Annotated in this window: 70 protein-coding genes (2 of these 70 only partly in view); 16 read left to right on the top strand and 54 right to left on the bottom strand. The window is 47.2% G+C overall.

What is annotated here, in order from left to right; all coding sequences use genetic code 11:
* Both AB8S08_RS05195 and AB8S08_RS05190 read left to right on the top strand, forming a co-directional pair.
* A protein-coding gene (locus tag AB8S08_RS05195; protein WP_369743986.1) for a bile acid:sodium symporter family protein crosses the window boundary here: on the top strand, positions 1-139 show its 3' portion. Its footprint begins 743 nt before the window's first position; the window shows 139 of its 882 coding nt (coding positions 744-882); the start codon falls outside the window, past its left edge; it ends in the stop codon at positions 137-139.
* A complete protein-coding gene (locus AB8S08_RS05190; protein WP_369743984.1) occupies positions 136-1,077 on the top strand; it encodes an SDR family oxidoreductase in 942 nt (313 codons plus the stop codon). The genes AB8S08_RS05195 and AB8S08_RS05190 overlap by 4 nt, the downstream gene beginning before the upstream one ends.
* Here AB8S08_RS05190 and AB8S08_RS05185 read toward each other — a convergent pair whose 3' ends face one another.
* From AB8S08_RS05185 to AB8S08_RS05150, 8 genes are all read right to left on the bottom strand, one after another.
* Positions 1,078-1,893 carry a Wadjet anti-phage system protein JetD domain-containing protein gene (locus tag AB8S08_RS05185; RefSeq protein ID WP_369743983.1) on the bottom strand — a complete coding sequence of 272 codons (816 nt, stop codon included), beginning with the start codon at positions 1,891-1,893 and terminating at the stop codon, positions 1,078-1,080. It lies immediately after the preceding gene.
* Positions 1,894-1,911: 18 nt separating this feature from the next.
* Positions 1,912-3,204 (bottom strand): hypothetical protein, encoded by a 1,293-nt coding sequence (locus AB8S08_RS05180; RefSeq protein ID WP_369743981.1) that lies wholly within the window; start codon positions 3,202-3,204, stop codon positions 1,912-1,914.
* Positions 3,204-3,821 (bottom strand): hypothetical protein, encoded by a 618-nt coding sequence (locus tag AB8S08_RS05175; RefSeq protein ID WP_110076927.1) that lies wholly within the window; start codon positions 3,819-3,821, stop codon positions 3,204-3,206. The genes AB8S08_RS05180 and AB8S08_RS05175 overlap by 1 nt, the downstream gene beginning before the upstream one ends.
* Positions 3,821-7,510, bottom strand: a complete 3,690-nt coding sequence (locus tag AB8S08_RS05170) for an ATP-binding protein (protein ID WP_369743979.1) — start codon at positions 7,508-7,510, stop codon at positions 3,821-3,823. The genes AB8S08_RS05175 and AB8S08_RS05170 overlap by 1 nt, the downstream gene beginning before the upstream one ends.
* Before the next feature lie 38 nt (positions 7,511-7,548).
* On the bottom strand, positions 7,549-7,848 hold the full coding sequence (locus AB8S08_RS05165) for a monooxygenase (RefSeq protein ID WP_153827304.1): 300 nt from the start codon (positions 7,846-7,848) through the stop codon (positions 7,549-7,551).
* A gap of 137 nt (positions 7,849-7,985) precedes the next feature.
* Entirely contained in the window at positions 7,986-9,509 is a 1,524-nt protein-coding gene (locus tag AB8S08_RS05160) for an FAD-binding domain-containing protein (RefSeq protein ID WP_369743978.1), read from the bottom strand.
* Between the two features lie 2 nt (positions 9,510-9,511).
* On the bottom strand, positions 9,512-10,297 hold the full coding sequence (locus AB8S08_RS05155) for a DUF429 domain-containing protein (RefSeq protein ID WP_369743976.1): 786 nt from the start codon (positions 10,295-10,297) through the stop codon (positions 9,512-9,514).
* A gap of 232 nt (positions 10,298-10,529) precedes the next feature.
* Positions 10,530-10,787, bottom strand: a complete 258-nt coding sequence (locus AB8S08_RS05150; protein ID WP_369743975.1) for a hypothetical protein — start codon at positions 10,785-10,787, stop codon at positions 10,530-10,532.
* Between the two features lie 154 nt (positions 10,788-10,941).
* Here AB8S08_RS05150 and AB8S08_RS05145 point away from each other — a divergent pair, with 154 nt between their 5' ends.
* The 4 genes from AB8S08_RS05145 to AB8S08_RS05130 are packed head-to-tail and all read left to right on the top strand — an operon-like array spanning position 10,942 to position 16,416.
* The gene (locus AB8S08_RS05145; protein WP_369743974.1) at positions 10,942-11,424 is read left to right on the top strand and encodes an RNA polymerase sigma factor; all 483 of its coding nucleotides are present in this window, start codon (positions 10,942-10,944) and stop codon (positions 11,422-11,424) included.
* On the top strand, positions 11,421-11,981 hold the full coding sequence (locus tag AB8S08_RS05140; RefSeq protein ID WP_369743972.1) for a hypothetical protein: 561 nt from the start codon (positions 11,421-11,423) through the stop codon (positions 11,979-11,981). The genes AB8S08_RS05145 and AB8S08_RS05140 overlap by 4 nt, the downstream gene beginning before the upstream one ends.
* Positions 11,982-12,037: 56 nt before the next feature.
* Positions 12,038-13,201: an exonuclease SbcCD subunit D gene (locus tag AB8S08_RS05135; RefSeq protein WP_369743971.1), complete on the top strand. Its 1,164-nt coding sequence runs from the start codon at positions 12,038-12,040 to the stop codon at positions 13,199-13,201.
* Positions 13,202-13,203: 2 nt separating this feature from the next.
* Positions 13,204-16,416 carry an AAA family ATPase gene (locus AB8S08_RS05130; RefSeq protein WP_369743970.1) on the top strand — a complete coding sequence of 1,071 codons (3,213 nt, stop codon included), beginning with the start codon at positions 13,204-13,206 and terminating at the stop codon, positions 16,414-16,416.
* A gap of 46 nt (positions 16,417-16,462) precedes the next feature.
* On the opposite strand, the gene AB8S08_RS05125 is transcribed toward AB8S08_RS05130, so the two are convergent.
* From AB8S08_RS05125 to AB8S08_RS05015, 23 genes are all read right to left on the bottom strand, one after another.
* On the bottom strand, positions 16,463-16,885 hold the full coding sequence (locus AB8S08_RS05125) for a GNAT family N-acetyltransferase (RefSeq protein ID WP_369743968.1): 423 nt from the start codon (positions 16,883-16,885) through the stop codon (positions 16,463-16,465).
* 118 nt (positions 16,886-17,003) lie between these two features.
* The gene (locus tag AB8S08_RS05120; protein ID WP_369743966.1) at positions 17,004-17,444 is read right to left on the bottom strand and encodes a helix-turn-helix domain-containing protein; all 441 of its coding nucleotides are present in this window, start codon (positions 17,442-17,444) and stop codon (positions 17,004-17,006) included.
* A 661-nt stretch (positions 17,445-18,105) separates the two neighbouring features.
* Positions 18,106-18,408, bottom strand: coding sequence for a type II toxin-antitoxin system RelE/ParE family toxin (locus AB8S08_RS05115; RefSeq protein WP_113905686.1), 303 nt, complete (start codon positions 18,406-18,408; stop codon positions 18,106-18,108).
* Positions 18,396-18,653 (bottom strand): type II toxin-antitoxin system Phd/YefM family antitoxin, encoded by a 258-nt coding sequence (locus tag AB8S08_RS05110; RefSeq protein ID WP_022990189.1) that lies wholly within the window; start codon positions 18,651-18,653, stop codon positions 18,396-18,398. Before AB8S08_RS05110 ends, AB8S08_RS05115 begins: the two co-directional genes overlap by 13 nt.
* A gap of 134 nt (positions 18,654-18,787) precedes the next feature.
* Complete coding sequence (locus tag AB8S08_RS05105) at positions 18,788-19,249, bottom strand: hypothetical protein (RefSeq protein ID WP_258306677.1); 462 nt, start codon at positions 19,247-19,249, stop codon at positions 18,788-18,790.
* Positions 19,250-19,346: 97 nt separating this feature from the next.
* The gene (locus AB8S08_RS05100) at positions 19,347-19,772 is read right to left on the bottom strand and encodes a DUF4844 domain-containing protein (RefSeq protein ID WP_313933485.1); all 426 of its coding nucleotides are present in this window, start codon (positions 19,770-19,772) and stop codon (positions 19,347-19,349) included.
* Between the two features lie 79 nt (positions 19,773-19,851).
* Positions 19,852-20,304 carry a hypothetical protein gene (locus AB8S08_RS05095; RefSeq protein WP_313933473.1) on the bottom strand — a complete coding sequence of 151 codons (453 nt, stop codon included), beginning with the start codon at positions 20,302-20,304 and terminating at the stop codon, positions 19,852-19,854.
* Positions 20,305-20,407: 103 nt separating this feature from the next.
* Positions 20,408-21,016, bottom strand: a complete 609-nt coding sequence (locus tag AB8S08_RS05090; protein WP_313933472.1) for a cytochrome c oxidase assembly factor Coa1 family protein — start codon at positions 21,014-21,016, stop codon at positions 20,408-20,410.
* A 122-nt stretch (positions 21,017-21,138) separates the two neighbouring features.
* Positions 21,139-21,564, bottom strand: a complete 426-nt coding sequence (locus AB8S08_RS05085; RefSeq protein ID WP_313933470.1) for a hypothetical protein — start codon at positions 21,562-21,564, stop codon at positions 21,139-21,141.
* A gap of 129 nt (positions 21,565-21,693) precedes the next feature.
* On the bottom strand, positions 21,694-22,236 hold the full coding sequence (locus AB8S08_RS05080; RefSeq protein ID WP_313933469.1) for a hypothetical protein: 543 nt from the start codon (positions 22,234-22,236) through the stop codon (positions 21,694-21,696).
* Positions 22,237-22,367: 131 nt separating this feature from the next.
* On the bottom strand, positions 22,368-22,772 hold the full coding sequence (locus AB8S08_RS05075; protein WP_209328351.1) for a DUF5412 family protein: 405 nt from the start codon (positions 22,770-22,772) through the stop codon (positions 22,368-22,370).
* A 109-nt stretch (positions 22,773-22,881) separates the two neighbouring features.
* Positions 22,882-23,304 carry a hypothetical protein gene (locus AB8S08_RS05070; protein ID WP_369743964.1) on the bottom strand — a complete coding sequence of 141 codons (423 nt, stop codon included), beginning with the start codon at positions 23,302-23,304 and terminating at the stop codon, positions 22,882-22,884.
* A gap of 186 nt (positions 23,305-23,490) precedes the next feature.
* A complete protein-coding gene (locus AB8S08_RS05065; RefSeq protein ID WP_110077055.1) occupies positions 23,491-23,808 on the bottom strand; it encodes a heavy metal-binding domain-containing protein in 318 nt (105 codons plus the stop codon).
* A gap of 77 nt (positions 23,809-23,885) precedes the next feature.
* A complete protein-coding gene (locus AB8S08_RS05060) occupies positions 23,886-24,329 on the bottom strand; it encodes a T6SS immunity protein Tdi1 domain-containing protein (protein WP_110077045.1) in 444 nt (147 codons plus the stop codon).
* Between the two features lie 109 nt (positions 24,330-24,438).
* The gene (locus AB8S08_RS05055) at positions 24,439-24,951 is read right to left on the bottom strand and encodes a rod shape-determining protein (RefSeq protein ID WP_219968265.1); all 513 of its coding nucleotides are present in this window, start codon (positions 24,949-24,951) and stop codon (positions 24,439-24,441) included.
* Positions 24,952-25,093: 142 nt separating this feature from the next.
* A complete protein-coding gene (locus AB8S08_RS05050; protein ID WP_369743963.1) occupies positions 25,094-26,803 on the bottom strand; it encodes a UvrD-helicase domain-containing protein in 1,710 nt (569 codons plus the stop codon).
* Between the two features lie 2 nt (positions 26,804-26,805).
* Positions 26,806-28,659, bottom strand: coding sequence for an ATP-dependent endonuclease (locus AB8S08_RS05045; RefSeq protein ID WP_369743962.1), 1,854 nt, complete (start codon positions 28,657-28,659; stop codon positions 26,806-26,808).
* Between the two features lie 160 nt (positions 28,660-28,819).
* Positions 28,820-29,242: a hypothetical protein gene (locus tag AB8S08_RS05040; RefSeq protein WP_110077096.1), complete on the bottom strand. Its 423-nt coding sequence runs from the start codon at positions 29,240-29,242 to the stop codon at positions 28,820-28,822.
* 96 nt (positions 29,243-29,338) lie between these two features.
* Complete coding sequence (locus tag AB8S08_RS05035) at positions 29,339-30,289, bottom strand: DUF5655 domain-containing protein (RefSeq protein ID WP_369743960.1); 951 nt, start codon at positions 30,287-30,289, stop codon at positions 29,339-29,341.
* 107 nt (positions 30,290-30,396) lie between these two features.
* Positions 30,397-30,807, bottom strand: coding sequence for a hypothetical protein (locus AB8S08_RS05030; RefSeq protein WP_113876870.1), 411 nt, complete (start codon positions 30,805-30,807; stop codon positions 30,397-30,399).
* Between the two features lie 111 nt (positions 30,808-30,918).
* The gene (locus AB8S08_RS05025) at positions 30,919-31,506 is read right to left on the bottom strand and encodes a hypothetical protein (RefSeq protein WP_369743958.1); all 588 of its coding nucleotides are present in this window, start codon (positions 31,504-31,506) and stop codon (positions 30,919-30,921) included.
* 118 nt (positions 31,507-31,624) lie between these two features.
* Positions 31,625-31,996, bottom strand: a complete 372-nt coding sequence (locus tag AB8S08_RS05020) for a hypothetical protein (protein ID WP_369743956.1) — start codon at positions 31,994-31,996, stop codon at positions 31,625-31,627.
* A gap of 127 nt (positions 31,997-32,123) precedes the next feature.
* Complete coding sequence (locus tag AB8S08_RS05015; RefSeq protein WP_369743954.1) at positions 32,124-32,381, bottom strand: hypothetical protein; 258 nt, start codon at positions 32,379-32,381, stop codon at positions 32,124-32,126.
* Between the two features lie 144 nt (positions 32,382-32,525).
* On the opposite strand from AB8S08_RS05015, the gene AB8S08_RS05010 reads away from it, so the two are divergent.
* Positions 32,526-32,681, top strand: coding sequence for a hypothetical protein (locus AB8S08_RS05010; protein WP_369743952.1), 156 nt, complete (start codon positions 32,526-32,528; stop codon positions 32,679-32,681).
* A 71-nt stretch (positions 32,682-32,752) separates the two neighbouring features.
* Here the strand turns inward: AB8S08_RS05010 and AB8S08_RS05005 are convergent, their stop codons facing one another.
* From AB8S08_RS05005 to AB8S08_RS04980, 6 genes are all read right to left on the bottom strand, one after another.
* Entirely contained in the window at positions 32,753-33,070 is a 318-nt protein-coding gene (locus tag AB8S08_RS05005) for a DUF2845 domain-containing protein (RefSeq protein WP_110076353.1), read from the bottom strand.
* Positions 33,071-33,536: 466 nt separating this feature from the next.
* Positions 33,537-33,863, bottom strand: coding sequence for a GNAT family N-acetyltransferase (locus AB8S08_RS05000; RefSeq protein ID WP_369743950.1), 327 nt, complete (start codon positions 33,861-33,863; stop codon positions 33,537-33,539).
* Between the two features lie 177 nt (positions 33,864-34,040).
* Positions 34,041-34,493, bottom strand: coding sequence for an acyltransferase (locus tag AB8S08_RS04995; protein WP_369743948.1), 453 nt, complete (start codon positions 34,491-34,493; stop codon positions 34,041-34,043).
* A gap of 9 nt (positions 34,494-34,502) precedes the next feature.
* Positions 34,503-34,904: a GFA family protein gene (locus tag AB8S08_RS04990; RefSeq protein WP_369743946.1), complete on the bottom strand. Its 402-nt coding sequence runs from the start codon at positions 34,902-34,904 to the stop codon at positions 34,503-34,505.
* A 26-nt stretch (positions 34,905-34,930) separates the two neighbouring features.
* Positions 34,931-35,290, bottom strand: coding sequence for a DUF1294 domain-containing protein (locus tag AB8S08_RS04985; RefSeq protein ID WP_369743945.1), 360 nt, complete (start codon positions 35,288-35,290; stop codon positions 34,931-34,933).
* A gap of 626 nt (positions 35,291-35,916) precedes the next feature.
* Positions 35,917-36,117: a hypothetical protein gene (locus tag AB8S08_RS04980; RefSeq protein ID WP_369743943.1), complete on the bottom strand. Its 201-nt coding sequence runs from the start codon at positions 36,115-36,117 to the stop codon at positions 35,917-35,919.
* Between the two features lie 159 nt (positions 36,118-36,276).
* On the opposite strand from AB8S08_RS04980, the gene AB8S08_RS04975 reads away from it, so the two are divergent.
* Positions 36,277-36,672 (top strand): hypothetical protein, encoded by a 396-nt coding sequence (locus AB8S08_RS04975; protein WP_369743942.1) that lies wholly within the window; start codon positions 36,277-36,279, stop codon positions 36,670-36,672.
* Here AB8S08_RS04975 and AB8S08_RS04970 read toward each other — a convergent pair.
* The 11 genes from AB8S08_RS04970 to AB8S08_RS04920 all read right to left on the bottom strand — a co-directional run bounded on the left by AB8S08_RS04970 (position 36,669) and on the right by AB8S08_RS04920 (position 43,565).
* Complete coding sequence (locus AB8S08_RS04970) at positions 36,669-37,010, bottom strand: ribonuclease E inhibitor RraB (protein ID WP_369743941.1); 342 nt, start codon at positions 37,008-37,010, stop codon at positions 36,669-36,671. The genes AB8S08_RS04975 and AB8S08_RS04970 overlap by 4 nt on opposite strands.
* A gap of 114 nt (positions 37,011-37,124) precedes the next feature.
* Positions 37,125-37,538: a hypothetical protein gene (locus AB8S08_RS04965; RefSeq protein ID WP_369743940.1), complete on the bottom strand. Its 414-nt coding sequence runs from the start codon at positions 37,536-37,538 to the stop codon at positions 37,125-37,127.
* Between the two features lie 438 nt (positions 37,539-37,976).
* Positions 37,977-38,258 (bottom strand): hypothetical protein, encoded by a 282-nt coding sequence (locus AB8S08_RS04960; protein ID WP_369743938.1) that lies wholly within the window; start codon positions 38,256-38,258, stop codon positions 37,977-37,979.
* A gap of 107 nt (positions 38,259-38,365) precedes the next feature.
* Positions 38,366-38,905: a hypothetical protein gene (locus tag AB8S08_RS04955; protein ID WP_369743936.1), complete on the bottom strand. Its 540-nt coding sequence runs from the start codon at positions 38,903-38,905 to the stop codon at positions 38,366-38,368.
* Positions 38,906-39,101: 196 nt separating this feature from the next.
* Positions 39,102-39,416, bottom strand: coding sequence for a hypothetical protein (locus AB8S08_RS04950; protein WP_369743934.1), 315 nt, complete (start codon positions 39,414-39,416; stop codon positions 39,102-39,104).
* A gap of 102 nt (positions 39,417-39,518) precedes the next feature.
* Positions 39,519-39,992, bottom strand: a complete 474-nt coding sequence (locus AB8S08_RS04945; protein WP_110077050.1) for a murein L,D-transpeptidase family protein — start codon at positions 39,990-39,992, stop codon at positions 39,519-39,521.
* 87 nt (positions 39,993-40,079) lie between these two features.
* Entirely contained in the window at positions 40,080-40,502 is a 423-nt protein-coding gene (locus AB8S08_RS04940; protein WP_110077051.1) for a GCN5 family acetyltransferase, read from the bottom strand.
* Between the two features lie 370 nt (positions 40,503-40,872).
* Positions 40,873-41,190, bottom strand: coding sequence for a DUF2845 domain-containing protein (locus tag AB8S08_RS04935; RefSeq protein WP_110076353.1), 318 nt, complete (start codon positions 41,188-41,190; stop codon positions 40,873-40,875).
* A 170-nt stretch (positions 41,191-41,360) separates the two neighbouring features.
* Positions 41,361-42,461: a serine hydrolase domain-containing protein gene (locus tag AB8S08_RS04930; RefSeq protein WP_369743932.1), complete on the bottom strand. Its 1,101-nt coding sequence runs from the start codon at positions 42,459-42,461 to the stop codon at positions 41,361-41,363.
* 25 nt (positions 42,462-42,486) lie between these two features.
* Complete coding sequence (locus AB8S08_RS04925; RefSeq protein WP_369743930.1) at positions 42,487-42,996, bottom strand: hypothetical protein; 510 nt, start codon at positions 42,994-42,996, stop codon at positions 42,487-42,489.
* 119 nt (positions 42,997-43,115) lie between these two features.
* Positions 43,116-43,565, bottom strand: coding sequence for a hypothetical protein (locus AB8S08_RS04920; protein WP_369743929.1), 450 nt, complete (start codon positions 43,563-43,565; stop codon positions 43,116-43,118).
* A gap of 248 nt (positions 43,566-43,813) precedes the next feature.
* Between AB8S08_RS04920 and AB8S08_RS04915 the strand changes: the two genes are divergently transcribed.
* Positions 43,814-44,050 carry a hypothetical protein gene (locus tag AB8S08_RS04915; RefSeq protein WP_369743928.1) on the top strand — a complete coding sequence of 79 codons (237 nt, stop codon included), beginning with the start codon at positions 43,814-43,816 and terminating at the stop codon, positions 44,048-44,050.
* Here AB8S08_RS04915 and AB8S08_RS04910 read toward each other — a convergent pair whose 3' ends face one another.
* Both AB8S08_RS04910 and AB8S08_RS04905 read right to left on the bottom strand, forming a co-directional pair.
* Positions 44,051-44,623, bottom strand: a complete 573-nt coding sequence (locus AB8S08_RS04910) for an opioid growth factor receptor-related protein (RefSeq protein ID WP_369743927.1) — start codon at positions 44,621-44,623, stop codon at positions 44,051-44,053.
* Positions 44,616-45,065: a hypothetical protein gene (locus AB8S08_RS04905; RefSeq protein ID WP_369743925.1), complete on the bottom strand. Its 450-nt coding sequence runs from the start codon at positions 45,063-45,065 to the stop codon at positions 44,616-44,618. The genes AB8S08_RS04910 and AB8S08_RS04905 overlap by 8 nt, the downstream gene beginning before the upstream one ends.
* Positions 45,066-45,295: 230 nt before the next feature.
* Here AB8S08_RS04905 and AB8S08_RS04900 point away from each other — a divergent pair, with 230 nt between their 5' ends.
* Positions 45,296-45,637: a type II toxin-antitoxin system RelE/ParE family toxin gene (locus AB8S08_RS04900; RefSeq protein WP_110076331.1), complete on the top strand. Its 342-nt coding sequence runs from the start codon at positions 45,296-45,298 to the stop codon at positions 45,635-45,637.
* Positions 45,618-45,968 (top strand): DNA-binding protein, encoded by a 351-nt coding sequence (locus AB8S08_RS04895; RefSeq protein WP_369743923.1) that lies wholly within the window; start codon positions 45,618-45,620, stop codon positions 45,966-45,968. Before AB8S08_RS04900 ends, AB8S08_RS04895 begins: the two co-directional genes overlap by 20 nt.
* Here the strand turns inward: AB8S08_RS04895 and AB8S08_RS04890 are convergent, their stop codons facing one another.
* Positions 45,969-47,030, bottom strand: a complete 1,062-nt coding sequence (locus AB8S08_RS04890; protein ID WP_369743922.1) for a helix-turn-helix transcriptional regulator — start codon at positions 47,028-47,030, stop codon at positions 45,969-45,971.
* Positions 47,031-47,197: 167 nt separating this feature from the next.
* On the opposite strand from AB8S08_RS04890, the gene arsB reads away from it, so the two are divergent.
* Both arsB and AB8S08_RS04880 read left to right on the top strand, forming a co-directional pair.
* Entirely contained in the window at positions 47,198-48,211 is a 1,014-nt protein-coding gene (gene arsB / locus AB8S08_RS04885; RefSeq protein ID WP_369743921.1) for an ACR3 family arsenite efflux transporter, read from the top strand.
* An 87-nt stretch (positions 48,212-48,298) separates the two neighbouring features.
* Complete coding sequence (locus AB8S08_RS04880; protein ID WP_369743919.1) at positions 48,299-48,964, top strand: NADPH-dependent FMN reductase; 666 nt, start codon at positions 48,299-48,301, stop codon at positions 48,962-48,964.
* Positions 48,965-49,149: 185 nt separating this feature from the next.
* Here the strand turns inward: AB8S08_RS04880 and AB8S08_RS04875 are convergent, their stop codons facing one another.
* Positions 49,150-50,640, bottom strand: coding sequence for a SulP family inorganic anion transporter (locus AB8S08_RS04875; RefSeq protein ID WP_369743918.1), 1,491 nt, complete (start codon positions 50,638-50,640; stop codon positions 49,150-49,152).
* 473 nt (positions 50,641-51,113) lie between these two features.
* Here AB8S08_RS04875 and AB8S08_RS04870 point away from each other — a divergent pair, with 473 nt between their 5' ends.
* Positions 51,114-51,323 (top strand): cold-shock protein, encoded by a 210-nt coding sequence (locus AB8S08_RS04870; protein WP_369743917.1) that lies wholly within the window; start codon positions 51,114-51,116, stop codon positions 51,321-51,323.
* A 170-nt stretch (positions 51,324-51,493) separates the two neighbouring features.
* Positions 51,494-51,922, top strand: a complete 429-nt coding sequence (gene trxC, locus AB8S08_RS04865) for a thioredoxin TrxC (RefSeq protein WP_369743915.1) — start codon at positions 51,494-51,496, stop codon at positions 51,920-51,922.
* On the opposite strand, the gene AB8S08_RS04860 is transcribed toward trxC, so the two are convergent.
* Positions 51,919-52,290 (bottom strand): diacylglycerol kinase, encoded by a 372-nt coding sequence (locus AB8S08_RS04860; protein ID WP_110076326.1) that lies wholly within the window; start codon positions 52,288-52,290, stop codon positions 51,919-51,921. The two genes, trxC and AB8S08_RS04860, sit on opposite strands and share 4 nt — an antisense overlap.
* Positions 52,291-52,426: 136 nt before the next feature.
* On the opposite strand from AB8S08_RS04860, the gene AB8S08_RS04855 reads away from it, so the two are divergent.
* Positions 52,427-54,424: an LTA synthase family protein gene (locus AB8S08_RS04855; RefSeq protein WP_369743913.1), complete on the top strand. Its 1,998-nt coding sequence runs from the start codon at positions 52,427-52,429 to the stop codon at positions 54,422-54,424.
* On the opposite strand, the gene AB8S08_RS04850 is transcribed toward AB8S08_RS04855, so the two are convergent.
* Positions 54,421-54,482, bottom strand: partial view of a histidine kinase dimerization/phospho-acceptor domain-containing protein gene (locus AB8S08_RS04850; RefSeq protein WP_369743912.1) — the 3' end only. It continues 1,297 nt past the right edge of the window; only the last 62 of its 1,359 coding nucleotides appear in the window; its start codon lies beyond the right edge, outside the window; its stop codon occupies positions 54,421-54,423. The two genes, AB8S08_RS04855 and AB8S08_RS04850, sit on opposite strands and share 4 nt — an antisense overlap.

Raw genomic sequence — 54,482 nt, 5'->3', positions numbered from 1 at the left:
GGGCATTATCTTCACTTATTTCGCCAACCAAACGGACATGGCGATCATCGCCGCCGGCTGGGGCTTATGGCATTTAATCTCAGGGCTATCGCTTACGCTGTTCTGGCAATATCGTGATCGCCGTAGGAGCGCAGCATGACTATTCTTATCACCGGCAGCGAAGGCTATCTCGGCCAAGCCCTGATCCAACGGCTATCCGAACATTCCATCATTGGCATCGATATTCGCCAACATGCTAGAGAATCTGCGGCTAATTATCAGTTTGTACCTATGGACATTCGGGATCCTGCCCTTACTAAGCTGATGCAACACCACCACATCAGTCATGTGATTCATCTGGCCAGCGTGATGCAAGCCAGTGCGGACCCTGCGCGAGATTACGATATTGATGTGAATGGCACCGCTAATGTCCTCCAAGCATGTTGCCAAGCCCACGTCAGCCATCTTACCATCACCAGTAGTGGCGCGGCCTACGGATACCATGCCGATAATCCCACGTGGCTATCTGAAACCGATGCCTTACGCGGCAATCCTAGTTTTGCCTACAGCCATCATAAACGTTTGATTGAAGAATTATTGGCAGAGTATCGGCAGCGCCAGCCGCAACTACAACAACTGGTACTGCGCCCCGGTACCGTGCTAGGCGCCAACACGGATAACCAAATCACTGCGCTCTTTAAAGCGAAACGGTTGCTAGCCATTCAAGGCTCACCGTCACCTTTTGTATTTATTTGGGATCAAGACGTGATTAATATCATCGCGCAGGGAGTGACTCGTAGCAGTACCGGCATATACAACCTCGCCGGCGATGGAGCAATGACCATTACCGAGATCGCCACAGCTCTGAACAAGCCTTTACTGACCTTGCCCGCCTGGTTATTGCGTGCGGCCCTGCATATCGGCCAACGCTTAAAGTTAACCCGGTACAGCGCCGAACAAGTAGATTTTCTGCGCTACCGACCGGTGTTAAGTAACCAAGCCCTTAAACAAGAGTTTGGCTATACGCCCGCGCTGAGCAGCCGCGCTACCTTTGACTATTTTATTCAGCATAATCTGCAGCAAAAACTACCGCGCTAACTAACGACAACGGGCCCAATGCAGGGGAATATCCTGCAGCCATTGTTGTAACATAGCGCGTTGTTCACGTTGCAATAGTTGATGATACCCAGCTAAATCGCCAGCACCAGCAAGCTGCTCCGCAAACACCTGCTGTTTGGCCGGATAAGCATGTGCTGTGGCATGCTCACAAAACCACGCTAACTCAGGCACCGCAATATGGCTAAAACCTTCTTGCTGCGCGATATGAAAGCCCTTGGCATCCAAATCGCCAAAGTAGCATAGCGGTTTAGTGCTGCTGCGCCAACGTTGCAACAATGCCGCCCGACCTTGGCTGTAAGCCACATCGCCGCGGTAAACCACTAACATGGGTGCAGGCGTAGACGGCAACTGAAATTGCTGCAACTGATAAAAGCAATCTAGATTCTCCACCACCACCAACGCAGCATAGTTATCGAGATCTAAGCTGCGTTGATCGACATCCAAGATCTCCTGCTGCCGGGCCATCAACACCCGCTGCGCCCGCGGCTTGCTGCGGACACTCTTATGTTCAGCTTGCCCTTGTTTGGCTTGGGCCAGACTGCTACCGCTAAGGTCCGTTCCAAGTGGCGCCAACTGTTGTTGCTGCAGGCGCGTGCTAATGCCCTTGAACAGCTCTTGGCTGTAGGCAAATTGCGGCTGCTGGGCCGCATGACTAGCAATCAGATCTTGCTCCACACACCATTCAAGCACAGCTTGGTCGGTAGCCCGCACGGTTCGCACCACTCTCAACTGGCGTTGCAATTGCGCCGCAATAGCTTGCAGTAACTTCCGCTCGCGGGGCTTTAAATCAGACATACGTAGGGCACCATCGACCTAAGCCGCCGCATGCGGCTGATAACGCACAGCAATATCAGCAATCAGATACAGATGGTTAAAACGACTGGCGGGCTGCTCTTGCCGATACAACTGAAATAACTGCTGCTCGTGACGAGGCAAACCGTTGTACTCGCCCAACACCTGAAATAACCACACCTCGGGTGGCCATGACAATTGTTGTTGCTGCAAGTAATCAAGCGCAGACAAGGGCTCAGCGTCATGGGCCTGGGTATCTTGGGCCCGCTCACAGACCGCAATAAAGTATTGCATCGCATCTTCTTTGAGCTGCTGCTGACGTGCCTCAACCGCTTGTTGCTTGGCATTCACCTCAATGCTATTGCTATTAGAACTGGCCGTATCCACTTTGGCTTTCAGCGCCAACTCTTTGTATAAGCTATGAATTAACGGCACCAAGGCCGGCTGCTGCTCGCGTTTATCCAGCGCTACCCCCGCACTTGCCAGCACCGGAGCGGCATGGTTCACCAATCTGGGCACCTGAGTACGGTAGGAATAATCGCCGATGGCAAAGCTTGGATGCTCGCGCAAAAAGCCCGCCATATTCACCACCAACAAGCTGCGTTCTTGCTGCTCTCGGAAGCGTGTCATCAGCTCAACTAAGCGTTTTTGAACTTCGAGCAAACTGCCATGGTGGGTGTTAATTTGTTGCTGCAGACGGCTCACCAACAGTTTACGCAGCCCCGGATGTCCCTCCGCCAGCTCAATAAACTCATCAAAATCAATCAGCGACAACCCTTCAATAAGACGCTTGATTTGCTCCTGAGCACGACCGTTTTCACGAATTTTATCGCTTAAATTGCTAACGAAACCAAAGTTACTGTTCAAGCGGTGCCATAAACTAAAAATGGCTTCTTCAAATTGCGAGGTTAAATCATAAACCGCCTCTTCTATACGCAGCGTCTGGCTATCAACACGTACGCCATCGCCCATACGCTGGGCCTCACGCATGCCTTCTACGTAACCACGAATCGCCACCAGTTTATCGGCCACACCGGCATCAATTTGCCGACGACTTTCGTCAGTCACCAAAGCCGCGACTAATTGCGTTACCGGATGTCGTAATTTAACTTCGGTGCTAGCGTCAGGTTGATACAGAATTCGCGCTGCTATCAAGCGCTTTAAACTGCGCTCGGATACTGCAGCCACGTCAATGCTACCGCGTAAATAACCCTGCATCAGTAGCTTCGCATGGTCGCCTATCAATTTGAGACGCTCTGCTCCTACCTCAAACAAACTACTCAGCAGCTGTGATTCGCGCTCTTGTCCAGCCATTAGAGTAACTCCACTTGGCTCTGACTTTCATCCAACGGAATGTTTTCTTCATCTTTAATAAAGCGCACCAAATCAAGCAAATAATCAATTTTACCAGTGACGGTAAAATACAACCGATTGGCATGAGGCTGCAGCAAATAACCATGCTCAACCAAGCGCTTAGCCACTTGCTTGGCTTGGGCATCTACCGCATCTGCATTCGAGTTAAAAAACTTATCATTTGCTAGGGCTTGAAGGCGCTGACGCAAACTTGGGTTGTCTTCAGTTTTCACCATCAACTCTTGCAATTTAATGGTATCGCCAGCCGTCAAAATCGCATCGCTACCCATGGCTTCTTGCACATAGGTTAACCACTCCAACAAGGGCAACATCGAACTCATCACCACACTGAGCTGTTGTTTTAAGTGCTCGCGTGCGGGTTCATCGATATCGCGATAGGCCAAGAAAAAGACGGTTTGTTCATCATTGGTGGCCACCCGGCGGTTCAGTGGGCGTAAATAATCATCCAAGCCTTCACGCACCTCGTCGCGCTGCAACTTGGTAAAGTAATCTTCGTTGGTGATTGCACAAATGTACTGCCCCGCTAACAAGGCTTCTAGTAAAGGTCCGTGTGGCATTAGGCGGTACCTCCTGTCACCTGATGAGCAGGCTGCAACTGCTGTAACTTTTTCGTAAGCTCAGACACGCGTGGTTTAATCCGCTTTAACTGGCCTTTGTTAGGTTGCTGCGCATGAGGTTCAATCAAATACCTATGCTTAAACAGCAACAACACATCACTTTCAGGGTTAGGAAAGGCCCCCACAATATCAATGTTGTTGTGATTACAGGCATCAAATAACTTTTCAACGTTGTGATATGCCAAGGTACCAATCTCATCGATCGGCCAATGAATGGTCACGTCCGCTTGCGGTGGTCGTAATAACCGCGTAAAGGCCAATAAGAACTTACATAAAATAAGATAGGCCATACCATGGCTCGACGAATCCGTTAATTGGCGATCATTACGAATCACCACCGGCTCACCGTTTTCTATCAGGTTTAATTGTAATTTCAATAAGCTTTCGATGGTGTATTCCTGATTCGCTTTCAGTAAATCAGCCACCTCAGTTAAATGTTCAATGTATTCCGCAGGTGGTAACAATTCGCCAGAACTATTCCACACCTTGTATTGATAGGTCATTTCTTTAAGCGGCTTCCAAAAGCTTAATTCATCAATAGTTGAACTGATTTTAACTTCGGCTTTATCAATACCATCTAAAGTTAGTTCATCAGTAACCGCTTGGGTTAAGCGCCGGCTGTAATCACTCACGCGTTTATGAATATCGTTAAACACGGTAAAGAATTCAAACAAGCCTTTACCGATGGTTCGACCTTGATCAATGGTTTGCTCTTGTTTGGCTTCCAGCACTTTTAACAATTCAGCTAAGGTAGTAACTTGCGCTTGTAGATCTGGGGCTTCACCCAACTGCCCTAACGATTGCTCAATAAAGCTCATAAATTGGCTATCGGCATCTTGGCGTAAATCACTTTCTAAGCGTGGAACGCGCTGTTCGAGATCTTTATCAAGCTTCTGCTTATCATCCAACAGCTGGTGAGCTCGCGCCACGTGTTCGCTAACATCGCCGGCATTAAAATCAGTATCAAGCGCAGCTATGGTTGCTACCGGCAAATCCGCCATGCGTTGCACCAAAGCCTGTAAATTCATCACCTGGCGCTCAATTTTCTCCAACTGCTCTTTCACTTCGTTGGCTTGGCGTTGCAGCAGTTGCTTCTGATCACGGTACTTATTTTCGTGCAGCTCTAACTCTGCGCTCACTTCCCGCAGTTGTTGTTTTGCACGTTGCTCAGCCGCCAACCATTGCGGCCTTAGGCCCTGCCAAGTGACCTGCATGAACTGCTGATACTTGGCAAAATGATCACGTTGAGCCTCGGTATCACGAATATGTTCGCTACGTTGTAAACGCTCCTGCTTTAGCTCGGCTAAGCGTTTCGGGTCCACCCCTTCGTCAGCCAGCTTGGCACTAAAGCTTCGCTCTAAGTCAGCCATTTGCTCAGCCGTTTGTGCCTTGGCGCGCTCGAGTTCGCTGCTTAAATCAGCCACGGCATCGTCAAGGATTTGCAACTGCTCCTGAAATTCCGCCGTTTGCTCCAGCGCCAGCGTTTGCTGCTCCGATTCCACCTCAGCTAGGGCCTGCGCTCGCTGCTCTTTAGTTTTCTGCAGTTGTTGCTGTAACTGCTCTAACCGCTGCCGCAGTTGCCCTTTACGCTCCTGCTCTAATTGGCGCTGGGTATGCAGTAAACGTTGCTTGTTGTCGCGGGCAAACTCCACATCTTGGGTACTACTGCGTAACTGCTGTTGCAACCTATCTAATTGTTGTTGCTGCAATTTCGCATGCTCAACTGCCTTCGCAAAAGCCTTTTCTGCTTCCTGCACCTGTTGCTGGGTGCGCTGCCACTGCTCGCTGGCTTGCTCGAGTTGCTCCTGCAAACGCTCGTCCGTACTAGCGTAATCAGGCAATTCAACGGCGCTTAAATCTAGCTGAATGCCATACAAACTGGTCTGCTCTTGGTGATTGACCTGTTGCGGCGCTAAATCAGTGCGCTGCAATAAAGGTTCGGCTAGTACTTTCCCCAAGCTCTGTTGCCAATCATCCACATGTTGGCCTAAAAACTGGCGGAGACTGCCAGGAGCCGGCGCCAACTGCTGTTGTAATTGTTCTACCCGACTCGCAGCTTGAGCACTGCGGCTACGCGCGTCACGCACATCTGCATCAGCGCGCTCGCGCTCACGCAACGCTACATTCAGCTGCTCCTGTTGCTTGGTCACTAACGTTTGCTGCTGATTCAGGCGTTCTTGCGCTTCATCTACCCGCGCTTCAGCTATTCGCATCGCCTCGTGCTCGTCGCTGTTAAGCATCGACAAACCCGCTTGAGCTTGCTTTGCCGCCAACTCGCTTTGCAGCGCTTCTAGCTGCGCCTCAAACTGTTCACGCACGCGTTGCAACTCTTGCTGCAACTGCAGACTCTGCTGCTTGGCGGCATCCAGTTGCGCTTGCATCAATTGCTCACGCAAACCCGCTTTAACTTGCATCTGCGCACGTAATTTTTGACTCTTATGCTCTAGCGCATCGCGCAATTTCAGTTTGTGGCTATTTAATTGCTGTTCCGCATCTTGGTGCTTTTCCATCAGCAAGTGATAATGCTGCTCTAATTCTTGCAGCTCGGCGCGGCGTTCAGGTAACAACTCCAGCTCACGCCCCAGCCGCTCTACATCTTGCTCGCGATAGTCATCATATTCGCGCTGGGCACTGCTCAAACGCTGTTCAGCTTGGTCCAAATCAGCTTGTGCATCACCTTGTTGTTGGCGTAATTGGCCCCGTACCTGCTCGTAATGAGCTTGCGCCTCTGCAAGTTCCCGCTTTAAAAGTTGTAACCGCTGTTCAGCATCTGCCTTCGCTATTTTTTGCTGACTAAAATCGCTCTCAATCACCTTTTTTAATTGCCATAATGCCGCCACATTATTATTGCGTTCGGCACTTACGCGCTCAATTTCAGCTAGACTCTTTTGCAAGCGTTCAACTTTCATGAACTGCTTCATATCACGCAGCCAGCTTTTAATTTTATCGCCCGTAAACGTATTGGCTGGGCGCTGATAGCCGTCTTCCTCTAATATGGCCGCCAGCATGCTTTTCAGCGTATCCATTTTGCCTTCTTTGGCATGCACCGCAGACACCAGTTTCTCAATATGGCGCAACCTATGATTATCTTGGGCTAGCGCATAACGCGCTGCTAATTGCCGATGTTTTAAACTCTCGCTACGCTGGCTACGGTCATTTTTAATATCGTTAAGAATAATATTGCGGTATTCCGTGGTGGTCGAGATCTTGGCCGACATATCAATCGATAGCCCACGCATAAAGTGCGCCCAATCTTGATATTCTTTTGCCACCACGCCATCGGTTTTTTCTAATAAATAATGCTGTGGATCATAGCCGGCATCCACAAAACGATAATCAATCCCATCGGCGCGCTTGGTTAAAACCACTTGCGCCAAACCATGGCGAGGTCGCTCGTATTCATAAATCACGTAACTATTTTTGTACGGCAAATAATACTTATCAAAACTTAGCCGAGTGCGCGGCACCACCCGATTAGGAAGCTCACCATAAAAAACCGGAATCATCCGCTGCAACGTGGTTTTACCCGATGCATTGCTACCACAAATATTGGTGTGGCCATCCAGTTCCAACTCCACCACACCCGGCAGATGCCCATTAATCATGATTATCTTTAACAGCTTCGCCATCTCGTTTCCGTCAATTATTATAGTTTTTAAGTAGGGAGTTAAAGCGGAGCTTTAGTAATCGTTGATAACTCGCTGTTTACATCAAAGATACGGCCACGCACGGATGGCACCCCAAATGACTTCAACCGGGCACTGTGCATCTCTAAATAAGCTTGCGCTGAGGCCTCGTCAGTAAAAGCATAAAGACCGCCCGCTTCACCATTAGCTTGGTTTTCTGTCCAGATCTTCCACAAAAAGCCTGGCTCTTGGGTAATAGATTCTGCTAACTGTTGCATCTGTGCCGCCATCTCAGCACCAAACGGCCCTGCATACGGAAAATCCACCTGCAATATCTTCATCACCAACCTCCACCTTTTATAGCAACAAACCTAGCCATTATTAAACCATGATACCGCCCTTACAACAATTCATTGAGGAACTTGCAGACCCACCTCCGTAGCTGGGTCCGTAGCTGGGGCCGCAAGTTCCTCACGGGTTAGTCAAACAGGCTGAGTTGGTTATCAGGTGGGGTGTTTTTGCGTGAGCGTGAGCCGGTCCGCGAGCGGCGCTCATTGAAGCCGCGGGCGGGGCGAAGGTCGTGTTCTTTGCGTAGCTGGCTCACGTCATTTTTAAGTTGTCGATGGGCCTGCTCAAAGTCGACTAATGGCAGCGGGTAATCGATGCCCTGCTGTTGTTTTAGATGCACCGGCATCAGCCAAGGCTCAAACAGCCACATCGCATCGATAGAACGCAGTTCCGGCACCCAGCGGCGCACGAACTGCCCTTGTGGATCAAGTTTTTGTGCCTGCATCACCGGGTTGTAAATGCGTAGAATCGAATTACTGGCGTGGCCACTTTGCATCTGCACCTGCGGAAAGTGAATCCCTGGCTCGTAGTCCACAAACAGTTGCGCTAACCACTCGGCCACCGGACGCCATGGTAACGACAGTGAATAGGTTGCCGCAGAAACCAACATGGCGCGCATCCGAAAGTTTATCCAGCCGTGCACATGCAAATAACGCATGCAGGCATCCACCATCGGCCAGCCGGTACGGCCATGCTGCCACGCAGCAAAACGCTCGGCATCAAAAGGCCGCGGCAACTTATCCGTAGCCGGCACCAACGCATGAAACTCAATTCGATGATTGCTTTCAAAGCGCTGAATAAAATAACAATGCCACCATAATCGTTGGCTAAAATCCGCTAGGCTTTTACGCCAATGCAAGGGCACGGTTTTGGCACGGCTGCTCTCGGTGGCTTGCACAATTTCTTTCAAACTCAAGCAGCCATAAGCTAAATAAGGGCTCAGTCGCGAGCAGCTTGAAACCGCCGTCAAAGGTGAACTTATCGAACCTCGATAACGCTCACTACGGCGTGTTAGAAAACTCTCCAATAATGCCAAACCCTCGCGGCGTCCACCTTGCTGGCGCGATCGCAACAGGTAAGCATCAGTGCCTAAATTGGTGGGCAGTAACTCAATCGCCAACGGCCGCAACGAGGTAGATTCCAACCACGCCGGCGGCACAAAAACGATGTGCTCGGGCAGGGTCTGCTGCGCTTGCTGCATCCAATCAAACCAATGCTCATGAAAGCTACCAACACGGTGCTGTACTGGCCGCACCACCCCAAACTGGGGATATTCATGCCAAGTTAGCTGGTGCCCACGACAAAACCGCCCTACTGCTTGGTCGCGCTTAAAGGTCCATAAATTACCGTGCTCTTGATGACTATGCAGGACAAACTGCGGCAGCACTTGATGTAACTCGCTTAGCGCCTCCAGCACATGCCCGTGAGCTAACCACAATTGCCCGCCCAGCGCCGCCAGCTGCTGCTGCAAATCCACCAAGGCATCACGCACAAACATCCACTGGCGGTTACTGGTATCAGAGAGCTGCCAATAATTCGGCTCAATCACATACAAAGCCAGCACCGGCCCAGCTTCAGCGGCTGCAGCCAACGCCGCATGGTCGACACAACGAAGGTCGCGTTTAAACCAAACCACCTGAACGCTTGCCGACATCTTCATACTGCGCGCGGCACCCAGATCGCATCATCCTGTGCCACCTCTCCAAACACCTGTAATCGATGCGGTGCGTGCACTTTCAAGCCAGCAACCCAAGCCGCACTGTAGGCGTCAACTTTATCGTGGGTGCTGCCAAAACTAATTTGCGGTAGCTGTTGCCACTCATTTTCTGTGGCTGGCCAACCGCTGTGCTGTGCAATGGCAGCCAATTGCTGCTCAGGCACACCCAGGGCGGTCTTATGCGGAGTTTGCGGGAGTAGTTGCCGAATCGTTGCCTGCGGAAAAACTTCAATCAACGGCGCCAGCTCTGCTAACTGTTCGGCCAACGCAAAACCAGCAAGCATCCACAATTGCATCACATGAGGCATGTTCGCAACGGGCTTTCGAGCGGCCAAGTGCTGCCGCGCTTTGTCCACAATAGCCCTAAACTCTGTGGCCGACGGTGTTTTGTAACAACGAATGCCAACGTCGGCTAACGCCTGTTCAGCCAACCGAAATGAGAGCTGCTCAGCGCGCGGGCGTAGCGGCGCATCGATACCAATACACGCAATCTGCAACTGGTAATGGTCACACACAGCATCGATATAAGCGCGCACTTGCTCGGCGTAACTTGCCGTATAGGCGTCATCAATAACGCGTCTGTTGCCCTGTCCAAACGGAGGTTGTACCGCCAACTGTCGTACCGGCAACGGCACCAACCGCGCCCCTTGCCACTGCGCAAAAACAATCGGAATACGCTTCTGTCGTGAACATGCCACATCCACGCCTACCACCACCGACGCCATCACATTTCTCCTGCCTAACCTTAAACTCTCATTACTGTCTATTCGGTGGTTTTAGATCATGATGAACTTCAAAGGTGACGGCGCCGCATAAACACGACCCTCTATGAGTTGCCATAGTCCTATCCTTTTTTGAGTTACGTTGAGTTAAATTGAGATAACAAACAACTACTCTACTCAAGAATAAGAATTCCGCCACCTTGGATTGGTTCGTTAACCTTTCGGAGTGGCTAACTTACGCTTGGCTAGCTGAGCGCCCAGTAAGCTTGTGCCAAAGCATTTTACGGGCATCAACCATGGCCATGCCAAACAGTAGCGCTGTGATCCAAAATGCTACTTCGGTGATCACCGCAGCAGCCGTTAGCGCAATAATGCCAATCGTTTCGTCGTCCCCTAAAAAGAAGATACTACCTAGCACCAACCATGACACCACAACGACCGACCACATAATGCTAAGTACTAATTTTTTGTTTTGTTTTAATGTCTGTAACATGTTTACTATCCTCGCTGAAAAAACTGATGTTAAATAAAGAATTCGTAAACTACAGACGGTGCCACCTCACAAAGCTTACAGATTTTTTTGTTGTAAGATTTTCTCAGCAGCAACGACTACTACTTAAAATCCGTCATCTACTAGGAACCATTCATTGTCTGAAGACCTCGTCAAAAGCTACTGGCCACGCATGGTACGCGCCGCGTCCGGCTATGAAGCCAACCCAGCCCTGCGAGATGAATTGGCCCAAGAAATGGCCTTTGCGGTTTGGCGTGGCTTAGCCCAATTTCAGGGCGAAAGCTCGGTTAATACCTACATTTACCGAATTATTCACAACGTTGCCGTAGATCATATTCGCCGCGCCAGTCGCCAACCGCAGACCGAACAACAGGATGACCTAGTGGCCGACCACCAGTGCCCAGAGCACCTCCTCACGCATGCCCAACAACATTCGCAATTACTCGCGGCGGTACAACAATTACCCATGAGTTTGCGTCAAGTGATGCTGTTAAAATTAGAGGACCTGAGTAATATCGAAATTGGTGAAACCTTAGGGCTAAGTGAGAGCAATGTGGGCGTTCGCCTGAATCGCGGCAAACAACAATTAACTGAACTAATGCGTAAAGGTTCCGTATGAAAGACCATGATTTAGATAATTTAACCTCACTCTGGCAGTCGACAACGCCAGCATTAAAGCTAGATATACAAGCGACTCAGCGTCGCTATCGACGCCATCGCTGGATCATGCGCTTTAATATCGTCATCGAAATTTTATCGCTGTTATTTGCCGCCGGCATCAGTGTTTGGGTGCTACTGAACGAGTCCGATTGGCTGCTCAGTGCCTGGGTTTTGATTTTAACCCTCTGGGGCTGGATCATCTTTTTCCCGGTTAATCTAAGCAGGTTACGCAGTTTTAAACTGATGAAAAGCAATTCCCTAAACGACTCTATGCGCGACCATATCAAATTGACCGAACAAGAAGTTTATCGCTGGCGTTTAAATCTACTCGGCACTTTTGTCCTTGCGGGCTTACTCATCGTGTTATTGGTAGCACAAATACTGCTGCGCTCTGAATTTGAAACCAGTGAGCTACTCCTCCATGGCGCCATTGTGGCTAGTCTGATGGTCCTTGCACTATGGTTTTATCGGCGTTTACAAGCTAGTAAACGCCTGTTAAAAGTGCTGTCGGAGTAATTAACAGACTATCGGTAATTGGCAGCACAGCCATGCAGCAACATCAGGACGGTTCCATGAAAATTTTACACACCTCAGATTGGCATCTTGGCCGGATCTTTAACCAGCAATCGCTGCTTGAAGATCAGGCCCACATCCTTCAACAAATCATTGCCTGCGCCGTTGCCGAGCAAGTTGATGTGGTGATTGTTGCCGGCGATGTCTATGACCGGGCGTTACCGCCAGCTGAGGCTGTCACCCTACTTGACCGTACCTTAAACACCCTGATCAGCGAGCATCAGATTCCGGTAGTGATGATTTCAGGGAATCACGATGCGGCGAAACGGCTTGGCTTTGGCGCGAATTTACTCAAACACAGCGGCTTGCATCTATTCACCTCCTTTGAGCAGTTACTCACACCCGTAACACTGACAACCGACACCGGCGAATTAGTCATTTGGGGAATACCTTATTGCGATCCTGAGCACGTGAATGACTTCTACGGGGTGAAGACAACGGATCATCAAAGCGCCCAAGAGCACGTCACCAACCTGCTTAAGCAACATCTTGCAGACCATCCTAACCAGCAAGCTACTCACGTTGTGGTAAGCCATAGCTTTATTGCCGGAGCAAGTGTGAGCGACTCAGAGCGCCCCCTCAGTATCGGTGGGGCCGAATGCGTTGATGCCAATCTGTTTAAAGATTTTCATTACACCGCCCTTGGCCACCTGCACCAAGCCCAGTATCGTGGCTACCAGCACGTGCGTTATAGCGGTTCGCCGTTAAAATATAGTTTTTCTGAAGTGAACCATAAGAAGAGCGTCACCTTGGTGAAATTTACTGCCGACCAGCAGGCAGATATCAGCCAATACCCACTGAAGCCGTTACGTGATGTACGCATTATCGAAGGCGCTTTTGCTGAGATTCTCGAGCAGGGCAAAAACGACCCCTATTACCAAGATTACGTACAAGTAAAACTCACTGACAAAGAAGCCCTGCTAGACCCCATGGCAAGGTTACGGCAGGTGTATCCCAATATTCTCGATCTCACCAAGCGAGTGCTAGAACGCAGCGACAGCGAGGTCGTCAAGGTGCACAGCAAAGAGCAACTGGCACGCACAGAGTTAGACATCATCGATGACTTTTTTCATGCCATGACCGACGACCATCTCAGTGCTGAACAACGCCAAGTACTGAACGATGTGGTGCAAGACGTGCTTAACAAACAGAAGGAACTGTAACCATGAAGCCTATTTACCTTGAAATGAGCGCCTTCGGCCCCTTTGCTGACACACAGTGCATCCACTTTAATGAGCTTGGCGACAATCCGCTGTTTTTAATTAATGGCCCCACTGGCGCGGGTAAAACCACCCTGCTAGATGCCATGACTTTCGCACTTTTTAACAGCACCACGGGTGACCGCAGCGGGCAAAACATGCGCTGCGATCACGCCCCTAATGACCAAGAAACGTCCGTCGTGCTGATTTTTAGCTGCGGTGCCCACACCTATAAAGTAGAGCGCAGCCCCACCCAAACTGTCAAAGCCAAACGCGGTGACGGCGAAACTACCCGTGCAGCCAGCGCCACCCTCTGGCGAGTGCAACCAGATGCCGCGACGCACGATGCCACCCAGTGGCAAACCAGCGAGCTACTAGCCAATAAAGTAAACGATGTCAGCCAACAGGCACAAACCTTGCTGGGCCTTAATGCCGACCAGTTCCGCCAAGTTGTGGTGCTGCCGCAAGGCCGTTTTCGTGAATTTTTGTTGGCGAAATCAAGCGAACGTGAAAACGTTCTTGAAAGCTTATTTCAAACCCAGCGCTTCAAGCTTATCGAAGAAGCCTTAAGCCAACGCGCCCTTGCTGTTAACCGCGATTACACCACCTTAAAAAACGAGCTTGAGCAACGCTTAAAAGACATGGCACACCCGACCATCGAGGCCGCTCTAGCGCATCTTGATGAATTGCAGCCCCCGTTGGCAGACGCGCAAGCTGAGCATGAGCACGCTAAACAGCAATTCAGCCTAGCGCAAACTCACTACACCCAAGCCGAAGAGCTTAATAAGCGCTTCGCGAACCTTGCCGAGCTACAAAACAAACTCAAACACCTGGCTGAACAGCATAACGAGATGCAGCAACATCAGCAGCAACTCAAAGCCCATGCTCAAGCACTCCATCTGCAACCGTTTTGGCAAACATTTACCCAGAGTAAAGACGCACTCGGCCATCGTCAGCTGGCATACAACAAAGCGCAAGCACAGGCAGAGCAAGCCACGGCAGCGCTGAAGCAAACCCAAGCTGAACTCAAAACAGTAGCCGACCACCCGGCACGTATAGAGCAGTTGAACCTACGCCTTGATGAGCTCAGTCGGTTAGTAGCAACAGTGCAGCAGTTGCAACAGCTGATGGCAAAGCTCCAGCAACAAGCCCAAGCGGTAACCCAAGCGAGTACACAGAAGACTGTGGTTGCTGAGAATCTGGCGCAGCTCAAAACCAACCATAACCAAGTAACCAGCGAGCTCACCGCACTTCGCGAACGGATTAAACAGCACACCAACACCGAGGCGCAGCGCACCCAATTAGCGCATCATCAACAGTTGCACGATGAACTTAATAAGCGTCATGCCGAAGTGCTAACCGCCCAGCACGCATGGCTTGCCGCGCAAGCCCCATTATCTGCAGCCCAAGCGGCTACCGAACAAGCCCAACAGGCGCGCGACAGCCTGTTTTTACGCTGGTACCAAGAACAAGCCGCAGCATTGGCGCAAAAACTGCAGCCCGGCCAGCCCTGTCTGGTCTGTGGCAGCACAGAGCACCCGGCTCCAGCCCATCTAGCACGCCAGCAAGACTTGGTGAGCCAAGAACAATTAGATGCCGCTGAAGCCCTCGCCCAGACAAAACGCCGTGCTGAACACCAAGCTCAAACAGCACTTGAACTTGCGGCCAACAACCACACCAAAGCGGAGCAGGCCCGCAACGAAATTGCTAAACGCGTCAGCCAGGTGATTGACACCTTGGCTAAGCCAGTTGCGTGCTCTGCCACTCAACACGCTGCCAGTGAGCAGCCGGCCAACCAGCAGTCTGATAGCAAGCACTCTGTTAGCAACAAGGCGCCCGCACAAGACACTGAAGAATTACTAGAAGAATTAGCAGCACAGTTACAGTTGGTGCAAACACAGTTACGCGAGATCGAGCAACGCCAGCATCGCGAGCGCACGCAAGAAGCAGAACTTGATGCCATGCAAGCCAAACTTGTCAACCAGATCGCCCAACAAGAGCAGGCCCTAGCCGAGGCCAATACCCAGCTACAAGATGCCACCCAGGCGCATAGCAACAGCGCAAGCCAGCTCGCCGCCCTCGATAAAGATGGCGAGCTGCGCAAGCGTGAGGTGGCGCAAATAACCAATGAACACCAACAAATTCAGACCGAACGCGACAACTTACGTCTTGTCCACGACAAGGCCCAAACTCAGTTAAAACAAGCTGAAAACCACCACACCACGGCGCAAAGTGCGCTCGCCAGCGCTCTCACAGAATTAACCACAGCAACGCAAACCTTAAACCAAGCCGAAAGCCGTTGGCACGAAAAACTCAGCGCCTCACCCTTTGCTGACGCCGAGGCTTTTAGTCAAGCCCTACTAGATCAAGCAACCGCCGACACACTGCAACAGCAGGTGGAGACCTATAAAAACCATGTAACCCAAGTGCAAACGGGCATCGACTCCGAAACCAAAGCCATCGGCAACCAGGCCCAGCCTGATCTCGCTCAACTTGCTGAACAACGCTCTCAGGCCGCAACGCTCGAGCATGAAAAACTGCAAGCTTGGCAGAGCTCGTATACCGAGCACAAGCAGCTCAAAGACAATATCGATAAGTACCAAAGACGCGCCGCGCAAAGCGCCGATTTAGAACGTAATTACGCCGTACTAGGACGCCTCGCACAAACCTTAGCCGGCAACAACAATAGCCGCATCAGCCTGAATCGCTTTGTTTTGGCTATCTTATTGGATGATGTACTCCACGAAGCCTCGCAGCGCTTAGCACAAATGACCCAAGGGCGTTATCAACTCGTCCGTCGACGTGAAGGAGGCGACGCCCGCAGTCACGGTGGCCTTGAGCTAATGATCGACGATAGCCACACCGGCAAACAGCGCGAGGTCAATACCCTCTCGGGCGGCGAGAGTTTTATGGCCGCCCTCGCCCTAGCATTGGGCCTATCCGATGTAGTACAAAGCTACGCCGGTGGCATAAAAATCGATACCCTGTTTATTGACGAAGGCTTTGGCAGCCTCGATAGCGAAGCACTCGACCAAGCCATCAACGTCCTCGCTCACCTACGCGATAATGGCCGCACCATCGGCATCATCTCGCACGTAAGCGAGCTCAAACAGCGAATCACCAAACGCATTGATGTGGTGCGAGGTATTGGCGGAAGTTCGTTGCGGGTGGGATTGTAATCCCACCCAGTTTGATACGCGATTACTGTTGCTATTCAAGCGTTCGTTAGGAGAGCATTTTCGACATGTTATAAAACCTTTCATCTTCACTATCGACAACAAAACCTGACCTAACATAAAGCTTGTAAGCTGGACTAATTCTAAACACCCGTAATTTAAGACAATTTGTACCCGAATTAATTGCTAAACGTTCACATTCAGCGAGGGCTGCTGCTCCAAACCCTTTATTTTGATGATTATGGCTAACCTGTAAATCACGGACATAGCAGCTATCATTATCAAATGCTAATCGTATTGCACCGACAACTTCACCTTTCAACAATAGGTCGAAATTGACCAAATCACGGATTTGTTCTTCAATTTTTGAACAATCCCAATCAACAGCATAGTGCTCGTAATATGAGCGCATATTTTCATAAGTCATCAGAGCTGAAGCTGATAAATTTTCTGTTCGCTGAAATGAAATCATGGAATCTTCTATCGCTCGCGTAAAGCGCGCCAACTTGAGAGAGTCTCAGGCTCCGAATGAAGAGGCTTGCTATGTGTTTGAGTAGTGAACAATTGAGCTACCCTCGTTTAATTAAAACCTAAACAGCTAGTTTCCACTGTCGATCAATTTCCTCAAGTAAAATTTCATGTGCAGCCTGCTCGGCCTCGTAATTGGCAAGTAAATCTAAGAAAAAACTAACCGAATTATTTTGCTTAATACTTTCCATGTATAACGACCGTAATGCAGCATCTGTTGTACGTGGAATATCTGACTGGCCTTTCTCATAACGAGCAATTGTTTGCTCAGAAACACCAAACCGTTTGCCCAAAATACGTTGTGAAAGGTTTAGTTCAATTCGTAAGAATTTAAATTCGGCTTTGGTTAGCGGCATCGCTTTACTTGCGATTGTTCTAGCCAAAACTCGATGGAGCCCCTCTAAATCATCGATACTGGTATATTCTTCATCATCAATCACATCAATCGAATAGCCATTTTTCAGATACACATTAGGCAAGCCGCTTTCGCTGTAATGGTACATGATTATCTCCTACTCTACCCAAACTGTAACAAGTACCGAACTCGGTGAATCTTGATGATTTTTAAGCACTACCGTCAACTCGATTATTTTCCCCGCGGCAACGCCTCGCTCAAGCATTCGTTGTTTCACATGCCGACTCCAGCGAATTCTAGAAGTATAGTTCTCCGCAAGATCATTAACGATGTAACGCGCCGTCATCTCAGTTAAAGGGAATTCGACAATTCCCTTTGGAGTGTTCTCGTCCATGAGCCACCTATCATTTTGATAGGTTATTTTGGGTTGAAACTTAGACAATGTCAAGCGGGTGTTGGCTGACAGTTCGGTGCGATAATATATTATTGTGGGCGTTAAGTAGCAAAATTATCATGAGGTCATGATGAGGGACATACTGAATTAATGCGGTATAGCCATAATCGGTACTCCCTCCCATTTGAATTACCGTGTTACCGTTTATTTCCGTCTGCGCGAGGCGACCCAGTAACCAGCGATCGTTCGCTTTCGTGAACGCATCATTCAGCGAATTTTCAGGTAAAAAGCACTAGGTCCTGCTGAAGGTTATTGAGGTCTGCTTCGTGCCAGGAGCGGACGTTTACAACGCCCCGCGCATGCGCGCGAACTTGTGAGCGTCGCAGGGGTCGAAGACCCCGAATGACGCAGATTGTTAGCTGTTTCCAAGCATGAACGCACGAAGTTGCCGCTCCTCTCGCATGACATAGAGGACGAGAACCCGCTGCTCATCCTCACGATAAAAAATACGACACGGTGGAACCACTACCTCCCTGTATACCGAATCCGGGAGCTCTGGAGGAATTCGCCCCGATTTGGGGAAATTTTCCAAACGCTCTGCCTTACCGAAAACTTCCTTAACGAGATCGCTTGCGGCAGCAGGATTGTCCAAAGCAATATACTCAGCAATAGCATCAAGTTCTTGGAGGGCTGGCTCTGTCCAGATTACTTCAGCCATTTACTCATTTTCTCTCTGGCCTCACTTTGGCTATACGTTCTTCCCTCAAGTACAGCACGCTCTCCCCGAGAGAGCCCCTCAAGCAGCTCAAGCCGACGCTGCATGAATTCATAATCTTGCACATCAACAAGGTATGCAGATGGCTGGCCATGCTCCGTAATCAATACGGGCTCTTTCGACAAGTGCAGATCTGCCAGAATCTTTGTAGCTTGGCGCTTGAGGTTCGTAACTAGCTCAACTTTCATGGGTTCACCCTGTTCTAAATTTCAAGTGACACTATAGTATCACTTTACGGCAGGGCAATTCCAGCTAACGCGAAGCACAGCGGCGGCCCGTCAGGGACGTCCGGCGGCCACCGGCCGCGTACTGTTGCGCCTTGTTAAATGGCCCTGGGCACACGGTCCGACTGAGCCACTGTTTGATTGAGTTGCCGGAGCTTGTTGAGAGAGATTTGAAACTGACCATTACTCGGTAGCCGTTTACCTGTGAACTGATCCCAAACAAGGGCTCCTGGCCCGTTATAAATTTCTTCGAATGTTCCGTCACGCAAGATCTTGATGATGATCGTATGCTGCGGCTGACTCCGGAACGCTACAGATTTGGATTGCGTAGCCTTGATCTCAACTTCCAAGCCTGTTTCGGTGACAGCGTCATAGCCTTTGTTGGAAGCTGCCTTCAGCTCCAAATTATAGGCGTCGGCCACGATGCACTCACCCAGACTGCCAACCATGTGACCATCCGGGGTGAAGTGCCTGCCCGGGAACATGGTCTCCAACTCATTGACCGTGGCATAGAGTTGCTTGACCAAGGTCCGGAATTTATCGTGATCGATCATAGACATTTAACGCTTTGCCAATGGGCAAATGCGAACGTTGTTGGGCGAAGCCCAGTGAGTATTTGTCCCAGCCGCGCTTTTCGCGGCGAAATTAGGCAACTTGTTAGTGTGAACTTGGATCAAAACCATAACGCCACTCATTTAGTCTACCGTCAGATGATTCTATGCTATATATATCCATTAGCTTCTCCATGTAAAATAAACCTTGATCCATTTCTTCTGAGTCCATTGTTTCAAGTTGTAATGCAGCCATTTTTAAAATGCTCCAAAACTCTTTTTCACTCAAGTTATTATCTTTTTCGATTATGAGTTTATCTATAACAGCATTTATGATGTTCTCTGCCTGAATTCTAGTTTGTTCATCTGGCGCACCAGGATAAAGCTCACCTAAATCCTCTACAAATTTTTTCTGTGATTTGAAATTTAGAAGGGCTTCTTTGACATCATTTCCATTTGGTAGCAATTTGCTATCTCCTTCATTACAGCCTTGAATAATTAGACAGGCTAGCAAAATAATTACGAGCTTCATTTGTTCACACTAACGCGAAATTAAGGGGCGCGCTGAAAGCGCGTCCCAGCGAGTGTAACGAGCGAGCTTGAATTCCTTGTTAGGCCTGGCTTGGCACATAGCTTTGCAAGAAGCCGTAAAAAAGTGAGTTGAGCTTGCCAGCACATACTGTAAATGCATCTGCGGCTTGTTCTAGATCGGATATTTCGATAATGCCAGTACCGCTGAGCCTCTGCGCCCCACTTGGAGCAGTGCAAGGCTTACCATGAATTATTCTATTTCGCTCGTTAACCAAAGCGAGGAACTCCGAGGCCAGCGAACTCAACTCCTCGCGCTCTTTCGACTTTGGCATGTTTCGTACGATGTTTGCGAAATATTTGCCAATTGTTCCGGCCGTCATTTCTTCAGAAGTGATCTTAGCAACTGAACCCGGATAAACTTTCTCGCTGCACCATACGACTTGCCATTCACATCGTGCGAATGCGTAAGTCGCGAGGCCAAGAGCAGACAGATACTCTGGATCAGCTGGAATTAGTTTTCGCTCGTCAGACATTCTGCCATTTCTCTTCGGTAGGCCTAACGCCCCTAAGCAGGGGCATATTTTGCGTTTTGAGCGCAGCGAAGCAAAATATGTCCCTGCTTAGGATTGTTAGACGCTACTCTGATTGAGTCAGAACGACTACCCTTTCCCCAGTTTCCTTACTTACGGCCAGAACTTCCTTTAGCTCCCATTTATCCGCCAAATTCGTGGCGTAAACATATACTTCAGCACTTCCTTTAGAGCCAGAAATAGAATAATTTAGATTGGCTGTGCCACCAGAGCCACCATACGAAATTTCGCCGAGGACGAATAACCCAGGCTTGGGGTTCTCTCCAACTATTGATATGACCTGAGGGTTGGATTGAACTGCGTCAACGGACAAATCATATGCCTCTCCCTTCATCATATTAGTAAGTAGGATGAAACATAGTGGGAGAATAACCAGAACAAGCGCTAACCCAGAATTCCTCCATTTTTTCTGAGTCGATTTAAAATGCTCAACATCTCGCCAAGTTCGGTTCCGCCATGCCCACTCGCTTCCTTTGGCACCCAGCACGAAGATCATTACAATATTGACCAGAGGAACAAACATTAGAAGCGCTATATAAGTGCTATTTCCAATGCCCCATATCCAGTTGAGCAAGAAAGCGCCCCAATTCCATCCCTTTATTTCATTGGGCACAACGGAGTCCTTCCCCATTCCCGAAATATACTCTCTTTCCATATTAATACTCACTCTCCGATTTTCGTCTAACGCCCTGTTAAGGGGCTGATTAATGTTTGGCTAAAATGTGTAGCGTAGCGAAACCGAGCCAAACATTAGCAGTCCCGCGCTTAAACAGCTTGTTATGCATTCTCCGCTACCAAGTAGTTTCCTATTTCGTCATCGGTTTTAAATAGTGATAAATAGGTATCTATAAACCACTCTTTTGCACCATTTACCGCCAATACTTGTTCGCGTGTAACTTGATAACAATCGAAAATATCATCACTACTGAATGGAGAGTCCTCACCATTTTGAATTGTGAAAACTCGGCCTTTTTCGTTTGTGTAGACATGACAAGTTACTGCGCAATCTTTTTGATTAGTGTTTGGCCATTCACCAGTAATAAATGACAACCAAATATGGCGTTCATTTTGATGATCAAGCATAGCAACGCAAAAAGCTGTTTCACCTTCATCACTATACTTAAACATGCCACGAATAAATTTATTTTCGTGATCTCTACCGCATTTACATTTTCGATAATATTCTTTTCGATTCTTAATCATTGACAATTTCGCCATACTTCCGTGAATGCATAACGCCTTACTAATGGGCGCAAAAATGCTTGGCTAAAATTAGCAACGAAAGAGCACAAACCAAGCGTTTTGCGTCCTTTTGAGTAACTTGTTACGTGGCTATTCACGCCCATATAGAACATCATTTCGATGCTCCCAAAATTCATATAATTTAAAGCGAGTTTGAATAATTAAATTTACGACTTTTTCTAGCGAGTCTTCCGTAAACTGGACGTATTCCTGATGCATTCCTTTTTTTGACATTTTTAGACGAACATAGGTGTAGCCTTCATCATCTGTACTTTCCCAGTTTGCATGAGCAACTAAATTTCTTAGTCGTGCAGATTCTCTTAAATCTGTAATTAATTGCTCGTAACCAATTAACTGTTTATCTAAGCCAATTTGGAAGTCATCACAAAAGCGCTTTAGCAAATCAACTTTCGCTGAGTAATTCATTTTGTTTAGAACAATTAAGCCAGTAGCATCGGTTCTATCCGTAAAGTTTTCGCACAATACAGAATCTAATGAGCTTTCAAGAGAATTAAAGTACATGACAATTAAGCCAATATAAGGCAATGCATTATCTAGATATTCTTCTGCTTTGTCTTCATCTTCTACTTCGTGAGATAAATGCTGGATGAAATCTCTAAGTTTAGTCTTCATGCGGTATCAGAATTCTCCATAGACACGTAACGCCTCGCATAACGGGCTAATAATGCTTGGCTAAAATTGGTGAGCACGAACCAAGCCAAGCTTTATTAGTCCATGCGTTGATGCGTTTGTTAGCTGTATGGTTACTCATATTTAACTACAACTTTATTAAACCATCCATAACTAGTTTCTGATAAATATTCTTGCCCATTAAGCCTGTGAGATATCTTTATTGTAGAGTTATCCAACCACTCCACACCTGGCGCCACTTCGTTTGGGTGCCCTGGTATGATGAATATATTGGCTGATTCATTTGGTAGCTTAACATCTGCGCCTAAAATAGAAATCTGAGTAGAAAACCCTGTAGTTGCACCACAATCACGCTGGAACACTACTATCCGATTTTTGTTATCAGGTGAATAAGCTTCCGCATGGAGATAATTGCCACACATATCGGGGAAAGTAAAATATACCCATAAGATAAAAAATGTAGAAATTACCCCAGCTAAAATACCTAGCCGAACTATAAGTTTTATTATGAAGTCCATTGAATACAGCTAACGCCTGCAGCAACGGCCGCAATGGAGCAGCGAAGCTGCGGAATGGAGGTCCAGCCCCGAAGGGGCGATGTTGCCTGCACTTGTTACACGTTGCGGACTATTTAAAAACACCGTTATCTCCTGCCTGCGCAAAGATATTGCCAAACCTAAGCTCTTGCTCTGTGAGCTGATATGGCAGGAGCACTACAACAGAGTAACCAGACTCATGATCTAGAGCGATTGCTATAGCGTCTGACTTTTCGCCGGTTTCTGGTAACGGGACACGGACATCATAAACTAAGGCGGTGGCTTTATATTCCCCTGACTGTGCTGCTGAGATGAAGGCCTGCTGAAGCATTGAGATAACTTCAGATGATGGAGGGTGCTCATCACCATCGTAAGCTGCAACACTAACTATTTCTCCGGATGGCGTCATTGCACCTCCGTAGGGGAAGAACTCACCATGCTGGGCTAGCAGCTGCTCTGCCAATGGCAATACGGCATCCATGAGTTGTTGTGATTCGGCTTCCCCTTGCTCCATGCTGCCTCCAAAGCAAAATGTTGAAAATAATAGGATTAATGTAGCGATGCTTAATTTCATAGTGACGTGTAACGCTCTGTTAAGGGGTGAGCAACGCAATACCGAAGTCGCCGTAAACCACCTTAATCACTAAATTTAACGCATAGCAAAAATGCCACGCGTTGCGAATCCCTCTTAAACAGCTTGTTATGTTCGAAGCTTCACTGCTGTACCAAACACTAGTATTTCTGACGCACCATCAGTAACAGAGCTAGTTGTAAAACGTATGCCCACTATCGCATCTGCATTTAACTTTTCAGCATCTTCTATTAGTCGTTGTACCGCTATATTTCTAGCTTCCATCAACATCTCGGTATATCCTTTGAGCTCTCCTCCGACAATACCTTTCAATCCCGCCATGATGTCTCGGCCAACATGTTTAGATTGCACCACATTTCCATTCACAATGCCCAACACAGCTTCGATTTCCTTGCCAGGAACCGTTTCAGTCGTCGTATAAATCATAATTTACTCCTAGAACATAACGCCCCAATATGCCGACGAAACGAGCGCAGCGAGTTGAGGTCGGAATAATTGGCTTGTTAGCTTTCACTTCTACCAACTTGTTTTGCTATTTGCCCACTCAAAGAAAAATGAACCTCGATGTCTGTTGGGTTAATATTGCTAATTTTATATTCACCACCTAACAACCAAGGTTGTATTAAACTATATATTTGGCCGTTAGATAATACTTTGCCAGATTGAATTAAATCACCGACCATTTGTATAGCAAAACATTCAACAACAAATTCTTTGTCTGATAGAAGTTCGTTAAACTGTTCAGGTGACTCAGCTACCTTAGAAAATTCTGCTCCGCCAGTATCTAACCACCAAACTTCTCTATTTTCGACATGCTGTACAAATGCGTCACCAGACGCTGACATCAGAATTGGTAAGAATTTACCCTCTAAAAGCCACTCCCAATCACTGAGTAAAGAGTCTCGATTTAGATGAGAAAAATTTACGGTTAAATCATTCAGAGTCATCGACACTTCCTGTGAAAGCTAACGCCTTGCTAATTGGCTGCCGCAGCGCAGCGTAGGCAGTCCAGTGGAGGCCACGCTTTTTGTGGCCGGAACGAAATTAAGCAACTTGTTAAGTGGCTTTGATTTTAGCTTTAATATCATCATAGCTCTGTGCGCGTACATTGATTTTACTGCCAGTATGGATCAAAACTTCCCTTGCTCCCATACCACTTGCAAGTTCACGTAAGACTCGCTCCTCTATATCGCTTAGCCCACCATCAGTTTTTTCTAGTTGATGCATGATTACTCTCGGCGCGGCTCTTAACTTTGAGCTATTCAAAGTAAAAATACCATGCTGCAATATCTTTTCAGCCAGCGTGAAATTTCCGATAAAACTTCTAGTGTGTGAAAAAGGGTTCGTTGTCTGAATAGTTGGCCCCGATAACGATTTAGCTTCTCGACCAATAGCCTTAATCTTTTCTTTTCCCTTCCCGCCTTCTAGCGATATCCAAGGTTCAATTTCAATAAATTGCCCGGTTGAAAATTTTTGCATTGTGATTTTATTTTCACTCAACTCAACCAGCAGGTCGAAGGAAAACAGGCTTCTAATGAATTCGAATATCAAATGCGGCCTCCAAGCCACTTAACGCCTTGGCTTTGCGGCGCACCGGAGCGCTAGCGGAGGTGCGTCCGACAACAGCCATTTGTTATACGGCACGTCGAGTCCCCGGCTATCCGGTGGCGTCCAGACGCGAACAGTGTCACGTCTGATAAAATTCTCCTCATCACCGGTCTGTCAATGGATGTGCGCCTTGCTGGCGCACGATAGTAACATTGGTGCGCGCTCTTGTGATGGCAACACGAAGTAGACGCCGGCTACGTTCAAAAGGGGGTTGTTCTCGACCGGGATCAAAGAACAAACCAGAGTATGCGCCCTCCACGATCACAACGCCGTCAAATTCCTTGCCTTTTGATTTGTGCATTGACATCAACATGCAACCGCTAGGCTCTTGATCTGCAGCAATGAGCCTTTCATGCTCAAGAGTCCGAGAAACCAGCTGTGTGGCGCCCTCGTAATTACCGTTTGCGAGCCAAAGATCAGCTAGGCCGCCGCCAATCGCATCAGTTGCGCGAAAAAGGCGAACGAGACGCGACTGGCGGTACAACTCCTCTAGATGGGATATTTTTTGGAGCAGTCCACGGGCCGTCCGCCAGTCCGCAATGGGATCCCCCTTGAACTCCAGCCCTTGCTCTGAAGCAGCGAGTAGCGCTTTTCCAGCCTCGATACGAGGGGTGCTGCCTTCACGTACTTTCTGTGCCGCCGCCTTAAATTTGCGGACATTGGTCGTAGCTGCCAGCGACGGTGAGGTGGCGTTTTTTAGTTCATAGTAGTTGGCAATCGCTTCCAGAGTCATAGTAACAGACAACTCCGCATCACTATCCGGCCATTCCATGATTGACGCCACGACTGCCCCGGCAGCGGCCGCTAACTCGGCATCCCAGACAACACTGTGATCCACAGGAGACAAAGCTCTCCCGTTGTACTGATGGGGTTCACTAAGTATTCCGGATATCTGCTCGACAAGCCGATTCGACCTTGCAAGTACGGCAACAGAAGGACTCTCTACACCCTGTCTTCGTAACTTACTTAAGGTCCACAACACAGCGGCATGAACAGTGGATGAGAAGGCATTCGGCCAGCAATGAACAAGCTTTACATCGTCAACGTCCGGCAGAGGACTGAGATTTCGTAGCACGGCATCAGCGTAGCGTAGAATGCCGCCATGTGGACTCCGATGGTTATCTCGCCCAAGGTCGAAAGTCCGAGGCCCTACATCTTCCTGAAGTGCTTCAATCCGGCGGGGATCGATGTCATCGCGGTAATCGAAAATCCGCTGGTCGCGATCAGCCAAGCAAAAAACACGCGCCACTGAAGCGAGCTCTTTAACAATACGCCATTGCTCATCATCAGTATCCTGAAATTCATCGACAATGATGGTTGGATAACAACTCCCCAGAAGGTCACAGAGTCTCGAAGACCGCTCAAGTAAGTCAGCAACTCCACGCGCCAAAAGGTCAAAGCAATAGCGGGCCTGATCTAGCGCCTGATGTTGCCGCTCTTCATCCCAATCACCTTCAAAACGCGCTTTTTCCAACCTCTCTTGGGTTGGGAATAATATTGTAATTGGGCGTCCCGTTAGAAGTTTTCCATGGCTCTGCAGCAGCTCTAGGCAAAATGCATGATAAGTCTTGACCTCAATCGCGTTTCGTTCTTCTGCTGTCAGCAGCGCTTGGCACCCTTTGAGCACCTGACGTACTGCAGCACGGGAGAAACTTAAAAATAATAGCTTCTGGCCCGGCTGTAAGTGCGGAAATAACGATTTAGCTTTTAAGAGGGCGATTGTCGTCTTACCAGCACCCGGGCCACCCAATACCAGAATGTGGCCTTCGGCATCGAGTATGGCTTCGCGCTGCTCATCCAGTTCTATTGCCATGATCAAACTGTATTGGCTCCGGGAACTTCGCTTTCACCGTCTTCATTCTGAGGTGGAGTCGCGGCCGCATGACTCAGGGAAGCATGCACAGTGTCGAGAATTGTAACAATCGTCTCCGGCAGTTCGGCTTCGGTCAAACACTCAGCGATCAACAGCGCAGCATAAGGCTGGTTGTCGCCTTTTCGCACTTTTAGAACAGCTCTTGTAATTCTTTTGATATCCTCGTCACTCATGCCGTCCTCGATAGTGCCTTTATCCACCGGATAGTCATCACGATTCTTGGCTGACTCTAGGAACCTGCGTAACGTAGCCACTGGCATCTCACTAATCAGCACATCCTCTATACCCTTTTCCGGGGATTCCCATACTTGTTTAAAATCGGCGAGCCGTGCTGCTACCACTTCATCTGGTTCGTCTTCCTGCTTGTCGTAAAAAGCGAATGCCGGTTTTCCAAGTGTTTTGAAGAAAGGTCCGAATGGTGGCACTTCCTTGTCGCTGCCGGCGTTGAAGATGCTCACGCCCGAAAGATCGATGTGTTCATAGGCTTCTTCGCGGAAGCGCTCAAGCAGTTCGGATGTTACCGGGAACAACGCGGCTTCGGTGGCACCTTCAACGACGATAACGGCACGGCTCAGAATTGCCTCGGCCATCTGGCGCCGCTCGCGGCGATATTTTTTAAGTTTTATCTCGCCCAAAGTGACGTTCCGGCTTGAAAGTGTTCCTGCGTCGTCGCGATTGAGAGCAACTATCTGATCCGGCTCGAACTGCTCAATGATGTAGGGTGAATGAGATGTGACTATCGCCTGCCCCATTTCCGATAGAACAAACTGCCCAACACGTCGTTGGGTATGTGGCGGCAGAGCAATCTCAGGCTCTTCCATCGCAAAGATCACTGATTGCTGCCCTTTTAAGTCGGCAATGAAGGTCAGAAGTGCAAATACAAGCATATTGACCGATCCAGTGCCCAGTTTCTGGAAGGGAAGCTGATGCGCCGCGGGTTGCGCTGCCAGAAACAGGCGGACAACATCCCTCAAATGATCTCTTGTCAGGTCGGAAGCAAAGAAAGCTGTCGCCTCGTCCCCGGCTGACAGGTTAACGAAGCGCGCCAGGCGTTTGCGTATCTCTTCACGTATTTTTTTGAGCTGTTCGATTTCCCCGATCGCTGGATCAAGGCCTCGAAGCTCAGTTAGTGTCTGCTCCCACATCTCGGACATACCGTTGCCGCTAAGCCGCAGAACTGTATCTAGAAGGGAGCCACGCTGAAGGCTAAGTGCCCGCGACCCTGTCCTCAGTGTACGGAGAAAGATGAAGCCACAAAGCCGCTTCTGGTCCCGACCGAATACTTTCCGACCCCCACCAAGCTTTTGTTCTGATGGGTCTTCCTCGTCACTTTCTTCAACGGGGTGATCGAAGAAAGTATTACCTATAAAGTCGTCCTCGTCCCGCTCATATCGACCTACAAAGATTATAGGCAATGCCCAGACTGTGCCTTCTGCATCTGCCGCTTCCGGCCCCTCACCCATGTCGTCTACGAATTGCCCGCTCGGATCGTGCCAACGCCTCAAATGACGATAAAACCGCCTTTCAGCTTCCTCGGAGAGGTCAGTCAGAACAACCCGAATAACGATTTCTACCGGTTCATTTTTTTCGGATAAATAATTTCCGCCATGGAAATCATGCTCATCGATCACCGGACGTCGAAAAAGACGTTCGGGACCAAGAGTGAGATCTAGGGCTTCGCAAACAGTCGATTTACCAATGTTATTTCCCCCGACGAGCAAGGTGTGGTCTTGAAAGTCCACCTGACCGCTGCTGATACCCCGGAAATTGTTTATGCTTAATCGTCGAACCTTCATCGAATCATCTCCTTAAATAACGTCGGGGTAACTCCCGCAGACCACATCAAGCGATCGCAATTACGTTCTAGGTCGACATATGGTATGAGTGAAGTGCCGTATAACGCTTGCAGCAGGGGCGCGACGGTAGGAGCGTCCCTTGCCTGCACTTGTTACGTGTTTAGTCATGGAAGTGCTCCAAACCTGCAGCCTTTATGTAAGGCGCAAGGGCTTCCACGGCCCCATTATTCTTATGCCAAATTATGTATGTGTAGTCCCATTCTTCGCTTATAACACATTCCAAATCTGGAATTACTAAAGTTGTAAATTCTGAAGACTCTTTATTCATGCTTTCTTCACAGGTTGAAAGAACAGATTCTATATCACTAACTCTTTCAAGCGACTGCTTCTCACAGTTTACTACCTCGAGGACGAAAACTTCGGCTAGGCGTCTTAACAGTTCGTTGAATCGAGCCCACTCGTTTTCCGTAACTTCATCCAGCTTGTGATAATTTTCTTTGCCAAGCCAGCCTTTCCAAAGAGATATGAACTCTTTGGAATATTCTGGCCTAACTTCCCAATCTTCAAAGTATTCTCTAAACATGATTTCTCGGTGACACGTAACGCCCGCAATAAACGGCGCGAGGAACGAGCGTCCGGCGACCGAAGGGAGCGAATTTAATTGCTTTGTTAGAAGCCATTAGCCACCTACCTTGTTGTACGCCATAGCAATAAACTCTTTAACTTGCTCAAACTCAGTTTCAGATGACACAGTGAATTCAACATCGCCGGTACCATAATGACCGATTGAGGTAACATCTCGGTAGTTTGGTGTACCATCAGGAATATCCGAAGGTTTCAGTTTGAGGAACAGTTTTGTGTTCTTGCCTTTGACTTCCAAGCACGCAATATTCTGGGAGGTTTTATAGGCGACATAAAACTTTTTCGGCACTTCTTCAATAGACTCATCCAAGCCGAGGATGAACTCACGGATCGTTGCTGTTAACTCCCGAATATCCTCACTTTTGCCTTCAAGTCTTTCATCAAATGTATAGGTCGCGGTAGCGCGAGTAAGGGCTGCTTTCTTACCTGCTTCGACCATAACAGGGTTTTTGTATCCGTTTTCCGTTGGCATGGTCGTGACAGAGGAAGCCGCTGACCTTGAAGAGTGGAAAACCTCCTCAAGATATATTGAGTCGTTGGAGAACAAGCGATATTTCCATAATTCGATATTTGCACCCATGACTTGTACAGCGTGCAAGTCATACTTTTTATAGTTGGGAGCTATACAGATCACCCTGACATCTGACCAATCAACTTTGACACCACTACCAAGCCGCTTTTGTACCGCAATCTCGAAATCACCTTTGTGATCTTGAATCCAGTGCAGATAGAAGAGGCTCTGGTTGATAAGCTCAGATGACTCTACTTTCTTGTATTCGATGATGACAGGATTATCTTCTTCCGACAAAGCAAGGCTATCAATCCGGCCAGCGTGCTGGGCGCCTGTTGAGAACTCGCTGGCAACAAACCGGCAATTGAAAACTGTTTCGAGATTCTTCTCAATCAGCGTTTGCAAGTCCTTTTCCAAGGCAAAGTTCTTCTGCTCTACGGCAGACAACTTATCCCCTGAAATATCAAATATCGGCACTTGATGATTACTCCGTAATTTATGTGGCTTCTAACGCCCCAAGCAGCGGTGAGGAACATTGGCGGGATTTTTGCCCGCGGAGCGGGTGAGAAAAAAGCGCGCCAATGTTACGAATCCGACTGACTTGGCTTGTTAGGTGAACATTTATTAGCTTTTGCCAAGCCCAAATCTATATGTGCCACTATGTAGCCGTACTCCTTTTTAGTCAATTCATCAGATCTGTACATTTGTTTAGCAATGGCATGATTCCATTTGGCTCCACACGGTGGACTGGGAATTGAAGTATCAATCTCTAAGAGATGTATCTCTTTAACCGTGCCACCTTTTTTCACGACACTTTTTGCGCACAGACTAAGTGAGTATTCTACTGCATACTTATCTACCCACGGGAGCCCTGTAAACTCCACATCGCAAGCTAGCTTTCTTTCACCATTTTTATCCAAGTAATAAAGTTGGCCTGTAGTACACCCAACTAAAACAAGTGCAATACCAAATATAAAAGATTTCAATATTTTCAAGGGGTTCCCTGTTCACCTAACGCCGCCAGCAGCGGCCGAAAAACCGCGCCAGCGGATTTGAGGTCCAGCCCACGCCGTGGGCGTTGCTGACTGGCTTTGTTATAGCCACGTCTAACCGAGGACCTTGTTTATTTGTTTGACGATACTAATGCGGGCATTTTTACTTTTAAAGACTGTTGGCACATGCAAAAGAAACTTAGCCCATCTATATTTTTCGGTTTTTCGTTCGTTTGATGCAATGTAATCACGAAGATCGATAGCAGACTCACGATTAAATGCCCAAAGTATTTCACCTTTGTAACCGATGGAATAATAAGCATCTTCCGGCCACTGAAGAATATAAGGTTTTCTTGTATCGCAGTGGCTACAGGAAAACGCACCAAGATCAAGTCCATGATTTCTCATTAAATATTTTGAATGAGCCCAATTCTCGGGAGAATACCCCTCTGGTAATTGAGTGATAGTGTCGGTGGAACCACCATGCAAATTAGCGAAGTAAATTGCACCGTGCCACTTATGACCACAGCTATCGGTAAATACTGCATACTCAAAGACGTCGCTTTGCTCGAAAAAAGATAAATCTTTCTTTTGCGCTATTTTGACAACCTCGGCAAACTCAAAGACGCAATGCCCGCCACAAGCAGGACACTTAATGTCAACTTTGTGCGGCATTGGGTTCCAGTCGTAAGTACCGGTCATCTCGGTTCCTTTAAGCTATAACGCTTTGCTAATTGGCTGCCGCAGCGCAGCGTAGGCAGTCCAGTGGAGGCCACGCTTTTTGTGGCCGGAACGAAATTAAGCAATTTGTTATAAGCCATTAAATGCAATCCAACTCTGAGTAACAGCCAAGTGCAAGGGCAAAGAAAGGCCAAACAAAACAGTTAATAAAACCAATAACTGCTGCCCATGTATGCCTACTACTTACACTAAAATGTTTTGTAAACAAAGCGATAAAATACAACACGATTGCTGGTATTAGATAGGCCAGTATACTGAACACCACTAATGGGACGGCTTTAGTGTCTCTTGTGTAATCTGTTACACCATAATATGAGTACAAAAAACCCGCAGTAACACCCAGTACCGAGACTCCTACGGTAGCTACCTTTCCAAAGCGATTTAGAGCTAAATAAAGAAGCTCTAGCCAGCAAAACGTAACAATAAATACGGTAAAAAATAGAATCGCCAAATGTGGTTTCCTATGGCTTATAACGCCTCAAACACCGGATTGGTGAGGTTGGCGGCTTTTTTGCGCAAGCGAAAAAGGTGAAAGCTTTACCAATTCCGCGTGCTTTGACTTGTTATGGATACCGCTTCTAAACACTAGCCCCGACCCATCGGTTCATATCTATAAATGACAGCGCCAAGAAAAGTAATGAAAAAGCGACGAATGCAAGCACGTATGACACGTTAGTTCGCTTACTAAAATTTTCAGGGTTCACCGTCGCAAACAGAGCCAAAACCACTCCACCGATCCAAGTAAAATAGCCTCCTTCGAGAAAGGCTCCGGCCGCAATTATCGCGGCAAAAAATCCGATCACTGTTCTTGTTGCGATGCTTAGAAACTTCTTCATAGGTATACCCAGTATCCATAACATTTGTATATTGTGCGTGCGCGTTTAGCAACTCGTCCAATTGATGGTTTTCAGCTCTTAACTTACTGAGCAAGCAGGCATTCCTAACTTGAAAGAATCCGAGTTAGCAAAGGCAATTTGAGCATGCTCAGTTACGCTCTACCGAGCGCACAATATCCAACCTTTATTTTTGTTATGTCATTGACAGTAAACGACTTAAACACACAACACAATAACAAAACACGCAATATCGCCGAAGTGAATGTGCCGTACATCGTTGGCGACACCATCACTTACTAATAACGCGACGGCTAGTCACTAGTTGCAGTAACCTGAAAGTCAAAAGGTCCGCTTGTCGCTCAAACCGGACACTAACGCCTTACTTGCTGCGACTCGATTTCCACAACTTTATTGCCGGAAAATAGTACCGTTAAGTAGTATTCGCCTCCGATATCACCTTTCACAACATAAGACCATGCTTCGGCTGATCTGCCACCGCGACCAAATCCAGTGTTGACGCCGATAGTCTGGCGATCGCGCATATCGGGATTGCCTATTTTGTTCATCACTTCGATTTTGGTCATGCCGCAGCGGATAAGTTCTCCACCGCTAATCCGAAAGGAACAGGCTTTTGCTGTTGGTGAGTATGAAATCACCATGCTGGCAAAGATCATTAAAAGCCACTTCATAACAGAAGCTCCTGCGAGACATGAAACTTTAAGTTAACTTCTTAATAACGGGAGCGCAATTACACAAAAGCTATAATAAAGTCGCCATGCATGAATTTCGCCCTTGATTGCCTGATTGCCCCATACACATGCAACCAAATCAAAATAGTTGTTGTAGAAAATAGACGAGCCTATTCAAACTCTCGCAATAGTATTGGCAGGATATGCTTTCTGCTTAATTGATGGTGGGTAGCATTTCGGTATTTATTATTGTGGGCGTTAAGTAGCAAAATTATCATGAGGTTATGATGAGGGACATACTGAATTAATGCGGTATAGCCATAATCGGTACTCCCTCCCATTTGAATTACCGTGTTACCGTTTATTTCCGTCTGCGCGAGGCTACCCAGTAACCAGCGATCGTTCGCTTTCGTGAACGCATCATTCAGCGAATTTTCAGGTAAAAAGCACTAGGTCCTGCTGAAGGTTATTGAGGTCTGCTTCGTGCCAACAGCGGCCGTATACACAAGCCAATATGACCACCACAGTGCTCAATTTGAGCATTTAGCCGATGCCGAATATTGGTACATCCAATAATCTCGTCACCATCAACCATCCAATAGGTTGAGCTTTGCACAAATCCATCAGGAACCTGGGTTCCGTTACGAATACCTTCAATGCGCGCCAGCATTGCAGCAAAATCGCTGTGGTCGAAATCTAGCGGAAACGGATAACGTTCCTCGCTGCCAAGCTCAGAGATATACGCGTCATAGCTCGCTTTCAATTTTGCCGTCGGCAATATAAGTTGATACACAAAATTCCTCGTGAAATGCCATTAAAATAGAATTAATTACGCACGAATGGCTTCCCTTTATAAAAAGCCCTATCGGCTAAATTTAGCATCGGAAAATCTTCGTCAGTATCTCCATAAGCATAAACGACGTCATATTTTTCTGTGTCAATTCGTGCTTTTGATGAAACATAACAGGTGTTATGAGAGATAATAACTTTCAATGAAATACATGAGTCCGAGCGTCACACCAATAGTCAAAACATTGATTAAAGCTCGCACAGACCATGCGGACGAACCGTAAGAAATATTATATTTATACGATGCAATAACGATAAGCCCCATCATGCCAAACCATGGCGTAAAAAAGAAAATCGGCTGGAATTTAACGAATGAAACGGCTAAATCATGAAGTGCGCCACTGACTAAAAACGTCAGAAAAATAGCCATCCAGGCGGGTAAAAAACGATTCAGTGGCTTCATCACATTGCGTGATAAGTAATATCCCCAAATCGGATTCCAGTATTGCCAAAAGATTTGAAACGACTTCGCACCTAACGATCGCGATAACATATTTCTCATCGAGCCCTTTGCCCCTAACGGAACACCATTTCTTTTTTTAACGTAGCTCGATAATGACAGTGTTTTTCGCATACTTAATCGCTATTTCGGTAATTTATTAAACGTTGGCAAACTCTCAAGTTCGTTATCCCAACTCGCTTTGCTTGATATAAATAGGTGGGCATTGGGCACCTTGGCAATTTCTGTATCTAAACTGCCCGCGGGAACAACAAGCAACCCTTCAATAGCGGTACTTGGCAACGCAGAGCCGCACGTTTTGCAAAAGCATTTATTATGGCGTGTATCCGCAAGTGTAAATGATGTGACGTTGTCAGCGCCCGCGAGCCAGACTAACTCAGCCGATTGAGAAAACAAGTTGGCGGCATGCGCCGAACCCGTGTCTTTTTGACAATGATGACAGTGGCACAGAAAGAAGTTATCAAATTCGCCTTTTATCTCAAATTTCACTTCACCACAAAGACATGATCCCTTGTAATCGCTCATTTCGTATCCTCTTGCACGCATGGCTTCTATAACCAGCGCCAGAATTGATCAGCATAAACAATAAAGTACATCACTGCGGCAATATTTAATATAACGGTGAAGTAAAAGCCGACGCGAAAAGATGTTTTGCGGGTTTTATGGCGGAACTGCTGTTGAGCAATCAAAGCACCCGGCCAGCCGCCTAATACAGACAACCAATGTAAGACTTTTTCTGGCGTACGCTGCTTGCTTTGTTGTGCGGCGCGCTTGTCGAGCGCATAAAGCAGATAGGTCACGGCACTCAAAAGTGCAAAAGCCCAAGATACTTCAACCGGTAAATCAGTCATGAGGCTGGCGTATCCAACGCCACCAATATAGCCAAAGGCGATCATCAAAATTGGAAACATCAGCTTTACGTTGTTCTTGCGTTCCGTCTGCTAATTCTTCGAATCAATGAACCTTTGTGCCGGTACCCATATGGCATCGGCTTGTTCAATATCACCGAAAATATCAATGTGCTCATCGTCTAAGCTAGCAACCCAAGCTGCGCTGTAGGCATCCACCTGATCATGGGTACTACCAGCGCTAATTTGCTTTAACTGCGTCCATTCCGTCTGCGAAGCTGGCCAACCGGTATGGCGGGCAATTACTTCTAGTTGTCATTGTGGCACACCTTTGCCACTTTTGTGCGGTGCGTTTGGCATTAATCGACGGATATTCGCCTGCGGGAAACCTCGCGAACCGGCGCTATGGTTGCCAATTCTCGTGCAATTTCAAAACCCGCGAGCATCCAAAGTTGCATGGCATGAGGAACCCGAGAAATTGCGCCACCAGTGGTCAAGTGATGCCGTACTTTGTGAATGATTTCATCAAACTCAGGCTTTGACGGTGTTTTATAACACCGAATGCCGGCTTGGTTTAATTCGCGCTCCGCAATTCGGTAATCCAGCGCGCTTGAGCGTGGACGCAACGGTGAATCAATGCCGATTCGCTCAGGCGTTGCCCTGTAAAAATGACAAACATCGGTAATATACTAACGAATCTGCCGCGCATAATTCAAATTATATTCGTGCTCTACCACCAGTTTGTTGCCATGCCCATAAGGCGCCGCAAATGGTAGCTCTTTCACCGGTAACGGAATTAGTCGCCCTTCCCGCTTCTCGGCAAAGACAATCGGAATGCGCTTCTTCACCGCGCAGGAAACATCAACCCCAATAACGAGTTGTTTGGTCATGGCTTAGCTCTTATGTTTAAAAACTACCATCAATAGTACTATATAAATGCATAGGTAAAATATTCTGCGCAAGCGATAACGCCGTAGCAAAACACCAACGACACATAATGTCACCCCCACCTGACATAATCGCTCCGTCTTAAAAGTAGGAGTGGGATTATGGCAACATCAATTGAAGAGGAAGCCGTGCTTGGCGCAAGCGAATTAGAGCGGCAATCGGCGGTTAACGGCTTGCATGAGCCGGTATTACTAAGTGACATTGAAAAGCAGAAGCTGTTGCTGTGCCAGGTGTGGCTGGTGCGCGCGTTTATGTCTTTGAAAAAGCCCATTCCGTTTTTTAATGAGCATGAGCGCCACGAAGAGGTGCTGCGCGAGTATTTAAGTATCGATTTAGAAATTGATAACATTCTGAATCTGCCCGATGCGCTTGAGGAAACGGGTGGTTTGGTCTGCTTTGTGCCAAGAGCGGACGTTAACGCTGCCCACACAGGCGAGTGCAAGCGTAGCTTGCTCGAGTCCAGCGCACGAAGTGCGCGGTGTGCTGGGCCTTGTTAAGTGCGCTGTAATGCACAACCCCACCCGTCGTATTCGATGTTGAATAATGAAGCAATGCACACCATTAAGCCAGACACAGAACACACGAGATTTTGTGTTGATGGCATATTTACGACAACGGTAATTCTGTGATTTTCATTGATGGTTTCTGACCGCGCAGAACCATAACGATTATCATTAATGAAGTTAGCGACCAACGCTGCTTTTTCAGCAGTTGGTGCATAAAGAATAAAATCAATATCTCTTGGAACATTGAAATTATCCCCTTTTTCATCATTGCCTATTAAAAGCTGAGTATCTTGATAGGCGTTATCTAAAAGTTTTTCGATAGTGGACATATTCCTCCTAGCATTTAACGCAAAGCACACGGGTGACGACCGCGCAGCGGTTGGCATCCCAGCGGCCGCAGGCCGCGAGTGCTGCGCCTTGTTATACGTGCTTTAGCTAAAATATCATTTAGCCACATAGTGACAGCCCCATTTTCGCGCCGAGGCTAGTGCAAACCCAAAACTGACTATTGAAAATACGGCTTGGTAATACATTTGTTTTTCTGGCTGAAAAAGTACGGCATTTGCTATAGACACAAGAAAACCGAACGCTGATACAAACCATAAAAACTTAATAGCCTGATCATAATGCCCATTCGATACGATACCACTATGCTGCTGAAAGCTTAAAACGAACGAAGTCAGCTTGTAAGTTAACCATACAAATAATAATGACATTATTGATATGAAAATTGCACCTGACACTTCGTGGAACAGTACGCCCCAAATTAGAGCGATTGAAGACCAGACAACCGGAAATAGAAATCCAATATTATCGGTTTTAACCAAGTAATTTGGCTTAATTGAAAGTTGCTCCAACTCAGTACTCCGAAAACGTATAACGCTGCCAGCAGCGGCCGAAAAGCCGCGCAGCGGTTTTGAGGTCCAGCGACCAACGGGAGCGATGCTGACTGGCCTTGTTATAAGTATTTGATATCACATCAAATCCCGCTCGTATGTTTTTTACCATTTTTACTTGTTACCCAAAGATAGATAACCATCACAAGGCTGACCAACAAACACAATGTAGAAATTTTAAACACAAGCTGTATGCCAGTATTAGGACAGCCCCACATACAGGTAGACAATAGCCCTGCTAGCGAAATAGCCAGAACCAAAATATTTACGACTACAGCAAAAATATACTTCATCGCTCACCCGAGCTTATAACGCTTTGCTAATTGGCTGCCGCAGCGCAGCGTAGGCAGTCCAGTGGAGGCCACGCTTTTTGTGGCCGGAACGAAATTAAGCAATTTGTTATACGCGTTTTGCATTTGAATTAAAAGCCGTTGCGCAAACAAGCAAACCTGCACCATGAAAAATGCCGATTATGTTGGTTTGAGTAATTAATGACACAGATGACCCAGAAAAATACTGAGTAACTGGAATAGCTAAGATGCCACTTAAGCACACAATGACAAGGCCCAAGCAGAAACGAAATTTGCCATGGTGATTAGAACGCCACACTAAAACACCTGCAATAAAAGCAAGAATAATTGTTGATAGATTAACTTGAATCGCTGTACTCAGAATGTCCATATTGCTCTCTACTTACTCCAGCTCAAAGCGTATAACGCTTGCAGCATGCGCGCCCATGGAATAGAGCCGAAGGCGCAATGTAATGGGTGTCGCCGTGCCTGCATTTGTTATGAGATTGGCGACTTTGTCTCGGGTAGACAATCCGCGAATTCTCTTTGAATTTTTGGCATTTTGCCACTCTGCTCACCACCCCCATGCAGAATAACCAACAGCATGCCTACCATTACAGACACACCGTTGGATATTCTGACCATCTGCTCTAACAAAGTAAGTGGGTAGCCTTTGCTGTGGCGATGAATTGCATGAATGCCACCGTGCACAAAAGAACTAAGTGGCTTCCAAGAATACTCCCTGAACTCCAACAGCATGTTTACCGGTTCCTGTGGGGCTTTACCCTGCAATTTCTCGAGCATTTCGCTGAGCATTGGAAGCTTATTTGCTCTATCAGCCGCTTCCTGTGTCAATTCACTGGTTAATTTTGACACTGCTGTGTCAGACGCGGCATAAAGAAGCCACATGGCCCTGACCAGAGCTTCATACTGAAGACGGACAAGTCCTGTAGCAGACGTTAGATTGCCACCAGAAATCAGCATCTTTGCACTCTCAGCATGCTCGAAAGCAACGCTACACATTACCCTGCTAGCCATGATTCTCTCCGAATCATTGAACGGAGTTAGCGCCAAAAACTCCAAAAGCTTGCTTTCGAGTTCCGCGGATCGCGATAAAAGACTGTTTATCAATGGCTTCCCTTCTCATAACGCTCGCAGCACAGGCCGAAACCCGCGCAGCGGTTGAGGTCCAGGCCACGCAGTGGCCGAATGTGACTGCGTTTGTTAGCACAGACTACTTGCATTTGATTTCTGCTTTTTTCCATGGGTGGTCGATAGACACTGCACCACCAACAAAAATACCGCCATCAGTAGCGCCTGTATTGTTGTTAACTGCTTCAAAACCAGTTGGACAAAGCTCAGTTGCCCGTTTAGCCCAGAATTGCTCGACAGTAGCAGGCAACGTCGTACCATTTCCGTAATACTCTACAAGGTAGTGCCCATCGCCCAACTTTGAATCCTTATAACCGCCAGACCAAGTATGAGCTTGATACCCTGTTGCACAGGCCGTTAATAAGCCCAAACTCAAAACAACTAAGATTGATTTCATTTCTTCTCCGTAAGTGGCCAACAGTGCTAACGCTTGCAGCAGCGGCCGAGCGTAGCGAGGTCCAGCCCCAAAGGGGCGTTGCTGACTGCACTTGTTACATGCCTACCACTCAATTTGAATTTTTGTACCGACATTTACCAAATCCATAAATTCATCCATTTCGGAGTTTGTAATGGCAATACAGCCGTTTGTCCAATTGAAGTGCTGCGAAATTGGAGCAAGCCAACCTAACCAATTACGCTGCCCATGAACCATAATAAAACCACCAGGCGAAACTCCATTTTTCTCAGCTTTAGCTATATCAACTGCGTTTGGATAGCTAACATGCATGGCTCTGTAGAATGAAGAGTCTTCTTTCTTGTAATCAAGCGAGTATTCACCTTCAGGCGTCCTTTCATCACCTTCTTGTTCTTTATGCCCTTTAGGATTGGCGCCAAGGGCAACGTCATAAACCTTTACTATTTCACCGGCCGACAATAAGTACATTTTCCTTTCGGATTTGTCGACTTTAACCAGATCTACCCCAGCAAAAGCTGTTTGAGTAACGAACATCAAAATTAGCAGGATATATTTCATAGCATGTAACGCCCCGCTAAACGGCGAGCGGTAGCGAGTCCGGTGGAGGCCGCGTCTTTTGCGGCCGGAACGAATTTGAGCGGCTTGTTAGGCTTTACCACGGATTATGTCCAGCTTATTGGATGGAGCATCTGGGGCCATAAATCCCGGAATGGTATCGGGGCCTCTTCTTGGGCGAGACAAAAACTCTACCGGCCACTCTGCGATGCGCTCCTCCTTCTTGTGAAGGTATATCCCCGGCTCAGGCTCATCAATATATTCACGCTGCAAAATAAGAGCTAGTGGAGCTTCGCTACCAGGTATTTCGTTAGCGCATTCCAATGCCTCTTCAAATGTTTCAAAGGCATAGTAGTAGTCACTGCCTTCCGCTAAATCTGGCGATCCATCATGCGGGTGGCACCACACCCGATATTCAAGAACCTCATCCCAGACATACCCGCCTCCGGCTTTTGCGGCACCAGAATACTCTCCCACCATTTCAGGATCTTTTACTTTTGGATATTTGCTCATGGTTCTCTTTGATGCCTAACATTTGTATATTGTGCGTGCGCGTTTAGCAACTCGTCCAATTGATGGTTTTCAGCTCTTAACTTACTGAGCAAGCAGGCATTCCTAACTTGAAAGAATCCGAGTTAGCAAAGGCAATATGAGCATGCTCAGTTACGCTCTACCGAGCGCACAATATCCAACCTTTATTTTTTTGTTATGTCATTGACAGTAAACGACTTAAATAAACAACACAACAGCAAAACGCGCAATATTCCCAAAGTGAATGTGCCATGCATCGCTAGCGACACCCACACTTACTAATAACGCGACGGCTAGTCACTAGTTGCAGTAACCTGAAAGTCCAATGTCCGCAATTCGCTCAAACCGGACATTACCGCCTTACTTGCTGCGACTCGATTTCCACAACTTTATTGCCGGAAAATAGTACCGTTAAGTAGTATTCACCTCCGATATCACCTTTCACAACATAAGACCATGCTTCGGCTGATCTGCCACCGCGACCAAATCCAGTGTTGACGCCGATAGTCTGGCGATCGCGCATATCGGGATTGCCTATTTTGTTCATCACTTCGATTTTGGTCATGCCACAGCGGATAAGTTCTCCACCGCTAATCCGAAAGGAACAGGCTTTTGCTGTTGGTGAGTATGAAATCACCATGCTGGCAAAGATCATTAAAAGCCACTTCATAACAGAAGCTCCTGTGAGACATGAAACTTTAAGTTAACTTCTTAATAACGTGAGCGCAATTACACAAAAGCTATAATAAAGTCGCCATGCATGAATTTCGCCCTTGGTTGTCTGATTGCCCCATACACATGCAACCAAATCAAAATAGTTGTTGTAGAAAATAGACGAGCCTATTCAAACTCTCGCAATAGTATTGGCAGGATATGCTTTCTGCTTAATTGATGGTGGGTAACATTTCGGTATTTATTATTGTGGGCGTTAAGTAGCAAAATAATCATGAGGTCATGATGAGGGACAAACTGAATTAATGCGGTATAGCCATAATCGGTACTCCCTCCCATTTGAATTACCGTATTACCGTTTATTTCTGTCTGCGCGAGGCTACCTAGTAACCAGCGATCGTTCGCTTTCGTGAACGCATCATTCAGCGAATTTTCAGGTAAAAAGCGTCCACTCCTTAGTGCAGAGAACCAAGTTGCTAAATCATCTACTGAAGTGACCATGCCACCGGCACCCATTAATGCCCACGTTAATTCTTTTTCAAACGTCGTTTGGCCGGGATCATCACCACCGTATCCTCGAGCAATCTTGCTATCTATCAAACGGCCATCTTGATAAAACCCAGTTTTATACAGATGCAATGGAGAAAGTATTTGAGTTTGAATGTATTCCTGAAATGGTTGATGGCTCACCTTTTCTACGATGGCTGCCAATAATGTATAAGCCGCATTCGAATAAGCCGTTTTATCACCTGGTTTGGCAATCAATGGCATGGATAAAATTCGCCGTTCAGCCTCTGCTTTATCCATGAATTCAAAATCGGAATCATTATGAAAGTTATCCAATCCACTGGTGTGGCCCAATAGCTGAGTGACTGTTATCAGCTTTAATTCATCGGGTGCATTTGGATAAAATTCGACGAGGGTTTGAGTCAGTTCTATTTTATTATTGGCTGCTAATTGAAGCACCGCAGCCGCGGTAAAGGTTTTTGCAATAGAGCCCATATCATAAACAACGTCAGCATCGTTTTTACGCATTTGCTGTCTATCAGCGAGACCAAATGCCGCTTCGAGTAGTGTTTCACGTTCATGAACTACTAATACCATGCCATCAAACGTACCGGCGATATGCTCACGCTCAAGCTCGTGCATTAAATCAGTAACAACTACTGAATTACTCTGAGTTATTGCCGTAACACTGCTAACATTCGGCGAGCTGCTACAACCAATGAATGCGAACGTTATTAAAATAAGCCCTATTTGGCGCATCATGCCCTCACCTGCCTCACCATTGCTGTTAAACTTTTGCCATGATGTACTGTTTTTTTGTTTTTCGCCAAATATAGATACCTCCGAGCAGAAACAAAGCAACGATAATTGGCATGAGCTTATTGTCGGATCGCCAAGCTTTTTCTGATTCTGCATAGGAACGAACTAACAAACCATCCACCGATAACTGAAAGAAATCATGATAGACCTTTGAGGAATAGATAGGTGAATGAGTGTCTGTAGCATCGTACAGAATCGTCACAATCTTACCTTCTGAATTCATCAGTGAATCTTTAACAACGTCTTGCCCATCAGCCTTTGATGGATAATTAAAACTCATTGACTCATTATCGAAACCAAAACGTATTCCGTATTTGTGTTTCTGGACCCAACTGACTAGCCCACTTTTTTCTCGTAGTTCTTCTTTGAAAGGAAAGCCGCTATTAACCTGAGTTAACTGGAAGAATCCAATGCAAAGTCCTAGCACTATCGATACTGCTGCTAGCAACAAATTCCGATAGTAGGTGATTTTTGACATACCGGCTCTCTATTTAAAACTTCTAAAGTTAGTGTTGATTAAACAACAATACCAGTGGCAGCCAAGTGAATAATTCCGGATTCAATGTTCGGAATCTCCGAATTACACACCTAGACACCCTATCTAGTCACTTCTGGTGGTAACGGCAAATTTGTGCGTTCGGCTTTTGGCTGCTTATTAAACTCAAAGCGGGCGCCATCTTTAGTTAATTCAATATCGTACAAGTGACAAAGGTAACGGTGCAAGCGCTTAGCAAATCGTTGATAGGGTTTAATTTTACGCTTCGAATTGGCGGCTAAACTGAACTCAAGGGGCTGTAACTCAGCCATACGATGCGCAAGAACCGGTAATATCCGTGCGGCTAGCGCAAAAGCATCGGTATTAAGCTCAAGATCATGATAAACCAGGTTGTCTTCATCTCCCCAAAATAATAAGCCTCCATCAGCACGACGTTGCGTGCCTATAGATCTATTTCGGTAAGCTAGATTAACACTATGCCCATTAAAATAAAGTTCATAGCGATAAGGGCCAAGCTGGATGTTTTCGTGAAAACGCGGTAGTTGGTACATTAACTCTCCTTTGCAGTGACAACAAAGTCAGTTTAATCGGTGAAGGTGACGGAATGTGTCGCGATGAAATCGCCCAACCCTGACGGCGTTTTTCAACTCACACTCCCTATCAAATAGCTGCGACTATTTATGTCGCAGACAGAGTTTCGTTCATTTTCGAACTGAGTTAATCTCAAACACTCTAGTGGTTGCAATACGAAAACGTGATCCGCTATAACTTTATTTAAATTGCTTCAAAAGGAATCGCTATGGCTGAAATTCAAAATTGCATCATTAAGTTTAAATGCACGAAAACTTGGGAATCGCTAGCCGAGTCAGGAAATGCAAACAAGCGTTATTGCAGCGAGTGTAAACAAGACGTTTATGCGTGTAGAACTGACTCTGATATTGCCAGGCATATTAAATTAGGTAACTGCATTGCCATTTTTAATCAAACGCAGGATGAGTTATTTGTTGGCGAACTAAGTACCCCTTATAAAAAATAACTATCGGTTAAGCCTATCTGCAACATTCCCCATAGCAGCCCGCCAGCGCTCCACTGCATATTCTCCTATCCCACAACCAGGCTCATCAGCCATTACTGCAAGCAACCCATCGAACAACACCCGCGCTAAGTCGTCGCGCCCAAGTAGGCTTAGGCTAGTTAGCACGCGCGTAATGCGTGCATTGTTGTGCGAGTCAAAGGTAAACCAATCCGTTTTGCGCTCTGCAAAATTATCGCCGACGGCTAATTGCGGGCCCTGCTCGGTATTGATCACCTTAAGGCCTAACAGCGCACAAAAACGGACAAAGCTGCGTACGAGATTGTCTTGGGCACTGGCGTTGTTGCGCAAAAAATTGATGGTCGGGTCATCTAATACCGGTGCGTACATATTGCCTGCGCTGGCGGTGGTTAACGGAAACATCCACTGAATAAACATATGGTTGCGCTCCAGCCAGCTGTCGGGCTTGCTCCATAAATCGAACAGCGTATAACCACGATCATTCGCTGCGCCTGCAGTGTAAAAAGCCTTCAACTGTTCGAGGCGTTGCTGGTTGTTGCTAGCTGTATCAGGCATGTGTATCACCGGTCAGTTCAACCGCAGTCACCGGCATACCGACCAATAAGGCGATGACGTTTTCGATGTGTTCGCCACGCACCATGTCTTCGTCAAAACTGCTGCTCAATGCCTGATAGAGCGCGGCCTCCATGGCAAAGCCTTGCTGCGCAAGTTTGAACGCATGCGCGGCAATGTGCATGTATTCATCTTTGCAGTCGTTCTCAACGCAGCAGGTATGCATGAGGTCGGTGTTGAACAACGCCAGATTGATATCTTCTACCCGTAAGCGTTTTAGTTGTCGGCTTGGCCTTGGGCCGCTGTAACCACGCCGATCCAGCTCGGCATGCAATTCATCAAACTGTTTTTGCCGACCCCACATCGACATCCAGTTGATGTAGGGCGTACTCTGTATGCGTGTTAATAAGTGCACCAGTTGGCACGTTGATAAGCGTGTTGTCATCTGTCATCCCCTGTTACTTATTCTAAGTAATATCCACTAATCTTTTCTCCACGAATGCCATTGTGAAGCCTAGGGATGACGGTTTGTGTCGCCTGCTTTAATGTGGGTTATTTCGTATTTTTAAAAACCAATCTTAAATCCAGTCTATAGTCGATTCAGTTTTGATCAATTTCAACTTGATTAATAACATAAACGTTATTATTTTAACAAAAGGAATTTGTTAATTGAAAATGCCAAACGAGTCGGTTCTACGAGTCGCGCACGAATTCGTCGACAGTGATGGAAGAAGCCCATTTCGAGAGTGGTTGCTCAACATCAAAGATGTTCGAGCGCAAGCTAAAATCACCAAAGCCATTGTGCAGATGGAATCTGGAAATTTTGGCGACTGTAAGGCAATAACCAACGCCCACGGAATTTTTGAGAAAAGATTACATTTTGGCCCCGGATATCGAATTTATTACTGCTTCGACGGAGCAAAATTAATCATTTTATTAGCCGGTAGTGACAAATCGACGCAACGAGCAACGATCGAATTGGCAAAAAGGTACTTAGATGATTATCGCAAACGCTGAAATAAAAGGTGCAAATATGCCACTCTCACGCGAATTTAAAGAAACGGTTATGGAGCTTTGCAAAAACCCTGAATACCGTAAGGCTTTACTTATGGAGGCTCTGGAGTCATATCTTGAGGGGGACATTGCGGTGGGAAATTCCTTGCTACGTGATTATTTGAATGGCACACAGGCGTTTGGCGATGTCGCAAGTGAAATCAATATGCTTGAGCCAAGTCTGCGCCGCATGCTCGGACCCAATGGTAACGCTACCGTGCGGAATTTTTTTGCGCTGCTTAAAGCCTGCCAGCAACGCGAAGGTATTCGCGCTGCTGACATGATTCACTCTTAACTAAAACGTCCGCTCTTGCGGTAATTCTACGTGCTCGGCGGTGTCATGCTGCAGGGCACGCGCCACTTCTTTGTAAAATTTCTGCCGAAAATCAGCCGGTGCCTTTACTTTTAAGTAGGGCGCGCGGGCCAGTAGCCACTGAATCAGGTTCAGTGTGTATGGCACTGTCACTGTCATGTTGAACACCGTGTCGTGGCCTTTTATTGGTGTGATTTTCTGGTTGTCGCCCAAATGCGAATCTTCTACTTCGCGACGCACTGAATTAAATATTTCTAGGTGCAGCTCAAACGGCTCGCCGTAACGAAAGGCCAACTCACCATTCTTTTCATATTCGGCCAGATTGAAGTTTTGCACGCGAGGTTCATCAAACAGTGTTTGTTTTACCGCACTGATGCGTGAAAAAGGAAGCTGTCGAATTTTATCTTGGTGTGCTGGGTCGCTGCTGTGCATGCGGCAAATGAGGTATGGCACGCTGCCGCGATAGAAAATACTCAAGGCGGTGACGGTTAATTGCTTGGCGGCGTCACCTTGATGGCTGTGATAATCCACTTTGAGCACTTCTTGGTTGAGGGCTGCGTTAATCAGCCGCTGGTATATCGTCTTATTGATTTTAGGCGGCTTAAGGTGGTGTGACGCTGGTGCCACACGCACCCGCTTGCTCCAGTTCGCCGCTGCGGTATCGCTGTTGTTGAGTTTGGCTTTAGCGCGTTTAAACAGGCCGTTAAGTGGCTCTAGGATATGGCTGGGGGTGATATGTGCCAGTTGCTTTTCAGCCACCAGTAGCGCCAGTGCCACCGAGTCTTCAATATCAAACAATTTGTCGAAGTCGCTACGGTCGATGTGCCAGACGTTGTCGTCGTCGCGATACACCCCGAAGTAGCCTTCTAGCGCTGCCATGTCGCGCTGCACGCTGCGGCGCACCTTGCTGCTTACGGCGCCTTGACCGTCGAGGGATTCCATCAGTTGGCTGATGGTTTTGGGCCCTTGATACAATGCCTGCAAATGCAGTAGCAGCCGGATGGCGCCTTCTTTGCTTGAACCCTTTTGATTATTAGTTGGCATGCCTTCGCCCCATTCCTTGTTGTTTCTGCTACAAGATAATGCGACGATCGCTTACGCTTTGCAAGCTTGCAACGTGCTGAGTTTGGGCATGGGACCCGCCTTGGTATTTTCCGCTTAATGGTGAAGGCTGTTCGACAACCTCAGATTACTAACAGGAAAAAGTGACTATGGGCTTATTTGAGCGTTATTTATCGGTTTGGGTGGGGCTTGCCATTATTATCGGCATTGCTGCCGGCAGTTTAGTACCGGGTATTTTTGTCAGCATTGCGGCGTTGGAATATGCGCACGTGAACTTAGTTATTGCGGTGCTTATTTGGCTAATGATTTACCCGATGATGGTGCAAATTGACTTCGGTTCCATTCGCAATGTCGCCCGTGAACCGAAAGGTTTGGTGCTAACACTTGTGATGAATTGGCTGATTAAACCCTTTACCATGGCGCTGTTGGGCTGGTTGTTTTTCAAAGGATTTTTCGCTGATTGGGTAGACCCTCAAACGGCGACTGAATATATAGCCGGCATGATACTGCTGGGCGTTGCACCCTGCACTGCAATGGTTTTCGTGTGGAGCCAGCTCACCAAAGGCGACGCCAACTATACACTGGTGCAGGTATCGATAAACGACATCATCATGATCTTTGCTTTTGCGCCACTTGCTGGATTACTGCTTGGCGTGACCGACATTACCGTGCCGTGGGATACGCTATTGCTGTCGGTGGTGTTGTACGTCGTTATTCCGTTAGTGGCTGGATTACTTACGCGCAAAAAACTTGACGGCAATAGCGATAGCGTACGTTTAACGCAGTTTTTGGCAACCATGAAGCCGTGGTCAATTTTGGGGTTGTTAGCCACCGTGGTACTGCTATTTGCGTTTCAAGCTGAAACTATTTTGGCCAAACCACAGGTCATTGTGCTCATTGCCATTCCGTTACTGATACAAACCTACAGCATTTTTGCGCTGACGTATTTTATCGCAAAACGCATGAAGCTGCGCCACAACATTGCCGCGCCCGCCTGCCTAATCGGCACTTCGAATTTCTTTGAACTTGCGGTAGCGGTCGCAATTTCGCTATTCGGTCTGCACTCCGGCGCGGCTTTGGCAACCGTGGTTGGCGTGCTGGTTGAAGTACCAGTGATGCTCTCATTGGTATGGTTCGCCAACCGCACCCGCCACTGGTTTTGAAGAAAAGGGCTGTCTACAAAGAAGATGGTGAGATGATAATCGACTCATTCAGTAACGTCGTGAGATCAACACAAAAGGACCCATAAGATGAAACTATTAATATTCTTAGGTAGCGTTCGTGATAGCACCCCGCCGCAACCCGCACGATTAGGTCATCGCGTTGCGCTGGCTTGCCAAAAATATATTGAGGAGCACATGCAAGGGGTTACTTCTCAGATCATCGACCCTTTAGATTACGATCTTAGCGGCGTATTCAAACCTCACTTTTCTTACCATCAGAAAGACGCCCCACAACAACTGTCGGAACTTGCCGAGAAAATCAGTGACGCTGATGGTTATATTATGGTCAGCCCCGAATACAATCATTCAATGAGCCCTGCACTCGCTCACCTATTGAATCATTTCGGCGCATCTCGCTTTTCGTACAAGCCAAGTGCCATTGTTACTTATTCAGCTGGCCAATGGGGTGGTGCTCGCGCCGCAGTAAATATGCGCAACTTCTTAGCTGAACTCGGTTGTTTACCGGTGTCGGCAATGATTCATTTACCTAAAGCGCAAGAGGTATTCAACGAGTCTGGCGAATTCGCTAATCAGGTGGCTGACAAAGCTAGTTGGCAAACTTACCTGGGTCGGACGCTGAATCAGTTATGGTGGTGGATGGAAGCTACTCGTAAACAACGCAAAGCATGTGATCCGCGAAAACTAGTCAAAGACTTTCGAACGGCACCGTCGCAACGCAATGCGCCAAATTAAAGCATCGTGCTCTATGCGCCTAGCTATTTGCCGTGCTAATTGCCGTGCGGCCCCACCTACGGAGCTGGGGCCGGAGCCGCTAATTGTTTGGCAGCCCAAGCCGAATAGTCACTTACCGCGGTGTTGCGCGAGGCACCATCAATACAGCTAATCACGTATGACATCAGTTTCCCCTTATTATTGTTTTAATGGCCGCCCATAATGCTATCAGCGGCGTCGGGTTTATCGTGCACGCCAAAGCGGTCGACGATGGTGGCACTGGCTTCGCTTAGGCCTCGTACTTCAACTTCGGCGCCTTCGCGACGGAATTTAATCACCACTTTGTCGAGCGCACCTACTGCGGTTATGTCCCAGAAATGCGCTTTGGTGAGGTCAATCACAACCTTATCAATGGCTTCTTTAAAATCAAACGAATTGATGAATTTGTCGGCCGAGGAGAAAAATACTTGACCCACCACCTGATAAACACGCTCGGTGCCGGCGGTGTTGATGCTTGAGGATACATCCATGAAGTGGCCGATCTTGTTGGCAAAGAACATGGCGGCTAGTAACACACCAACGCCCACACCAATAGCAAGGTTATGAGTCGCCACCACCACGATCACCGTGGTGACCATCACAATGTTGGTAGATAACGGGTGTTTTTTGAGGTTGCGAATAGAATCCCAACTGAAAGTACCGATAGATACCATGATCATCACTGCAACTAGGGCCGCCATCGGGATTTGCGTGAGCCACTCGTCCAGCACTAAGATCAGCACCATTAAGAATACCCCTGCGGTGAGGGTAGATAAGCGCGTCCGCCCGCCAGACTTTACGTTTATCACCGACTGCCCAATCATCGCACAACCGGCCATACCGCCCATCAAGCCAGCCCCGATATTGGCAATGCCTTGGCCTTTACATTCACGGTTTTTGTCGCTGGGAGTATCGGTTAGGTCGTCAACAATAGTCGCTGTCATTAACGATTCTAATAAACCTACCGCGGCTAGTCCGGCTGAATAAGGCAAGATAATCGCCAACGTTTCTAGGTTAAGTGGTACATCCGGCCACAAGAAAATAGGTAAGGTATCGGGTAAGTCGCCCATATCGCCTACGGTGCGAATATCGATGTTCCAGAAGATGGCGACCAGCGTTAACGAGATGATACAAACCAGCGGCGATGGCAGCATTTTGCCGATCACAGGTACGTACGGGAATAGATAGATGATACCTAAGCCTGCCGCAGTCATGGCATACACATGCCAAGTTACGTTGGTTAATTCAGGTAGTTGCGCCATAAAAATCAAAATTGCTAGCGCGTTAACAAAGCCGGTTACCACCGAACGCGACACAAACCGCATCAACGAACCGAGCTTTAAGTAGCCTGCCCCAATCTGCAACACCCCGGTTAATAAGGTTGCGGCTAATAAATATTCCAGTCCGTGGTCGCGTACTAGGGTCACCATCAATAACGCCATCGCGCCCGTTGCGGCTGAGATCATGCCTGGACGCCCTCCGGTAAAGGCGATGATTACCGCGATACAAAAAGAGGCATAAAGACCAATTTTAGGGTCCACACCGGCGATGATAGAAAAGGCAATAGCCTCGGGAATAAGAGCTAGAGCAACCACAATACCCGCTAACAAATCGCCACGGATATTTGAAAACCACTGGTTCTGAATGGTTTTGAGCATATATAGAGTTTCGCTTTTGAGTTAATTTGCTTATTAATTAAAAAATCAAGGCTAGTTCTAGCGTACAGAAGTGAGCTGCATTTAAGTTTAAATGCAACCTAGGATACTTGCGCTTGGTTGGGCGCTATGGCGGCGTAAGGTTAGACAAACCCTTGAGTCTCCGTAAGTCGTTATTGGTTGTGTGCTTGGGCGCGGATTTGGGCGCGGATTATAACCCTATCAACTTATGAACGCAAAACCGCGAGGTCAGGCGAGTCATCCAGGCTTGCCCAGAAAATAACCTTTGACTTGTGTGAGAATAAGCGTAGAGTAGACGGCGTTGGTTAAGAAACAGCAAGTTAAATCTCCTCTACGTAGCATTATTAGCAGTAAATCTTCGTCCTGTAGTTTTAAATTTCCATTTTTTTACCCGCATGACTCTGTTCATAGCATTTTGCTATGGCAGTAAATTTTTAAATTTCAGGATTAATATTATGTCTAATACAGTAACTGGTACCGTAAAGTGGTTTAACGAAGCAAAAGGTTTTGGTTTTATTGAGCAACAAGGTGGTGCAGACGTATTTGCTCACTTTAGCGCCATTGCTAGCACCGGTTTCAAAACTTTAGCCGAAGGCCAACGTGTATCGTTCACGATCACTCAAGGTCCTAAAGGCCCACAAGCTGAAAACATCGTTGCCTTATAATCATAAGTTAACGTTGATTTAAATAAAAAAGAGCGACCTAGTCGCTCTTTTTTATGCCTGTCGCGCACCTTTAAGCTTTTTCAACAAGCAACTTGATTTATCCACTCCTTCACTCCATATTGTTCATCATGATACTTTAGTAAATTCTAAACAATAAGGAGCCGTGACCTATGAGCACCATCATTGCTGCCTGCCCTAGTTGCCATAAAAAGAATCGCGTCGCTAACGATAAGCCGCGAGCCGAGGCGAAATGCGGCGCCTGTAAAGCCCCCCTGTTTAACGGCGAGGCCTTTGCCGTAAACGCCGATCAGTTTCGGGCCCACCGCGACAGTGACTTACCCTTGGTGGTAGATTTTTGGGCCAGTTGGTGCGGCCCCTGCCAGCAATTTGCGCCGGTATTTGCGCAAGTAGCTAAGCAATATGCCAATCAAGCCAGATTTGTGAAAATCAGTACCGAAACCGAGCCTCATCTAGCTCAGCATTTTATGATTCGTAGTATTCCTACCTTGATGTTGATTAAGAATGGTCAAGAAGTTGCACGCCAAGCAGGTGCCATGGGGCCAACCCAATTAACTCAATGGTTAAATCAGCATCTTTAAAAACCAGCGACAGCGAATAAGACACTGCCCCATACTACGGCCATCAATACTAACGCAAAAAACACAGCAGCCGACGCGATATCTTTCGCGCGGCCGCTGAGCTCATGAAACTCCGCCCCCACTCTGTCAACGACGGCTTCTACCGCTGAATTTAAGAGCTCAGTAATCAGTAAAATAAAGACCGTGAGAATCAGCAATAAGCGTTCGCTCAAGGTTATTTCTAAGCTAACTGCAATGACCACTAATACCGTAGCTAATAGCAAGTCTTGCCGAAACGCAGCTTCATAGCGCCACGCCATTTTAATGCCACGAAGTGAATTAAAAGTGGCGTGAATAATTCTTGCGATGCCTGTTTTATTTGATTTCATAAGCCACGGGTACCCGCACGTGAATGAATGGTTGCTCAATTGTGTAAGTAAGCTTATCTGTTTTTTCTTAAGCTTGCCTTAAGCCAACAAAAATAATCTAGAAAGCAATGTTTTTAGCTAGATAGTAAGGCTTACCATGCAGACGTTAAAACTCCCCCTCGCATTGATGGTGTTGCGTCCACTCGTCTATTTTTATGGGATAAATTTAGTTTTACTGGGTGCTTTTAGACTGGCGTACTGGTATCTGTATCACGAGCGAGCATCGGCAGCTACCCAACTGAGTCATTATTTACTGAGTGGCGTACGTGCTGATTTCATTATGCTTGGCTATGGCGCTTTACTGGTGCTGTTGGTGTTACCTATCTTCCTACTAGCCCATGCACAGCAAGCGTGGCAGCGCTTTAGTGTATGGCTGCTCACGCTTTTTAGCTTTTTTATGCTGTTTATGGAACTAGCAACACCTGCCTTCATCGCCCAATACGATACCCGCCCTAACCGCCTTTTCTTTGAATATTTGGCTTATCCAGCAGAAGTATTTGCTACCCTTTGGCATGGGTTTCGGGGCTGGTTAATCCTCTCCATCGTGGCATCAATCGCCTTAGGCTGGGGTTTATTTCGTGTCAGCCAATATCAACTACGTCAACCCAGTCATACGGCATCCCGTTGGCAAATCGCTCTCATACTTCCGTTAGCACTCGCAGTGGCGCTGATAGGAGTGCGCTCCACTTGGTCTCATCGTCCCGCTAATCCGGCTTTTTTCGCCACCACGGCAGATCCACTTATCAATAGCTTACATTTAAGTTCAGGCTATACGTTACTGTATGCTCTCTATAATTTGAAACATGAGAGCCAAGCTAACCGAGGTTATAGTCAACTTTCAGATGCAGATATTTTTGCAGTAGTAAAAACCGAGCCCTATCTTAAAAATTATCAATTTAGCCATCCTAAATTACCCACCTTACATTATCAGCCTGCTAGCATTCAGCGTGATAAACCTCTGAATATAGTCATTATTTTAGAAGAAAGCTTAGGAGCAACTTTTGTCCCGTCACTCGGCGGTAAAACCGTGAACGGCCAGTCGTTAACGCCAAATCTTGAACAATTGAAACAACATGGATGGTGGTTTGAGCAACTTTATGCGACTGGTATTCGTTCGGTTCGTGGTATTGAAGCTGTTGTTGCTGGCTTCTTACCTACCCGTGCTCGCTCGACGGTAAAATTAACTCACTCACAACGAGATTTTTTCACCTTAGCCAGTTTGTTGCGGCAGCAGCACTATCACACGGAGTTCTTGTATGGTGGTGAAGCTCACTTCGACAACATGGCTAGCTTTTTTAGTGGTAATGGCTTCGCTTCTATTGTCGACCAGCGAGCTTTTACTGAGCCTAAATTTGAAGGGAGCTGGGGGGTATCTGACGAAGACTTATTGGATCGTTTACACCAACAACTCATGCAGCGTGATGATACTGAGCAGCCCTATTTTGTGCTGGCCTTTAGTAGTTCTAATCACGAGCCATTTGAGTATCCCGCTGATGCTATTACTCCCGTAGAGCAACCTGTTCATAGCCTCAATAATGCTGTTCGTTACGCTGATCACGCCTTAGGTAAATTTTTTGCACAAGCTATGGCCAGTGATTATTGGCACAATACACTGTTCTTAGTGGTGGCAGATCACGATACCCGAGTTTACGGAGATGACCTTATTCCTGTGAGTAAATTTCATATTCCTGGGGTCATTCTTGGAGCTGATTTAAGCCCCAAGACTATCCCTCATATCGCTAGCCAAATCGATCTTTTACCGACCCTGATTTCGCTTGCTGGTTTGTCGGGATTTATCCCTGCAGTTGGCCAAGATTTAAGTGCGGCGCAACCTCCAGCAAATCGGGCGATGATGCAGTTTGGTGATTATTTCGGTTGGCTAGAGCACCAACAGTTGACCGTTTTGGGAGCGGATCAACAGGAGTTTAGATATCAGTACGACCCAATTAGCAAGCAGCTTACACCACTTGCAATGCCACTTATTGAAACGCAAGAGCAGCGTATTAGGGCTTTCGCTGCCTTACCTTCGGTGCTTTATCAGCAACGATTATACCGGCTGCCAGAGCCTAACATCAGCCAGGAACTAACCCACTAACGCAGGTAGAGCTGCACGCAAAAGCGTTGATCGTGGTAATTAAATTCCGGCTCTACCT

The sequence above is a fragment of the Pseudidiomarina sp. PP-1MA genome (genome assembly GCF_041200125.1).
GTDB classification, from domain to species: Bacteria; Pseudomonadota; Gammaproteobacteria; order Enterobacterales; family Alteromonadaceae; genus Pseudidiomarina; species Pseudidiomarina fusca.
The sequence above is the reverse complement of the archived record's forward strand: the minus strand, read 5'-3'. Positions and strand labels throughout refer to the sequence as shown.

Excerpts from the sequence above, each read along its gene's own strand:
- AB8S08_RS04920 (WP_369743929.1), bottom strand. The coding sequence starts at position 43,565 with ATGTACCAACTACCGCGTTTTCACGAAAACATCCAGCTTGGCCCTTAT.
- AB8S08_RS05190 (WP_369743984.1), top strand. The coding sequence starts at position 136 with ATGACTATTCTTATCACCGGCAGCGAAGGCTATCTCGGCCAAGCCCTG.
- AB8S08_RS05185 (WP_369743983.1), bottom strand. The coding sequence starts at position 1,893 with ATGTCTGATTTAAAGCCCCGCGAGCGGAAGTTACTGCAAGCTATTGCG.
- AB8S08_RS04910 (WP_369743927.1), bottom strand. The coding sequence starts at position 44,623 with ATGCCTGATACAGCTAGCAACAACCAGCAACGCCTCGAACAGTTGAAG.
- AB8S08_RS04985 (WP_369743945.1), bottom strand. The coding sequence starts at position 35,290 with ATGTTTCCAATTTTGATGATCGCCTTTGGCTATATTGGTGGCGTTGGA.
- AB8S08_RS05150 (WP_369743975.1), bottom strand. The coding sequence starts at position 10,787 with ATGTTACAGACATTAAAACAAAACAAAAAATTAGTACTTAGCATTATG.
- AB8S08_RS05090 (WP_313933472.1), bottom strand. The coding sequence starts at position 21,016 with ATGGAAAGAGAGTATATTTCGGGAATGGGGAAGGACTCCGTTGTGCCC.
- AB8S08_RS04895 (WP_369743923.1), top strand. The coding sequence starts at position 45,618 with ATGATTATCGCAAACGCTGAAATAAAAGGTGCAAATATGCCACTCTCA.
- AB8S08_RS05100 (WP_313933485.1), bottom strand. The coding sequence starts at position 19,772 with ATGAAGCTCGTAATTATTTTGCTAGCCTGTCTAATTATTCAAGGCTGT.
- AB8S08_RS05015 (WP_369743954.1), bottom strand. The coding sequence starts at position 32,381 with ATGAAGAAGTTTCTAAGCATCGCAACAAGAACAGTGATCGGATTTTTT.
- AB8S08_RS05095 (WP_313933473.1), bottom strand. The coding sequence starts at position 20,304 with ATGTCTGACGAGCGAAAACTAATTCCAGCTGATCCAGAGTATCTGTCT.
- AB8S08_RS05075 (WP_209328351.1), bottom strand. The coding sequence starts at position 22,772 with ATGGACTTCATAATAAAACTTATAGTTCGGCTAGGTATTTTAGCTGGG.
- AB8S08_RS05110 (WP_022990189.1), bottom strand. The coding sequence starts at position 18,653 with ATGAAAGTTGAGCTAGTTACGAACCTCAAGCGCCAAGCTACAAAGATT.
- AB8S08_RS04855 (WP_369743913.1), top strand. The coding sequence starts at position 52,427 with ATGCAGACGTTAAAACTCCCCCTCGCATTGATGGTGTTGCGTCCACTC.
- AB8S08_RS05105 (WP_258306677.1), bottom strand. The coding sequence starts at position 19,249 with ATGTCTATGATCGATCACGATAAATTCCGGACCTTGGTCAAGCAACTC.
- AB8S08_RS05135 (WP_369743971.1), top strand. The coding sequence starts at position 12,038 with ATGAAAATTTTACACACCTCAGATTGGCATCTTGGCCGGATCTTTAAC.
- AB8S08_RS04880 (WP_369743919.1), top strand. The coding sequence starts at position 48,299 with ATGAAACTATTAATATTCTTAGGTAGCGTTCGTGATAGCACCCCGCCG.
- AB8S08_RS04990 (WP_369743946.1), bottom strand. The coding sequence starts at position 34,904 with ATGAGCGATTACAAGGGATCATGTCTTTGTGGTGAAGTGAAATTTGAG.
- AB8S08_RS05080 (WP_313933469.1), bottom strand. The coding sequence starts at position 22,236 with ATGAAGACTAAACTTAGAGATTTCATCCAGCATTTATCTCACGAAGTA.
- AB8S08_RS05005 (WP_110076353.1), bottom strand. The coding sequence starts at position 33,070 with ATGAAGTGGCTTTTAATGATCTTTGCCAGCATGGTGATTTCATACTCA.
- AB8S08_RS05085 (WP_313933470.1), bottom strand. The coding sequence starts at position 21,564 with ATGATTAAGAATCGAAAAGAATATTATCGAAAATGTAAATGCGGTAGA.
- AB8S08_RS04950 (WP_369743934.1), bottom strand. The coding sequence starts at position 39,416 with ATGAAATCAATCTTAGTTGTTTTGAGTTTGGGCTTATTAACGGCCTGT.
- AB8S08_RS05155 (WP_369743976.1), bottom strand. The coding sequence starts at position 10,297 with ATGGCGTCGGTGGTGGTAGGCGTGGATGTGGCATGTTCACGACAGAAG.
- AB8S08_RS04975 (WP_369743942.1), top strand. The coding sequence starts at position 36,277 with ATGGCAACATCAATTGAAGAGGAAGCCGTGCTTGGCGCAAGCGAATTA.
- AB8S08_RS04960 (WP_369743938.1), bottom strand. The coding sequence starts at position 38,258 with ATGGACATTCTGAGTACAGCGATTCAAGTTAATCTATCAACAATTATT.
- AB8S08_RS04995 (WP_369743948.1), bottom strand. The coding sequence starts at position 34,493 with ATGCGAAAAACACTGTCATTATCGAGCTACGTTAAAAAAAGAAATGGT.
- AB8S08_RS04915 (WP_369743928.1), top strand. The coding sequence starts at position 43,814 with ATGGCTGAAATTCAAAATTGCATCATTAAGTTTAAATGCACGAAAACT.
- trxC (WP_369743915.1), top strand. The coding sequence starts at position 51,494 with ATGAGCACCATCATTGCTGCCTGCCCTAGTTGCCATAAAAAGAATCGC.
- AB8S08_RS04980 (WP_369743943.1), bottom strand. The coding sequence starts at position 36,117 with ATGACCAAACAACTCGTTATTGGGGTTGATGTTTCCTGCGCGGTGAAG.
- AB8S08_RS05165 (WP_153827304.1), bottom strand. The coding sequence starts at position 7,848 with ATGAAGATATTGCAGGTGGATTTTCCGTATGCAGGGCCGTTTGGTGCT.
- AB8S08_RS04925 (WP_369743930.1), bottom strand. The coding sequence starts at position 42,996 with ATGTCAAAAATCACCTACTATCGGAATTTGTTGCTAGCAGCAGTATCG.
- AB8S08_RS05010 (WP_369743952.1), top strand. The coding sequence starts at position 32,526 with ATGCTCAGTTACGCTCTACCGAGCGCACAATATCCAACCTTTATTTTT.
- AB8S08_RS04945 (WP_110077050.1), bottom strand. The coding sequence starts at position 39,992 with ATGAAATATATCCTGCTAATTTTGATGTTCGTTACTCAAACAGCTTTT.
- AB8S08_RS05160 (WP_369743978.1), bottom strand. The coding sequence starts at position 9,509 with ATGTCGGCAAGCGTTCAGGTGGTTTGGTTTAAACGCGACCTTCGTTGT.
- AB8S08_RS04970 (WP_369743941.1), bottom strand. The coding sequence starts at position 37,010 with ATGTCCACTATCGAAAAACTTTTAGATAACGCCTATCAAGATACTCAG.
- AB8S08_RS04955 (WP_369743936.1), bottom strand. The coding sequence starts at position 38,905 with ATGGCTAGCAGGGTAATGTGTAGCGTTGCTTTCGAGCATGCTGAGAGT.
- AB8S08_RS05180 (WP_369743981.1), bottom strand. The coding sequence starts at position 3,204 with ATGGCTGGACAAGAGCGCGAATCACAGCTGCTGAGTAGTTTGTTTGAG.
- AB8S08_RS05040 (WP_110077096.1), bottom strand. The coding sequence starts at position 29,242 with ATGTTTAGAGAATACTTTGAAGATTGGGAAGTTAGGCCAGAATATTCC.
- AB8S08_RS04940 (WP_110077051.1), bottom strand. The coding sequence starts at position 40,502 with ATGAGCAAATATCCAAAAGTAAAAGATCCTGAAATGGTGGGAGAGTAT.
- AB8S08_RS05175 (WP_110076927.1), bottom strand. The coding sequence starts at position 3,821 with ATGCCACACGGACCTTTACTAGAAGCCTTGTTAGCGGGGCAGTACATT.
- AB8S08_RS05060 (WP_110077045.1), bottom strand. The coding sequence starts at position 24,329 with ATGACTCTGAATGATTTAACCGTAAATTTTTCTCATCTAAATCGAGAC.
- AB8S08_RS05120 (WP_369743966.1), bottom strand. The coding sequence starts at position 17,444 with ATGTACCATTACAGCGAAAGCGGCTTGCCTAATGTGTATCTGAAAAAT.
- AB8S08_RS04870 (WP_369743917.1), top strand. The coding sequence starts at position 51,114 with ATGTCTAATACAGTAACTGGTACCGTAAAGTGGTTTAACGAAGCAAAA.
- AB8S08_RS05070 (WP_369743964.1), bottom strand. The coding sequence starts at position 23,304 with ATGGAGCAAGGGGAAGCCGAATCACAACAACTCATGGATGCCGTATTG.
- AB8S08_RS04860 (WP_110076326.1), bottom strand. The coding sequence starts at position 52,290 with ATGAAATCAAATAAAACAGGCATCGCAAGAATTATTCACGCCACTTTT.
- AB8S08_RS05130 (WP_369743970.1), top strand. The coding sequence starts at position 13,204 with ATGAAGCCTATTTACCTTGAAATGAGCGCCTTCGGCCCCTTTGCTGAC.
- AB8S08_RS05140 (WP_369743972.1), top strand. The coding sequence starts at position 11,421 with ATGAAAGACCATGATTTAGATAATTTAACCTCACTCTGGCAGTCGACA.
- AB8S08_RS05170 (WP_369743979.1), bottom strand. The coding sequence starts at position 7,510 with ATGGCGAAGCTGTTAAAGATAATCATGATTAATGGGCATCTGCCGGGT.
- AB8S08_RS04875 (WP_369743918.1), bottom strand. The coding sequence starts at position 50,640 with ATGCTCAAAACCATTCAGAACCAGTGGTTTTCAAATATCCGTGGCGAT.
- AB8S08_RS04935 (WP_110076353.1), bottom strand. The coding sequence starts at position 41,190 with ATGAAGTGGCTTTTAATGATCTTTGCCAGCATGGTGATTTCATACTCA.
- AB8S08_RS04930 (WP_369743932.1), bottom strand. The coding sequence starts at position 42,461 with ATGATGCGCCAAATAGGGCTTATTTTAATAACGTTCGCATTCATTGGT.
- AB8S08_RS05025 (WP_369743958.1), bottom strand. The coding sequence starts at position 31,506 with ATGACCGGTACTTACGACTGGAACCCAATGCCGCACAAAGTTGACATT.
- AB8S08_RS05050 (WP_369743963.1), bottom strand. The coding sequence starts at position 26,803 with ATGGCAATAGAACTGGATGAGCAGCGCGAAGCCATACTCGATGCCGAA.
- AB8S08_RS05045 (WP_369743962.1), bottom strand. The coding sequence starts at position 28,659 with ATGAAGGTTCGACGATTAAGCATAAACAATTTCCGGGGTATCAGCAGC.
- AB8S08_RS05125 (WP_369743968.1), bottom strand. The coding sequence starts at position 16,885 with ATGATTTCATTTCAGCGAACAGAAAATTTATCAGCTTCAGCTCTGATG.
- AB8S08_RS04890 (WP_369743922.1), bottom strand. The coding sequence starts at position 47,030 with ATGCCAACTAATAATCAAAAGGGTTCAAGCAAAGAAGGCGCCATCCGG.
- AB8S08_RS04905 (WP_369743925.1), bottom strand. The coding sequence starts at position 45,065 with ATGACAACACGCTTATCAACGTGCCAACTGGTGCACTTATTAACACGC.
- arsB (WP_369743921.1), top strand. The coding sequence starts at position 47,198 with ATGGGCTTATTTGAGCGTTATTTATCGGTTTGGGTGGGGCTTGCCATT.
- AB8S08_RS04900 (WP_110076331.1), top strand. The coding sequence starts at position 45,296 with ATGCCAAACGAGTCGGTTCTACGAGTCGCGCACGAATTCGTCGACAGT.
- AB8S08_RS05065 (WP_110077055.1), bottom strand. The coding sequence starts at position 23,808 with ATGATTTATACGACGACTGAAACGGTTCCTGGCAAGGAAATCGAAGCT.
- AB8S08_RS05115 (WP_113905686.1), bottom strand. The coding sequence starts at position 18,408 with ATGGCTGAAGTAATCTGGACAGAGCCAGCCCTCCAAGAACTTGATGCT.